The organism is Natribaculum luteum, assembly GCF_023008545.1.
Classification (GTDB): domain Archaea; phylum Halobacteriota; class Halobacteria; order Halobacteriales; family Natrialbaceae; genus Natribaculum; species Natribaculum luteum.
Genome location: NZ_CP095397.1, coordinates 2,520,678 through 2,575,264, shown reverse-complemented (window position 1 = coordinate 2,575,264; position 54,587 = coordinate 2,520,678). Strand labels below are relative to the sequence as shown.

Annotated in this window: 60 protein-coding genes, 2 tRNA genes and 1 pseudogene (2 of these 63 cut by a window edge); 19 read left to right on the top strand and 44 right to left on the bottom strand. The window is 65.9% G+C overall.

Annotation, left to right across the window (positions count from 1 at the left end):
- Positions 1-1,521, bottom strand: partial view of a PAS domain S-box protein gene (locus MU558_RS13295; protein WP_246966845.1) — the 5' end (the start) only. Its footprint begins 1,614 nt before the window's first position; the window shows 1,521 of its 3,135 coding nt (coding positions 1-1,521); it begins with the start codon at positions 1,519-1,521; its stop codon lies off the left edge, out of view.
- A gap of 108 nt (positions 1,522-1,629) precedes the next feature.
- Between MU558_RS13295 and MU558_RS13290 the strand changes: the two genes are divergently transcribed.
- Positions 1,630-2,448 (top strand): aldo/keto reductase, encoded by an 819-nt coding sequence (locus MU558_RS13290; protein ID WP_246966843.1) that lies wholly within the window; start codon positions 1,630-1,632, stop codon positions 2,446-2,448.
- 7 nt (positions 2,449-2,455) lie between these two features.
- Here the strand turns inward: MU558_RS13290 and MU558_RS13285 are convergent, their stop codons facing one another.
- On the bottom strand, positions 2,456-4,117 hold the full coding sequence (locus MU558_RS13285) for a gamma-glutamyltransferase family protein (RefSeq protein WP_246966841.1): 1,662 nt from the start codon (positions 4,115-4,117) through the stop codon (positions 2,456-2,458).
- A 149-nt stretch (positions 4,118-4,266) separates the two neighbouring features.
- Here MU558_RS13285 and MU558_RS13280 point away from each other — a divergent pair, with 149 nt between their 5' ends.
- The 4 genes from MU558_RS13280 (at position 4,267) to MU558_RS13265 (ending at position 8,469) form a co-directional block, all read left to right on the top strand.
- A complete protein-coding gene (locus MU558_RS13280; RefSeq protein WP_246966839.1) occupies positions 4,267-5,115 on the top strand; it encodes a DUF6920 family protein in 849 nt (282 codons plus the stop codon).
- A gap of 133 nt (positions 5,116-5,248) precedes the next feature.
- Positions 5,249-5,662 carry a DUF5518 domain-containing protein gene (locus MU558_RS13275; RefSeq protein ID WP_246966837.1) on the top strand — a complete coding sequence of 138 codons (414 nt, stop codon included), beginning with the start codon at positions 5,249-5,251 and terminating at the stop codon, positions 5,660-5,662.
- A 119-nt stretch (positions 5,663-5,781) separates the two neighbouring features.
- Positions 5,782-7,047: a DNA polymerase IV gene (gene dinB / locus MU558_RS13270; RefSeq protein WP_246966835.1), complete on the top strand. Its 1,266-nt coding sequence runs from the start codon at positions 5,782-5,784 to the stop codon at positions 7,045-7,047.
- Positions 7,048-7,194: 147 nt separating this feature from the next.
- A complete protein-coding gene (locus MU558_RS13265; RefSeq protein WP_246966831.1) occupies positions 7,195-8,469 on the top strand; it encodes a J domain-containing protein in 1,275 nt (424 codons plus the stop codon).
- Here MU558_RS13265 and MU558_RS13260 read toward each other — a convergent pair.
- From MU558_RS13260 to MU558_RS13245, 4 genes are all read right to left on the bottom strand, one after another.
- Entirely contained in the window at positions 8,466-9,089 is a 624-nt protein-coding gene (locus MU558_RS13260; protein ID WP_246966829.1) for a uracil-DNA glycosylase family protein, read from the bottom strand. The two genes, MU558_RS13265 and MU558_RS13260, sit on opposite strands and share 4 nt — an antisense overlap.
- Before the next feature lie 55 nt (positions 9,090-9,144).
- A complete protein-coding gene (locus tag MU558_RS13255) occupies positions 9,145-9,819 on the bottom strand; it encodes a helix-turn-helix domain-containing protein (RefSeq protein ID WP_246966827.1) in 675 nt (224 codons plus the stop codon).
- Between the two features lie 248 nt (positions 9,820-10,067).
- Positions 10,068-10,658, bottom strand: a complete 591-nt coding sequence (locus tag MU558_RS13250) for an AsnC family transcriptional regulator (protein WP_246966823.1) — start codon at positions 10,656-10,658, stop codon at positions 10,068-10,070.
- Positions 10,659-10,801: 143 nt separating this feature from the next.
- Positions 10,802-11,371, bottom strand: a complete 570-nt coding sequence (locus tag MU558_RS13245; RefSeq protein ID WP_246966821.1) for a peroxidase-related enzyme — start codon at positions 11,369-11,371, stop codon at positions 10,802-10,804.
- Positions 11,372-11,585: 214 nt separating this feature from the next.
- Between MU558_RS13245 and MU558_RS13240 the strand changes: the two genes are divergently transcribed.
- Positions 11,586-12,077: a metal-dependent hydrolase gene (locus tag MU558_RS13240; RefSeq protein WP_246966819.1), complete on the top strand. Its 492-nt coding sequence runs from the start codon at positions 11,586-11,588 to the stop codon at positions 12,075-12,077.
- A gap of 37 nt (positions 12,078-12,114) precedes the next feature.
- On the opposite strand, the gene MU558_RS13235 is transcribed toward MU558_RS13240, so the two are convergent.
- Complete coding sequence (locus tag MU558_RS13235) at positions 12,115-12,990, bottom strand: COX15/CtaA family protein (RefSeq protein ID WP_246966817.1); 876 nt, start codon at positions 12,988-12,990, stop codon at positions 12,115-12,117.
- A gap of 117 nt (positions 12,991-13,107) precedes the next feature.
- On the opposite strand from MU558_RS13235, the gene MU558_RS13230 reads away from it, so the two are divergent.
- Positions 13,108-14,208 (top strand): M24 family metallopeptidase, encoded by a 1,101-nt coding sequence (locus MU558_RS13230; protein ID WP_246966815.1) that lies wholly within the window; start codon positions 13,108-13,110, stop codon positions 14,206-14,208.
- Positions 14,209-14,226: 18 nt separating this feature from the next.
- Here MU558_RS13230 and MU558_RS13225 read toward each other — a convergent pair whose 3' ends face one another.
- Positions 14,227-14,787 (bottom strand): helix-turn-helix domain-containing protein, encoded by a 561-nt coding sequence (locus MU558_RS13225; RefSeq protein WP_246966813.1) that lies wholly within the window; start codon positions 14,785-14,787, stop codon positions 14,227-14,229.
- 62 nt (positions 14,788-14,849) lie between these two features.
- Positions 14,850-15,932 carry a glutamate--cysteine ligase gene (locus MU558_RS13220; RefSeq protein ID WP_246966811.1) on the bottom strand — a complete coding sequence of 361 codons (1,083 nt, stop codon included), beginning with the start codon at positions 15,930-15,932 and terminating at the stop codon, positions 14,850-14,852.
- 140 nt (positions 15,933-16,072) lie between these two features.
- Here MU558_RS13220 and MU558_RS13215 point away from each other — a divergent pair, with 140 nt between their 5' ends.
- A complete protein-coding gene (locus MU558_RS13215) occupies positions 16,073-16,537 on the top strand; it encodes a universal stress protein (RefSeq protein ID WP_246966809.1) in 465 nt (154 codons plus the stop codon).
- 76 nt (positions 16,538-16,613) lie between these two features.
- Here the strand turns inward: MU558_RS13215 and MU558_RS13210 are convergent, their stop codons facing one another.
- The 6 genes from MU558_RS13210 to MU558_RS13185 all read right to left on the bottom strand — a co-directional run bounded on the left by MU558_RS13210 (position 16,614) and on the right by MU558_RS13185 (position 20,806).
- On the bottom strand, positions 16,614-17,246 hold the full coding sequence (locus MU558_RS13210) for a fibrillarin-like rRNA/tRNA 2'-O-methyltransferase (protein WP_246966807.1): 633 nt from the start codon (positions 17,244-17,246) through the stop codon (positions 16,614-16,616).
- Positions 17,239-18,099, bottom strand: coding sequence for an NOP5/NOP56 family protein (locus tag MU558_RS13205; protein ID WP_246966806.1), 861 nt, complete (start codon positions 18,097-18,099; stop codon positions 17,239-17,241). Before MU558_RS13205 ends, MU558_RS13210 begins: the two co-directional genes overlap by 8 nt.
- A 100-nt stretch (positions 18,100-18,199) precedes the next feature.
- A complete protein-coding gene (locus MU558_RS13200) occupies positions 18,200-19,321 on the bottom strand; it encodes a DUF63 family protein (protein ID WP_246966804.1) in 1,122 nt (373 codons plus the stop codon).
- A 60-nt stretch (positions 19,322-19,381) separates the two neighbouring features.
- The gene (locus MU558_RS13195; protein WP_246966802.1) at positions 19,382-20,197 is read right to left on the bottom strand and encodes an inositol monophosphatase family protein; all 816 of its coding nucleotides are present in this window, start codon (positions 20,195-20,197) and stop codon (positions 19,382-19,384) included.
- Positions 20,198-20,359: 162 nt separating this feature from the next.
- Positions 20,360-20,442 (bottom strand) — tRNA-Leu (locus MU558_RS13190).
- A 214-nt stretch (positions 20,443-20,656) separates the two neighbouring features.
- Positions 20,657-20,806 carry a hypothetical protein gene (locus MU558_RS13185; RefSeq protein ID WP_246966800.1) on the bottom strand — a complete coding sequence of 50 codons (150 nt, stop codon included), beginning with the start codon at positions 20,804-20,806 and terminating at the stop codon, positions 20,657-20,659.
- Positions 20,807-20,953: 147 nt separating this feature from the next.
- On the opposite strand from MU558_RS13185, the gene MU558_RS13180 reads away from it, so the two are divergent.
- The 3 genes from MU558_RS13180 (at position 20,954) to MU558_RS13170 (ending at position 22,641) form a co-directional block, all read left to right on the top strand.
- Complete coding sequence (locus MU558_RS13180; protein WP_246966790.1) at positions 20,954-21,445, top strand: DUF309 domain-containing protein; 492 nt, start codon at positions 20,954-20,956, stop codon at positions 21,443-21,445.
- Between the two features lie 70 nt (positions 21,446-21,515).
- Entirely contained in the window at positions 21,516-22,307 is a 792-nt protein-coding gene (locus tag MU558_RS13175; protein ID WP_246966788.1) for a M14 family metallopeptidase, read from the top strand.
- Positions 22,300-22,641: a glutathione S-transferase N-terminal domain-containing protein gene (locus tag MU558_RS13170; RefSeq protein ID WP_246966785.1), complete on the top strand. Its 342-nt coding sequence runs from the start codon at positions 22,300-22,302 to the stop codon at positions 22,639-22,641. Before MU558_RS13175 ends, MU558_RS13170 begins: the two co-directional genes overlap by 8 nt.
- Positions 22,642-22,656: 15 nt before the next feature.
- Here the strand turns inward: MU558_RS13170 and MU558_RS13165 are convergent, their stop codons facing one another.
- The gene (locus MU558_RS13165) at positions 22,657-23,835 is read right to left on the bottom strand and encodes an MBL fold metallo-hydrolase (RefSeq protein ID WP_246966783.1); all 1,179 of its coding nucleotides are present in this window, start codon (positions 23,833-23,835) and stop codon (positions 22,657-22,659) included.
- 132 nt (positions 23,836-23,967) lie between these two features.
- Positions 23,968-24,576, bottom strand: a pseudogene (locus MU558_RS13160) (AIM24 family protein); the annotation flags it as partial.
- Between the two features lie 72 nt (positions 24,577-24,648).
- On the opposite strand from MU558_RS13160, the gene MU558_RS13155 reads away from it, so the two are divergent.
- On the top strand, positions 24,649-25,473 hold the full coding sequence (locus MU558_RS13155) for an IS5 family transposase (RefSeq protein WP_246966781.1): 825 nt from the start codon (positions 24,649-24,651) through the stop codon (positions 25,471-25,473).
- Positions 25,474-25,804: 331 nt separating this feature from the next.
- On the opposite strand, the gene MU558_RS13150 is transcribed toward MU558_RS13155, so the two are convergent.
- Both MU558_RS13150 and MU558_RS13145 read right to left on the bottom strand, forming a co-directional pair.
- Positions 25,805-25,979, bottom strand: a tRNA-Trp gene (locus MU558_RS13150).
- Positions 25,980-26,024: 45 nt separating this feature from the next.
- Positions 26,025-26,915: a DUF5794 domain-containing protein gene (locus MU558_RS13145; RefSeq protein ID WP_246966779.1), complete on the bottom strand. Its 891-nt coding sequence runs from the start codon at positions 26,913-26,915 to the stop codon at positions 26,025-26,027.
- 534 nt (positions 26,916-27,449) lie between these two features.
- Here MU558_RS13145 and guaB point away from each other — a divergent pair.
- The 3 genes from guaB (at position 27,450) to MU558_RS13130 (ending at position 30,881) form a co-directional block, all read left to right on the top strand.
- The gene (guaB, locus tag MU558_RS13140) at positions 27,450-28,952 is read left to right on the top strand and encodes an IMP dehydrogenase (RefSeq protein WP_246966777.1); all 1,503 of its coding nucleotides are present in this window, start codon (positions 27,450-27,452) and stop codon (positions 28,950-28,952) included.
- Between the two features lie 142 nt (positions 28,953-29,094).
- A complete protein-coding gene (locus tag MU558_RS13135; RefSeq protein WP_246966775.1) occupies positions 29,095-30,297 on the top strand; it encodes an outer membrane protein assembly factor BamB family protein in 1,203 nt (400 codons plus the stop codon).
- A 179-nt stretch (positions 30,298-30,476) separates the two neighbouring features.
- Complete coding sequence (locus MU558_RS13130; RefSeq protein WP_246966773.1) at positions 30,477-30,881, top strand: hypothetical protein; 405 nt, start codon at positions 30,477-30,479, stop codon at positions 30,879-30,881.
- 17 nt (positions 30,882-30,898) lie between these two features.
- Here MU558_RS13130 and MU558_RS13125 read toward each other — a convergent pair whose 3' ends face one another.
- The 5 genes from MU558_RS13125 to MU558_RS13105 form a co-directional block, all read right to left on the bottom strand.
- Entirely contained in the window at positions 30,899-32,620 is a 1,722-nt protein-coding gene (locus MU558_RS13125; protein ID WP_246966765.1) for a YcaO-like family protein, read from the bottom strand.
- A 214-nt stretch (positions 32,621-32,834) separates the two neighbouring features.
- Positions 32,835-33,272: an RNA-binding protein gene (locus MU558_RS13120; protein ID WP_246966763.1), complete on the bottom strand. Its 438-nt coding sequence runs from the start codon at positions 33,270-33,272 to the stop codon at positions 32,835-32,837.
- A gap of 44 nt (positions 33,273-33,316) precedes the next feature.
- A complete protein-coding gene (locus tag MU558_RS13115) occupies positions 33,317-33,514 on the bottom strand; it encodes a DUF1918 domain-containing protein (protein ID WP_246966761.1) in 198 nt (65 codons plus the stop codon).
- A gap of 89 nt (positions 33,515-33,603) precedes the next feature.
- On the bottom strand, positions 33,604-35,169 hold the full coding sequence (locus tag MU558_RS13110) for a methyl-accepting chemotaxis protein (protein WP_246966760.1): 1,566 nt from the start codon (positions 35,167-35,169) through the stop codon (positions 33,604-33,606).
- Positions 35,170-35,378: 209 nt separating this feature from the next.
- Positions 35,379-36,056: a type 1 glutamine amidotransferase domain-containing protein gene (locus tag MU558_RS13105; protein ID WP_246966758.1), complete on the bottom strand. Its 678-nt coding sequence runs from the start codon at positions 36,054-36,056 to the stop codon at positions 35,379-35,381.
- 187 nt (positions 36,057-36,243) lie between these two features.
- Here MU558_RS13105 and MU558_RS13100 point away from each other — a divergent pair, with 187 nt between their 5' ends.
- Entirely contained in the window at positions 36,244-36,720 is a 477-nt protein-coding gene (locus MU558_RS13100; protein WP_246966756.1) for an Hsp20/alpha crystallin family protein, read from the top strand.
- Between the two features lie 3 nt (positions 36,721-36,723).
- On the opposite strand, the gene MU558_RS13095 is transcribed toward MU558_RS13100, so the two are convergent.
- From MU558_RS13095 to MU558_RS13075, 5 genes are all read right to left on the bottom strand, one after another.
- Positions 36,724-37,737 carry a DHH family phosphoesterase gene (locus MU558_RS13095; protein ID WP_246966753.1) on the bottom strand — a complete coding sequence of 338 codons (1,014 nt, stop codon included), beginning with the start codon at positions 37,735-37,737 and terminating at the stop codon, positions 36,724-36,726.
- 105 nt (positions 37,738-37,842) lie between these two features.
- Positions 37,843-38,184, bottom strand: coding sequence for a hypothetical protein (locus tag MU558_RS13090; RefSeq protein WP_246966751.1), 342 nt, complete (start codon positions 38,182-38,184; stop codon positions 37,843-37,845).
- 84 nt (positions 38,185-38,268) lie between these two features.
- Complete coding sequence (locus MU558_RS13085) at positions 38,269-39,270, bottom strand: ornithine cyclodeaminase family protein (protein WP_246966749.1); 1,002 nt, start codon at positions 39,268-39,270, stop codon at positions 38,269-38,271.
- A 48-nt stretch (positions 39,271-39,318) separates the two neighbouring features.
- A complete protein-coding gene (locus MU558_RS13080) occupies positions 39,319-39,540 on the bottom strand; it encodes a DUF8015 family protein (RefSeq protein ID WP_246966747.1) in 222 nt (73 codons plus the stop codon).
- 455 nt (positions 39,541-39,995) lie between these two features.
- Positions 39,996-40,418 carry a DUF3054 domain-containing protein gene (locus MU558_RS13075; protein WP_246966745.1) on the bottom strand — a complete coding sequence of 141 codons (423 nt, stop codon included), beginning with the start codon at positions 40,416-40,418 and terminating at the stop codon, positions 39,996-39,998.
- A gap of 446 nt (positions 40,419-40,864) precedes the next feature.
- Between MU558_RS13075 and MU558_RS13070 the strand changes: the two genes are divergently transcribed.
- Positions 40,865-41,524, top strand: coding sequence for a J domain-containing protein (locus tag MU558_RS13070; protein ID WP_246966743.1), 660 nt, complete (start codon positions 40,865-40,867; stop codon positions 41,522-41,524).
- Positions 41,525-41,531: 7 nt separating this feature from the next.
- Here the strand turns inward: MU558_RS13070 and MU558_RS13065 are convergent, their stop codons facing one another.
- From MU558_RS13065 to MU558_RS13015, 11 genes are all read right to left on the bottom strand, one after another.
- Positions 41,532-42,155, bottom strand: a complete 624-nt coding sequence (locus tag MU558_RS13065) for a toll/interleukin-1 receptor domain-containing protein (protein WP_246966741.1) — start codon at positions 42,153-42,155, stop codon at positions 41,532-41,534.
- Between the two features lie 61 nt (positions 42,156-42,216).
- A complete protein-coding gene (locus MU558_RS13060; RefSeq protein ID WP_246966739.1) occupies positions 42,217-42,564 on the bottom strand; it encodes a DUF8159 domain-containing protein in 348 nt (115 codons plus the stop codon).
- A 44-nt stretch (positions 42,565-42,608) separates the two neighbouring features.
- Entirely contained in the window at positions 42,609-43,253 is a 645-nt protein-coding gene (gene tpiA, locus MU558_RS13055) for a triose-phosphate isomerase (protein ID WP_246966737.1), read from the bottom strand.
- Between the two features lie 96 nt (positions 43,254-43,349).
- The gene (locus MU558_RS13050; protein ID WP_345781500.1) at positions 43,350-43,892 is read right to left on the bottom strand and encodes a multiprotein bridging factor aMBF1; all 543 of its coding nucleotides are present in this window, start codon (positions 43,890-43,892) and stop codon (positions 43,350-43,352) included.
- A 49-nt stretch (positions 43,893-43,941) separates the two neighbouring features.
- The gene (locus MU558_RS13045; RefSeq protein ID WP_246966735.1) at positions 43,942-44,553 is read right to left on the bottom strand and encodes a CDP-alcohol phosphatidyltransferase family protein; all 612 of its coding nucleotides are present in this window, start codon (positions 44,551-44,553) and stop codon (positions 43,942-43,944) included.
- Positions 44,550-45,059 carry an adenylate kinase family protein gene (locus MU558_RS13040; RefSeq protein ID WP_246966733.1) on the bottom strand — a complete coding sequence of 170 codons (510 nt, stop codon included), beginning with the start codon at positions 45,057-45,059 and terminating at the stop codon, positions 44,550-44,552. Before MU558_RS13040 ends, MU558_RS13045 begins: the two co-directional genes overlap by 4 nt.
- The gene (hisC, locus tag MU558_RS13035; protein ID WP_246966731.1) at positions 45,056-46,189 is read right to left on the bottom strand and encodes a histidinol-phosphate transaminase; all 1,134 of its coding nucleotides are present in this window, start codon (positions 46,187-46,189) and stop codon (positions 45,056-45,058) included. Before hisC ends, MU558_RS13040 begins: the two co-directional genes overlap by 4 nt.
- 25 nt (positions 46,190-46,214) lie before the next feature.
- Entirely contained in the window at positions 46,215-46,610 is a 396-nt protein-coding gene (locus MU558_RS13030) for a DUF7344 domain-containing protein (protein ID WP_246966729.1), read from the bottom strand.
- Between the two features lie 73 nt (positions 46,611-46,683).
- The gene (locus MU558_RS13025) at positions 46,684-47,334 is read right to left on the bottom strand and encodes a helix-turn-helix domain-containing protein (protein ID WP_246966727.1); all 651 of its coding nucleotides are present in this window, start codon (positions 47,332-47,334) and stop codon (positions 46,684-46,686) included.
- 139 nt (positions 47,335-47,473) lie between these two features.
- Positions 47,474-49,132, bottom strand: a complete 1,659-nt coding sequence (gene ligA / locus MU558_RS13020; RefSeq protein WP_246966725.1) for an ATP-dependent DNA ligase LigA — start codon at positions 49,130-49,132, stop codon at positions 47,474-47,476.
- Between the two features lie 35 nt (positions 49,133-49,167).
- On the bottom strand, positions 49,168-50,292 hold the full coding sequence (locus MU558_RS13015; RefSeq protein WP_246966723.1) for an acyl-CoA dehydrogenase family protein: 1,125 nt from the start codon (positions 50,290-50,292) through the stop codon (positions 49,168-49,170).
- Positions 50,293-50,327: 35 nt separating this feature from the next.
- Between MU558_RS13015 and MU558_RS13010 the strand changes: the two genes are divergently transcribed.
- Positions 50,328-50,480 (top strand): hypothetical protein, encoded by a 153-nt coding sequence (locus tag MU558_RS13010; protein WP_246966721.1) that lies wholly within the window; start codon positions 50,328-50,330, stop codon positions 50,478-50,480.
- On the opposite strand, the gene MU558_RS13005 is transcribed toward MU558_RS13010, so the two are convergent.
- The 3 genes from MU558_RS13005 to acnA all read right to left on the bottom strand — a co-directional run bounded on the left by MU558_RS13005 (position 50,466) and on the right by acnA (position 54,072).
- Entirely contained in the window at positions 50,466-51,038 is a 573-nt protein-coding gene (locus MU558_RS13005) for a DUF7524 family protein (RefSeq protein ID WP_246966719.1), read from the bottom strand. The genes MU558_RS13010 and MU558_RS13005 overlap by 15 nt on opposite strands.
- A 5-nt stretch (positions 51,039-51,043) precedes the next feature.
- Positions 51,044-51,238, bottom strand: a complete 195-nt coding sequence (locus MU558_RS13000) for a methytransferase partner Trm112 (RefSeq protein ID WP_246966717.1) — start codon at positions 51,236-51,238, stop codon at positions 51,044-51,046.
- 95 nt (positions 51,239-51,333) lie between these two features.
- Positions 51,334-54,072 (bottom strand): aconitate hydratase AcnA, encoded by a 2,739-nt coding sequence (acnA, locus tag MU558_RS12995; RefSeq protein ID WP_246966715.1) that lies wholly within the window; start codon positions 54,070-54,072, stop codon positions 51,334-51,336.
- A gap of 163 nt (positions 54,073-54,235) precedes the next feature.
- Between acnA and MU558_RS12990 the strand changes: the two genes are divergently transcribed.
- Positions 54,236-54,454 (top strand): hypothetical protein, encoded by a 219-nt coding sequence (locus MU558_RS12990; RefSeq protein ID WP_246966713.1) that lies wholly within the window; start codon positions 54,236-54,238, stop codon positions 54,452-54,454.
- A gap of 78 nt (positions 54,455-54,532) precedes the next feature.
- On the opposite strand, the gene MU558_RS12985 is transcribed toward MU558_RS12990, so the two are convergent.
- A protein-coding gene (locus tag MU558_RS12985) for an adenylosuccinate synthase (protein WP_246966711.1) crosses the window boundary here: on the bottom strand, positions 54,533-54,587 show its 3' end. Its footprint extends 1,307 nt past the window's final position; the window shows 55 of its 1,362 coding nt (coding positions 1,308-1,362); its start codon lies beyond the right edge, outside the window; its stop codon occupies positions 54,533-54,535.

Below are 54,587 nucleotides of genomic sequence, written 5' to 3'. Positions count from 1 at the left end.
CGCATCGGCTGCAGTGTCGACGACGTACTCGTAGGCGGCCTGCTTCGACTCGACGGTCAGCAGGTTCTTCGTCGCCTCCTGTAACGCGCCGAGTGCCTGCTCGTACTGGACGCGTTCGGTCACGTCGACGCCGACACCAATGACGCGCTCGAGGGTCCCGTCGCGGACGATGGGCCGGTACCAGGTCTCGAAGATTCGGCCCTCGATGGTGCGACGGGAGTGGACCGGTTCCCCGTCGAGCGCCCGTCTGGCGTCCTCACAGACCAGCGGGTAGTCCGTGTAGGCGTCGAACACCGACTCGCCGACGACTTCGCCCGGTTCGAGGCCGAGGTGCTCGAGACTGCGCCCCTCCGAGAGCGTAAACTCGCCGGTCGAATCGAGCGCGTACAGGATGACTGGAACGTTCTCGACGAGCATTTCGAGCCGTTCCGTTCGTTCGATGACCTCCTGTTCGCGTTCGATCCGTTCGGAGATGTCCCTGAAGTAGACCGAGAGTCCCGACGGCGAGGGATACATCCGCGCCTCGATCCAGGTTTCGTACGGTTCGTAACAGGCTTCGACAGTCTGGGGCTCCTGGGACTCGATGGCGTCGATAGCCGCCTGCTCGAGTTCTGTTCCTTCGGCGTCGGGGAACATCTCGAGGAAGCCACGACCGAGCAGTTCCGACTCCTCGTACTCGAGGATCGACTCCGCGCGTTCGTTGACGTACGTAAATCGTCTCTCGGCGTCGAGGGCGAAGAAGGCGTCTGTGACCCGTTCGAACGACTCGCTGAGTTCGCGTTCGACGCGTCGATGTTCAGTGACGTTCCGGACCGAGACGACGATTCCGTCGACGACCGGATCCCCGAGCCGGTTCGTGAGGATCGCTTCGTGGACGTGTGGAGTTCCGTCAGCGTACCGGGCCGTATACTCACAGGACGCCGTCGCGCCCGGCCCGTTCTCGAGGACCGTCTCGAACGCCGAGACGTACGCGTCGAGATCGTCGGGCTGGACGACGTCGTCGACGCGACTACCGACCAGTTCGTCCTGGCTGTAGCCGGTGATCCGTTCGACGGCCGGGCTGACGTACTCCCGGCGGCGCTGTTCGTCGAGGACCATCAGGATCGTCGACGACCGTTCGATCAGCGTCCGGTACCACGACTCCCGTTCGTCGAGTTTCCGGCGCGCGTTCGACAGCTGGGCTACCTGCCGTAATCGGTGGCGAACCAGCGCGTCGTCGGCGGCGTCGCGACGTGTCAGGACGTCGTCAACGCCGTCCGAGAGTAACCTGTCGGCGTCGCTCGAGCCGTCGAGGTCGGTGACGAGGACGACCGGCGTCATCGTCTCGACCGCCGCCGCGTCCGGATCGTCGGTGAGAACGCAGTCGTACTCGGTCGTCGCGTCGGCCGAGAGCGCCGTCGTCACGTCGATCGAGACGTCGTCAGTCGCCACTGCGTCGACCGTCGACTCGAGCCACGACGATCCGGTCGCGAGTACCCGAATCGATCGGGAGACAGTCGACGTCTCGAGACCGCGATTCATACCCAGACTGGGCCGTCGACGAATAAAAAGACCCCGCCGGTTCAATGCGCCGTCGTCGGTGCCGGTCAGCCGACAGCATATTTGTCACTCGAGGACAAATACCACGATATGGTTTCGACGGTCGTCTCGCGGGCGGGACTCGAGATCCCGACGGTCGGGCTGGGCACGTGGCGGATGACCGGCCACACATGTCGTCGCGCGGTCGAGACTGCACTCGAACTGGGCTATCGACACGTCGACACGGCACAGAAGTACGGCAACGAACGCGAGGTCGGGATCGCGATCAGCGCGTCTGACGTCTCGCGAGAGGAACTCTTCCTGACGACGAAGGTGTGGGGGCGAAACGCCCGGTACGACGACGTCCTCGAGTCGACGAAAGCGAGTCTCGATCGACTCGGCGTCGACTACGTCGACCTCCTCCTGGTACACTGGCCGAACCCACTCGTCGACGTCGCGGAGACGATGGCGGCGATGAACGACCTCCACGAGGAGGGACTGGTGCGTGCGATCGGCGTGAGCAACTTCTCGGTCGACCAGCTGCAGAAAGCACAGCGGGCCTCCGACCTGCCGCTGCTGACGAACCAGGTCCAGTTTCACCCCTACGAACCGCAGCGCGAACTGCTTGCGTACTGCCAGGACGAGGAAATCGTCCTCACCGCCTACAGCCCGCTGGCCCACGGCGGGGTGGTCCACGACGACACGCTGACCGAGATCGGCTGGCGATACGGCGTCAGTCCCGCACAGGTGGCGATCCGGTGGGCGATCCAGCACGCTGGCGTAATCGCCATCCCGAAGGCCGCGAGTCGCGAGCACCTGGCGGAGAACGTCGACGTCTTCGACTTCGAACTCACGCGTTCGGAGATGGCGGAGATCACGAACGCCTCGAGCCTCAGGAGTGGCCTCGCCTGGCTTCGGGGTCGTCTCTGAGTGGCGATCAGTAGCCGACGGCGTTTCCGTCCTTTCGCGGCTCGGTCGCGGCGGCGAGTGTCTCGCCCTGACGGCGAACGAGCTGTGCGCCGCCGAACAGCGACGGTGGCAGGACGCGGACGTCGTGGCCCTTGCGGACGAGCGCCGTCTGGTTCGAGAGGCGTTCTTCGACGCCGAGCGTTCCCTCCTCGCGGTACCGCCACCGGGGCGTGTCGAGCGCCTGCTGTGGCGTCATCCCGTAGTCGACGAGGTTCGAGATCACCTGGACGTGGCCCTGTGGCTGCATGTACCCGCCCATGACGCCGAACGCCGCCCAGTCGTCCTCGCCGAGGCGTGCGACGGCCGGGACGAGCGTGTGGAACGGCCGTTTGCCGGGCTCGAGGCTGTTCGGGTGCTCGGGGTCGAGCGAGAACGACGCGCCGCGGTTTTGCAGGGCGATGCCGGTGTCGCCCGCGACCAGGCCGCTGCCGAACCCCGCGAAGCGAGAGTTGATGTACGAGACGAGGTTCCCCTCCGCGTCGCCGACGGTGAGCAAGACGGTGTCGGCGTCCTCGGCGTTCGCGTTCGGCACGCCCACGTCGGGGTCGTCGATCGCCGTCTCGCCGATCGCCGTCGCCCGCTTTCGAGCGTAGGCCTTCGACGCCAGCGGCGGGATCTCCTCGTAGTCGGGGTCGGTGATGTAGCGGTGGCCGTCGACGAACGCGAGTTTCGTCGCCTCCGCGAAGGCGTGGACGCGCTCGGCCGACTCGTAGGGGTGCTCGCCCGCGCCGATCTCCTCGGCGAGGTTCAGCGCCTCGAGTGCGATCAGCCCCTGGTTGTTCGGCGGCAGTTCGTAGATCTCCGCACCGTTGTAGGTCGTCGACACGGGATCGAGGAACTCGGGTTCGAACGCGGCGAGGTCGTCGACGGTCATGAACCCGCCTGCCTCCTGAACCTCCGTGGCGATGGCCTCGGCGACCTCGCCCTCGTAGACGACGTCGGCACCCTCCTCGGCGATCGTCTGCATCGTCTCGCCGAGGCGGGGCAGCGCCACGGTCTGGCCGGGTTCGGGTGCCGCGTCGTCGACGAGGTACGCCTCGCGGGCGTGCTCGTCGGTGAACAGTTCCGGCGCGCTCTGCCAGTAGTGGGCGATGACCTCGGAGACGGGGTAGCCCTCGGTCGCGTAGTGGATCGCCGGCTCGAGGACGTCGCCGAGCGACAGCCGACCGAGTTCTTCGACCGTCGCCTCCCAGCCGCGGGCCGTCCCGGGGACCGTCACCGCGTGCGGGCCGAGGAAGGGCATCTCGAGGTCGTCGCCGCCCGCGGTGTCGTCGACGGCGTACCCTCGAGACTCGGGGTAGTACGCCGAGACGTCGTCGGTCTCTTCGAGCGCCTGCCGGACGTTCTCGATCGTCGCATCGGCTGGCGCGCCGCCACAGGAGCGCATCGCGCCGACCTCGCCGTCGGCGGTGCGGTACAGCGCGAAGACGTCGCCGCCCAGCCCCGTCGACGTCGGCTCGACGACGTTGAGCGCGGCGGCGGTGGCGACCGCGGCGTCGAAGGCGTTGCCGCCGTCCCGGAGGATCGACAGCCCCGCCTCGGCGGCGAGTGGCTGGCTCGTCGCGACCATCCCCCGGTTCGCGTAGACGGTCGACCGCCTCGAGTCGAATCGGTCCAGATCGATGTCCATGCCGTCCTCTCTCGACCGGAGCGCCTAAAGCGCGGTCGTCCCGGCAGTCTGTGCGGTTCGTGTCCCAGTGCTTGACTCGTCTTCCTCGCGGACCGACGTCAACTGTCTCCGGCCGACACCTCAAATACGAGGGCGGTGAGAGACCCCGTATGTGGCGCAAGATCGCAGCTGGAACCGTCGGCGTCGTCGCCGCCGGTGTCGGCGTCGTCCTTGTCAACCGGCGTCACCTCGAGCGGGCCACCGCCAACCTCGTCGCCGATCTCCTCGCAAACGCCGACGTCGAGACCGACCGCGTCTTCCGGCGGGACGACCTCGAGGACCTTCCCGCGCCCGTCCGGCGGTACCTCGACGGCGCGCTCGAGGAGGGCCAGCCCTGCGTTCGAACGGTTCGCACCGAACAACGCGGCGCGTTCCGCCCGGGTGACGCGACGACGCCGTGGAAGCCCCTCGAGGCGACCCAGCACTTCACGGTCTCGCCGCCGGGATTCGTCTGGGACGCCGAGATCGCGTTCGCGCCGCTTGTTTCCGCCCGCGTCGTGGACGCCTACGAGGGCGGCGAGGGGTACCTGCGTGCGAAACTCCTCTCGACCGTCACCGTCGCCGACGTAGAGCCGAGCCCGGAGATGAACGCCGGGGAGTTGCTGCGGTATCTCGCCGAGGCCGTCTGGTTCCCGACGGCGTTGCTGCCGGGCGAGGGCGTCGAGTGGGAACCGATCGACGACCGCTCGGCCAGGGCGACGCTGACCAACGAGGGGACGACCGCCTCGCTCGTCTTTCACTTCACCGACGACGACGAGGTCGATCGCGTCGTCGCCGACCGCCGCTATCGCCAGGAAGACGACGCGTACGCGCCGTGGACGGGCTACTTCGCCGACTATCGGGTCAGAAACGGCATGCTCGTGCCGACCGAGGCCGAGGTCGAGTGGAACCTGCCCGACGGCGACTTGCCCTACTGGCGAGCCCGGATCGTCGAGATCGACCACCGGCCGAGACGTTGAGTCGGACCCGGATTCGGCGGCCATCGGAATCGAAGCGTCCACCGCGTCTGACACCACGCGAATCGTATCAGAATCTCGAGTGTCCGTGAAATCGTCGAAATCCGTTATCCCCTCTCTCGACCTGTGTTATTACATGGAAACGAACTGGAAGGCAGTCGTGATCGGATTCGCCGTCGTGATCGTCGTCGGGACGCTCGGCGGCATCGCTATCCCGGTCGTCGGCACCATCGGCGGCGGCGTCGTCGGTGGGCTGGTCGCCGGCTACCTCGCCGGCGGTGGCGTCGGAAACGGGGCCTGGAACGGACTGATCGCCGGTGCCCTCGGCGGTATCGTCGGCGCGGTGGTCCTCGCGCTGTTCGGCGCGCTGGCCGGTGCGGCCGCAGGTCCGCTAGGGAGTCTCGTCGCGGGCATGAGCGTGCTCGTCCTGGGCGTCCTCGTTGCGCTCCTGTACGCGATCCCAAGCGCCGTCGCGGGCGGACTCGGCGGGCTGCTGAAGGGGTCTGCGCGGCGACGGAGCGTCGAACCGAGCGAGCCAGCCGCCCGCTGACGGCCAGCCGTCGTTTTTTCGCTCGGTTCGGTCGCCGCGACTCGAGACGCGGACACTAACTGGGTACTGGTACGACCGGCAGTAACAACGTTCACGTCCGCTCGCGAGAAATCACGACTATGCGCGACGGGCCGCAGCTTCCCGGCGTCACGAGCGAGGACGACGAGGATCGCATCGTCCTCCACGTCGACGCCGACTGCTTCTACGCCTCCTGCGAGCGGCTGCGCGAACCCGCCCTCGAAGGCGAACCCGTCGTCGTCGGGATGGGCTACGAACCGGGCGAGACCGTCGGTGCCGTCGCCACCGCGAGCTACGAAGCCCGCGAGTTCGGTGTCGAGAGCGCACAGGCGATCAGCACGGCACTCGAGCGACTGCCCCGCCGAGCCGACGTGGACGACGATCCAGACCCCACGGCCGCGGAGACGGGCCACTACCGGCCGGTCGACATGGACTACTACGAGTCGATCAGCGAGGACGTCCGGGCGATCCTCCACGAGTGTGCCGACGTCGTCCGCGAGGTGAGCATCGACGAGGCCTACCTCGACGTCACCGACCGGACGGCCTGGGAGGTCGCCGACGGCTTCGCCCGTCACGTCAAAAACCGCATCCGCCGCGAGATCGGCGTCACCGTCAGCGTCGGCGTCGCTCCGACGATGAGCGCGGCGAAGATCGCCAGCGACTTCGACAAGCCCGACGGCCTCACCGTCGTCCAGCCAGGCGAGGTGCGGGAGTTTCTCGCGCCGCTCGAGGTCGACCTGCTTCACGGCGTCGGCCCCGTCACCGCCCGCGAACTCCGGGAGATGGGCCTCGAGACCGCGGGCGACGTCGCCGAGGCCGATCCGGAGCCGCTGGTCGAGCGATTCGGCGAGCGGGGCCGCGAACTGTACGACCGCGCCCGCGGCGAGGACGACCGCCGCGTCGAGCCGAAAGGCGAGCCCAAGAGCTTCTCGCGGGAGTCGGCGTTCGGGTCGCCCGTCGAAGCCCCCGGTCCGAAACGCGAGGGGATCGAGACGCTCGCCGCCGCCGTCGCGGATCGGGCACGTCGCGAGGGTGCGCTGTACCGAACCGTCGGAGTGAAAGCCGTTACGCCGCCGTACGACGTCCACACGCGCGAGCAGTCGCTCCCGGGTCCCGTCGACGACCCCGACCTCGTCGAGGAGATCGCCCTCGAACTATTCGAGGAGTTCCTCGAACGGCGCGTGCGGAAACTCGGTGTCCGGGTCGCGAACCTCGAGTTCGCTGCTGGCGACCAGACCAGCCTCGACGGCTGGTCGTCGGCCGATCACGATCGCGCTCGCGACGAGCAGTCGACCGGCGACCGGCCGACGAGTTCCAGTCCACCGGAGCGATCCTGCGGCCAGACGTCGCTCGGCGACTTCGGGTGACGTCGACTCGACTCGAGGTGCCCGCACTGGCCAAAATAGTCAACTATCTCGAGAATCGATCAGTCGAAGACGAAGAGAGAATGGAACACTGTAATTATAATACTGCTGTTCATACTCGGGAATAGAGGACTTTCCACACGATCTCCTATGACAGAGGACTTCTACGACCTTCTCGACGTACCCCGGGACGCCTCACAGGACGAGATCAAAGAGGCGTTTCGCGAGCAGGTCAGGATCTACCACCCCGATCTGAACGACGACGACCGCGCGCAAGCCCAGTTTACGGCGCTCAAGAAGGCCTACGACATCCTCGGAGATCCGGTCGAGCGGCGGGCGTACGACCGCCTCGGTCACAAAGACTACGTGGCAAAACGGACCAGCGGCATCCCGTCGCCCGACGTCTGGCAGCGCACGTCCGACGGCGACGACACGACGTCGTCGACCGACGACTCGACGGGCAGCGAGACGGGCCAGTCGACGCGAACGGCCACTGCCGGCGGGTCGACGGGCACCTCGAGTCGTACTGGCGGGTCGAGCACGTCTCGAACCTCGCGTACGAGAACCGGATCGACGGCCGGATCGACGACGAGCGGCGCGACGACGGCGAACGCGACCGGAACGGCGAGCTCGACCGGCGCGACGGCCAGTTCCAGCAGTAGCACGACGAACCGCCGCGACGCGAAGACCGGTTCCGCGACGAGTGCCTCGAGCGGCCAGTCCGCCCGCTCGAGCGAGAGCAGCGCCGCTGGCAACGCGTTCGTCCAGTGGTGGCACGACCAGAACTTCGCGTGGCCGCTGATCTGGACGGCAGCGACGATCTACGCGATCGGCCTCGCTCACTTCGGACTCGAGAACGCGGTCGCGATCCGCTCGCTCGGTGCCGAACTCGCCGCCGTCGGCGCAGATCCGGCGGAGCTCTGGGCCGTCCTCACGAGTAGCCGCCACGGAATCGACACGACGGTCGGCTTCGTCGCCGCCGTCGAACCCGTCGCGCCGCCACTCGAACCCATGCAGTGGTACGGCGCGCTCGCCGGCGTCGTCGCGCTCGCGTTCCTGCTGGTCGTCGGCGTGCGCGTCGGCTGGCGACGGGATACGTGGGGCCCGATCTCGATCGACGAGACGATCGTCGTCGCGCTCGCGCTCGGCGTCTCGACGGTCCTGATCGGTGGCCCGTTGCTCGCGGGGGCAGTCCTCATGCCGCTTCTGTTCGGCGTGATCGTCTACCGGACCCACCAGTTACCCGGCTGGTCGCCGTCGTACCTCTACGTTCTCGTCGTCCTCGCACCGGGGGCCGCACTCGCCGCCGGCGTCGCGGGCGTCACGTCGCTCGCGGGCGACGTGTTCGCGTTCGGTCTGCTCGGGCTCGCGGGCGCGTTCGGCCTGCCGCTTCGTGCGACCGTTCGAAAACGGTTCGGTCGCTAACCGACGAGCGTCGCCACGCCCTTCGTCTGCCGATAGTCCGACGCGAGAATCGACTCGAGCGTCGAGACGATCGTCTCTTGGTCGCCTCCGTCCCACTCGATCGGATCGCGAATGGGAACGACCATGAACCCACGGCCGCGGATCTCGCAGGCGTGGAGGTCGGCCATATCGAGGTCGAACCGGCGTCGCTGGGTGGTGTACTCCGTGAGAACGTGGTCGGTCGCGCGCTCGCCGACCGGCAGCAGGATGTGCGCGTTGATCGCCCGGAGTTCGGCGTCGAAAAAGCGCTCGAGGTCGGCGTACGCCTCGTCAGTCGGCTCCGAGCCGACGCACATGTAGAGGTAGCTCTCGAAGAGATTCTCGAGAGCCGGCTGCTCTCGTGGACCACTCGCGAACCCGAGGTCGAACGCGAGTTCCTGGATGGCCTCGCCTGCTGGCGTTTCGGTAAACGGCACGCCGGTCGTCTCGCCGCCGTGGACGCCGGGACGGTCGCCGATCAGGTGGAAGTCGGCGTTCGCGTCGCCGTAGCCGAAGACGGCCGACGAACTCTCGGCGTCACGGCCGTCGCACGGAGGGCGCATTCCGAACGGGTTGCTCGTCCTGTCCGTGACGTTCTTCACGGCCTGGGATAGGCCAGGTGAACGGATAACGGCCACGATTGCGGCGACCAGCGTCCTAATCCGTGGCGTCGGCCTCCGATTGCGGCGAATCGACGAGCAGCGTCGCGTCGATTAGCGACGCCAGCCCCCTGCGGAGTCGCTGTGAGACCGTGGAGTCGGAGATCTCGAGTCGCTCCCCGAGTTCGACGAGCGTCGTCTTCCGTGGAACGTCGAAGTATCCGGCCTCGTAGGCGGCGACGACGATCTCGCGCTGGGGCCTCGTCAGCCCGAACCGGTGGTCGGCGTCCGGTCCGACCGCTTCGTGAAGCTGGACGAGTTCGACCGGGACGTCGTTATCGAGACATGCCGTGTAAAACGTCGAGAGTTCCTCGTAGGACGGAAATCGGAGTCGGAACGTCCACCGCTCCGCCGTCCCGACGGCGGCGGTCACGATCGCGTCCGTCTGCTGGACCGACGTGAGCACGCCGTTCGTGTGACCGTCCCACTCGAGGCGGACGAGCGCGTAGCCGTCGACCTCGTCGACGACCGACACCGTGGTAATGCTCCGCCGATCGCGCAACACCTCGAGCAGGGCCCGCTCGAGGTGGGCTGGCACCCAGAGGTACGGAACGACGTCCTCGCCGGTCGGGACCATCGTCTCGACGGTCAACTCGACGTCTTGCTCCGGGTTCAGTGGCGCGTCTAGCAGAAACTCCTCGGCGGGAATCTCGACGCTCGCGATGACGCTCATGCTGGCCGTATCGCCTCCGTCGAGGTGATACGTCTACGCTCGAGACACTTGTGGTATCCGCTCGCACTTTCGGTCGTCCTCGTCACCCGCATAGTAGTACGAAATCTGACTCCATTCAGTTTCACATCGTTTGATATCCGGAAGAAAGGGTCGCTTAGATATCGAAGTCGTTTATATACCAGTCAGCCAGAACGTATTATCTCGACGACCGTGTGACGGATCGTCGGGCGACAGCCCGTGAACGCACGCTACGCCGACTCCGAGAGCGTCTCGTAGCGCTCCTCGAAGCGCGACTGACAGGTCGGACAGCAGAAGTGATACCGTTGCCCATCGAGTTCGGACGAGACGCCGTCGCCGGTGACGGGGTTGCCACACTCGACGCACTCGAGTGCGAGCGTCGCGTCGCCGATCGAGGGCGACCAGCGTCGCTGTTCGATCAACTGGACGCGGTAGGAGTCGACGCGCTCGAGGTCGATCGCCTCGGCGAGCAGCGTCCGGATCCGGTCGGGGCGGGCGGTCGCGACGGCGAGCAGGCGGCCGTCGGCCGTCGCGATGACGTGTTCGACCCAGTCTGCGGCGGCGAGCCGGGAGTCGAGTCCGGTGTTCTCGTCGGGGCGAACGTCGAGGTCGACGAGGACTTCGATCCCGTCGGAGAACGTCGAGCGGTCGAGGTCGACCGTGAACCGCTGGATGACGCCCAGTTCCTGGAGCCGATCGATGCGGTCGGACACCGTCGGCGCCGAACGGCCGACGTGGTCGGCGATGTCGCTGTACGGACGGCGTGCGTCCTCGACGAGCAGCCGAAGAATCTCGAGGTCCGTCTCGTCTAGGGTCGTCATGTGTGAACGCAGGGCTGTCGCCCGTTTACGGCTTTCGCAGTCGCCGTCGGCACGCCGGCGTCATAATGATTGCTGTGACTGGTTGCCGACGCAACCGCAAGCCGGGTCGCGGTTGCGGCGGTAACGACTCGCAGCGATCGTTATCAGCGGCCGAGCGTGTGGAACTCATCGTTCGGTCGCATGTCCGCGAGGTGTGCCATGCGATTCGAGAGGTTGAAAAACGCCGCGACCGCGCCGACGTCCCAGATCTCCTCGCGGCTGAAGCCGTGGGCCTCGAGGCGCTCGAGGTCGTCTTCCTCGACGGTCGCCTGGGCTTCCGTGAGCGTCACGGCGAGGTCGAGCATCGCCCGGTGTCGGTCGCTGATGTCGGCGTTCCGGTAGTTCGAGACGAGCTGGTCGGCGAGGTGCGGATCGTCGCCGTAGAGTCGCAGCAACGCGCCGTGGGCGACGTTGCAGTAGTAACAGTCGTTCGCGCCGGAGACGGCGACGACGATCATCTCGACTTCCTCTCTCGTGAGGTCGGTGTCTTCGACGAGCGCGTCGTAGTACTGGAAGAACGCCCGGAAGTGTGAGGGCCGATACGCGTAGGCCAGGAACACGTTCGGCGTGAACCCGGCGCGTTCGGTCTCCTCTTCGATGCGTTCTCGCACGTCGTCGGGGAGGTCGTCGACGTCCGGGACGGGGAATCGGGTCATCGGGTCTGTGTTACCCATACGGGGACTATCACGCGACGGGACTATAACGTTCGTTGATGTCGTTCTCTCGACGATTCGTCCCCGCTCGAGCGGTCGTTCTCGAAGACGACCCTGCCTGGTGTGGGTGAGCGAAAGACCGACGTCCCGTGTCCGTAAAACTGGCCACGCGTTCGAAATTCGTTCACGACGACGACGGTGGATTTATGCTCGCCTGGTCCCTCTCGTGGTCCAGATGTATCGAGCCGGTCACGTCGGCGCGGCACTGCTCGCGTACACGCCACTCGGCGTGGTCGCGGCGCTCGCCGGCTACGGAACCGTCGCGATCGTCGGCGCCTTCGTCGCCGTGTCGCTCTCGACGGTTCCCGACTCCGACCACCAGTTGCCGATGATCGACCACCGGGGACCGACGCACACGCTACTGTTCGCCCTGCTCGTCGGGGCCGGTCTCGCCGGCGTAACGGCCGTATTCGTCAGCACCTCGTCACCGGTCGCCGACGTGGGGACCGTGGCGTTCGCGTTCGTCGTCGGCACGCTGGCGATCGTCTCACACCTCCTCGCGGATGCGATCACGCCGATGGGCATCCGGCCGTTCTGGCCGGTGTCCGACCGACACTACACGCTGCAGTTGACCCGGGCGGCGAACCCGATCGCGAACTACCTGTTGCTCGCACTCGGCGTCGTCACGAGTCTGGCCGGCGTGGGAATCGTCACTGTCGTCGGCTGAAAACGAGCCCGTCGCGCAGTCGGCGTCGCCCTCGAGTTTACGACGCTACCACGTCCGGGGATTGTCCCGGCGCTTTTCGAGTGAGGTACGCGCCGACGAGCATCGTCCCGAAGAGCACGACGGCGGTGAGAACGTAGACGAGGTCGAGTTCGGCCTGGAATGCCATGACGGCGCGGCGACCGAACAGGAGCACGAGGAAGGCGATCACCGGCGTAACGGTCAGCAGCCCGGTTACGCGTCGTCCGTCGAACCGTCGGGGGCCGACGATCGCTGCGACGGCGACGGCCGACAGGAGCACGAGCGTAGCGGCGTACTGTGCCGTCTGGATGACCGGCGTGTAGGTCCCGATGAACAGTGGACTCAACACGACGTGTACCGGAACCGTCGCCGCACCGAGTCCGAGGGCGGCCGTGACGTGCGTCGCCGTGAGTCGGGACGACCAGACGGCCACCGCCGAGGCGACGAACAGCACGAAGATGGTCATCGCGGTCCAGAAGTGCAGCGAGAGGATCGTCAACTCGTAGCTGAGGACGGTCTCGCGACCGAGCAGTACCTGTACGGGCGTCAAGAGCAGTCCGAGCGTCAGCGCGTACTTGATCCAGGCGCTCGCAGCACCGCCGCGCCACGCGGCGACCGCCGTTCCGACGATGAAGAAGCCGGCGGTCCCCGCGACGACGCGGTGGATCCACTCGAAGAAACTCGGGAACGTCGCGGGAAACAGGTTGAGCAACCCGCCGTCACACAGTGGCCAGTTCGCGTTACAGGCGAGTCCCGACCCGGTCGCCTTCGCGGCGACGCCGAGCAGGATCGTCGCCGCCACCATGACGACCGTCGTGGCGAGCAAATGTGGAAACCCGAACCGGTCGATCGACGGACGAGCGGACGAATCGGGCGTATGACTGTCGTACGACACGGATCTAGCGGTGAGTTAGGAACGGCCGTACTTAGATTGTCCGTGTTCTCCCACGATCCTGGAATCGACCGTCTGTCCCTTCGTCGCATTCAAGAACGCCCCGTACTACCCCCTCCCATGGACAAACTCGAGCGACTCGAGGCGTACCTCGAGCGCGAGGACCTGGCGTCGGTCTGGTTCGCACGGCCGAACGCGTTCGCGTGGCTGACCGGTGGGTCGAACGTCGTCGACCGCGAGGGCGACGTCGGCGTCGCCGCCGTCGGCTACGACGGCACCAACTGTCGCGTGCTGACGAACACGATCGAGGCCGACCGCATCGGTGCCGAGGAACTGCCCGCCCTCGAGGACGTGACCGTCGAGACGTACCCGTGGTACGAATCGTCGCTTGCGGAGGCGCTCGCCGCCGCCGTCGACGGTCCCGCCGCTGCCGACTTCGACGTGCCGGGGTTCGAACGGGTGGATACGACGACGCTCCGACAGCCGTTGACCGACGCCGACATCGACCGCTACCGGCGACTCGGCCTCGAGACCGCCGCTGCCGTCGAATCGGTCTGTCGCGAGTTACAGCCGGGAGACTCGGAACACGAGGTCGCCGCCGCACTGCGCGTGGCGCTGTCCGCACGAGAGATCGAAGCACCCGTGATCCTCGTCGGCGGCTCCGAACGCGCGACGCAGTACCGCCACTACACGCCGACGAAAGCCGAACTCGGTGACTACGCGCTCGTCTCGGTGACGGCCGAACGCGGCGGCCTCCACGCCAGTTGTACACGGACGGTCGCGTTCGATCCGCCGTCGTGGCTCGAGCAGCGCCACGCGGCCGCGGCACGCGTCGAGACGACGGCACTCGCGGCGACCCGGCGGACAGCGACCGAGGGCGGGACGGCCGGCGACGTCTTCGCCGCGATCCAGGACGCCTACGACGACCTCGGCCACGGCGGCGAGTGGGAGCGACACCACCAGGGCGGGGCCGCAGGCTACGCTGGGCGGGAGTGGATCGCGACGCCCGGCCACGAGGCGACCGTGGAGCTCCCGATGGCCTACGCCTGGAATCCGACCGTCTCGGGCGCGAAAAGTGAGGACACTGTCCTCGTCACCGACGACGGGTTCGAGGTCCTGACGAGCACCGACGAGTGGCCCACCCGGACGGCCTCTGCCGTCGACGCCGACCTCGACCTCGAGCTCGAGCGGCCGGCGGTGCTCGAACTCGGAGCAGAGTGAGCGACCCGACTACGACAGTTACTCCTCGTCGACGCCGGACTCGGGTTCGTCGTCTTCGTCACTCTGGCCGGTCGACTCGGCGTCGTCGACCGTGATCGTCACGGGTTCGACGTCGTCGTCGAACTCCTCGTCGACTGTCTCGCGCTCGAGGACGCGATCGAGAGTGAAGATCGTGTTGAGTTCCCGCTGGACCTGGTCGACGACGCCGCCGACGAGTTCGCTCGGCTGGATCGCCGTGTACTCGTAGGGGTTGTTACCGGCCCCCTCGCTCGCCCGCTTCTCGCGGCGCACTTTCTCCTCGTCGTGCAGTTCCGCGAGCGCTTCGCGGACCGTACTCGGGTACAGTCCCGTTCCTTTCGCGATCTCTTCGGACGTGCTCCCGGGATTTGCGAGGAGGTGGACGTAGATCTTCGCTCGCGTCTCCGTATCGAGGATCCACGAGAGCAGGTCGACGATTCGCTGGTCGACCTCCTCGACTGCGGTGCCCCTCATCCCGTCTGCGGGCTCGACCCCGTCTTCGTCGTCCGAGAGCGGCTCGGGATCGTCTACCCGGCGCTCGTCGATGTCGTCTGAATCCATATGTGTCCTCTCGTGAGGGACGAAGTTTCGCGCGGAGTTAAACCTTTGCGGAGCAGGCGCCGTCACTCGGTCTGGAGAAGCAGCGACTCACAGAGGGCGTCGACGCCCTCGGTCTCGCGGAGCCGGCGCTGTCTGCTCGCGCCGCTCTCGCGCTCGTATACCCGCTTGATGCCGTCGATCCCGAGGCGTTCACACTCCCGGTCGACGAGTTCGCCGAGATCGACCGTCCCCTCGAGGTCGCGGGCGATGAACGAGGCGTCGTGGCCGTGCCGGATGGCGCGCCACTTGTTCTCGTCGAGCAGTTCGCGGCGATGCTGGTGACCGGGCGCGCCGTCCTCGTACTCCTCGGCGAGCGCCTCGACGAGCGCGTGGGAGTACTCGACGAACGCCAGCACGACGTCCGGGTCGGCCTGTCCGTCCGGGGTTCGGATCTCGACGGTGCCGTGACCCGTGTGCGGGCGGACGTCGTACCAGAGTTCGCCGCGATCGTTGATCGACTCCGTCTCGAGCATCCGTCGCTCGAACGTGTCGAACGCCTCGAAGTCCTCGAAGCACGTGGGCATGCCCGTGTTCGGCAGTGCCTCGAAGATCTTTGCCCGCGCGGACTCGAGGCCGGTGTCGAAGCCGTTCCAGTACGGCGAGTTCGCTGATAACGCGAGCATGACCGGAACGTACCAGCGCAGTTCGTTGGCGATCCAGACCGCCTTGTCCGCGTCGTCGACGCCGACGTGTACGTGGACCCCCGCCGTGGTGTTGCGGTGCTGGGGGTACTGGATGCGCTCGAGTTGCGACCGGTAGCGGGGTTTTTCCGCGTGCTCGAGTTCCCGCCACTTCGCCAGGGGGTGGAGGCCGGCGGCGGCGATCTCGAAGCCGTGTTCGCGGGCGTGTTCGACCAGCGCCTCCCGCACGTCGAGCAGGGCTTCTCGCGCGCCGCCTGGGTCCTCGATCAGTGGCGTCTGGGTCTCGATCACGAACTTGAACAGTTCGTGGTCGAGTCGCTCCTCGAGGAGCTCGGGCGGGTCGTGTTCGTAGACGAGTTCGTCGGTGCCACTCGTGGGCCGCCCGCGCTCGTCGACGACGAAACACTCCTCTTCGATGCCCAGCGTGCCCATTCGGGTGAACGATTCCGGCGACCCCCGTTCCATCGTCTCCCCGTTTCGTCTCCGGCGATAAATACGGTTTGGAGTCGCCCGGACCGATCGGATCGACGCCAGCGACACCTCGTCAGAACTGAAATTTGGCGGCGACGAGAACGCTTAAGCGAGTGGACTCGGCACGTGAGGGTATGGCAATCGAGACGATCCTGCTCGCCGTCGGGCCGATGGACACGGTGCGTGCGGACGAACTCGCGGAGACGGCTCTCGAACTCGCCGAGCCGCTCGACGCGACGGTCGTGATCGGACACGCGTTCACCACAGCGGAGTACGAGGAGTTCCGCGAGCGCCTCGGGTTCGACGAGCGCGTCGAGGACGTCGACCCCGACGAGGTCGCCGAAAAGCGCCCGCCGGTCGGGGAGTTGCAGTCGACCTTCGAAGACGCTGGCGTCGACACCGAGATTCGGGGCATCCGCTCCGAGGTCGACGAGGGGGTCGTCGACCTCGCGAAAGACGTCGACGCGGATCGGATGATCATCGCCGGCCAGCGCGGGTCGCCGGCACAGCGGGCCGTCCTCAGTTCGGTCTCCAAGGAGATCATCCTCTCTGCGCCCTGTTCTGTCACCTACTTCCGCGACCTGGACGTCATGGAGTAACCGCTCGGTCGTCGATCGATCTGCTTCGTCGCGCTCGAACTCGAGCGGTCACTGCTCGCCGGTCACCGGTCACCGCTCACCGCGGCCGCGCGACGATCCCGAGGTGGTCGACGTGGTACTCGTCGAGTCGTCGCGTCTCGAGGATCTCGTAGCCGTCCTCGAGTTCCGCACGGACGTCGTCGAAGACGTCCCCGGGATCGCGGGTGACGTCCTCGCTCCGGGCTTTCACCGCGAGGAGGAGCCGCCCGTCGTCGGCGAGGAACTGCCGGTTCTCGAGTGCGACGCGTGCCTGCCCGCGAGTCGCGACGTCCTGGACGATCGCGTCGACGTCGGACTCGACGACGTGGGCGTACGTCGCGGGCTTGCGGGCGTCTTTCAACAGCGGGAACAGCCGCGACCGCGGTTCGGCGACCGAGAGCAGGTCTCGCGCGGGACGGGCGGCGAACTCGACGGCGTAGGTCGGCCCCGCGAAGTCCGCAACGTGGCTCACCGTCGTCCCGCTGGCCGCGCCGAGGTAGAGAACCGTCTCGCCGCCCTCGAGGCCGACGTCCATCTCGAGGTCGAACATCGCGCCGAGTTTCGAGCGGGTCGGGTCCCACGCCCGCCATTCCCCGTCGGTCGGTTCGCCGTAGACCGGTTCTCCCTGGGTCGCGAGTCGTTCCTGGCCGTCGATCTCGCGACGCTCGACGCCCGCCGGGAGATCACGCACCGTCCTCACCTCTGTCGTCGCTCGCCCGCGCCTGGATCGTCTCGATCCGGTCGGCGAGTTCGGCCTCGAGTTCGGGCCGGTAGTCGCCCGAGTAGTGGTCGATCCGGGCGGCGATCGCGAGTTTGCCGGCGAGCGCACGCGCGGCAGAACCCCTGTCTTCGGGGCGAGTCCCGCACACCGCGTCGTGCGTGTAGATGATCCCGTGTTTGGGCGATGGTGCCTGGCCCCTGAGGTGGGCGAACAGCGCGTCCTCGGCCCCGAGCACCTGGATCGTACCACTCGGCTGTTTCGCCAGTTTCTCGAGACTGCCGGAGAGGGAGATCAACCGCGCCGCGAGCGTCGGTCCCGCGAGCGCGGCGAGGTTGGGGGCGATCGACGGCGTCTCTCGCTCGACGAACGCCTCGAGGTCCTCTGCCTCGTCGGCCAGCGCGGCGACGCTGGCGGCCAGCGAGACGACCCGTTCCTCGCCCGGGTCTGGCGTCCGCCCGGCGAGGTCGCGGGCGTACTCGACGCCGGTTTCCGCGTCCTCGTCGATCGTCCCCGCCCACTCGGCGAGGCGTTCGGCCAGTTCGTTGGCGGTGCGCCGACAGTCGTCCATCGCCCGCACCGCGTGGACCAGCTGGCGGTCGTCGGCTCGCTCGCGTTCGGTCACGACCGCGCTCGTCGCCGCCGTCGTCACCTCGTGGAGAGCGTCGTAGTACTCCGCCTCGTCGTCGACGAAGCCTGCCTCGATCGCGAGACGGGGCCAGTCTCGGGGCTCGCTCGCGTCGCCGTCGCGGACGGCGGCGACGAGTTCGGCCTCGTCGTCGCGGTCGGCGGCCGCGAACCATCCCTCGGCCTCGGTGTCGGTCATACCCGCCCGTTCCCGCCCGGCGCGATTAAAGCCCGCGTTCTACGGGGGTGACTCGAGCGTGCGAGCGAAGCGACTCGAGACGGCGGTCCGACGTCGATCTTCAGACGCCGAACGTCGCCCGGAGCATGTCGCGCGTCCCGGGACCGAGACCGACGGCGACGACGGTGATGAGCAAGAGGACGGCGTACCGTGGGCTCTCCTCGAAGACGGTCTCGTCGAAGATCCAGATGACGAACACCGCCGCGGCGACTTTCACGAGCAGGAAGGGCCACGCAGCGCCCGTCACGTCGACGATCGACTGGGGGAGCACCGAGCCAGTGACGTCGACGATCGCCGCGTTGATCGGGTGTTTCGGCGTGAGGTTGTACGGGAGGCCGAGACTCGTCGCCCAGTCGAGTCCGACGACGTTCGCGACGCCGTCGACGCTGTGGGCCCAGATGACGACGAGTCCCATATATCGCGTCCCGCGGTTCAGTTCGGGTGCGAACTCCTCTATCGCGACCCACGTGATCGCCGTCACCAGCGTCGCACCGACGAGGACGATGACCGCGACCATCGGGTAGAACGTCGCGTACGGTTCGGTCGCGGTGACGTAGCCCAGGTAGCCGACCGTGAGCAGGAGAACGGTGGTCCCGATCCCGACCAGCGGGTACTCGTAGCCGCTGACGTAGTCGTTTCTGTCGAGCCACACCGAGAGGAAGACTGCGGCCAGGGCGACGAAGAAGACGGTGAAGTAGATCAGAGGGCTGATGATAAAGCCCGACCACGGGAGGTCGATCGCCATCTGGCCAGTCTCGCGAAACGCCGCCGCGTTCGCGTCCTCGACGACGCGCAGTGCGCCGCCGAACAGCATGAACGGGAACAGCGCGTAAAAGCCCGCCCGGTAGCGTTCGATGCCGAGCCGGCGGACGAGGAAGATGACGCCGACTAGCAACAAAACGAGCGTCGGGATGTAGCCGGCGTACGAGACGAAGGTGTACCCCGGTGAGGCCGTCGGACCGGTCGTCCCCGGCGCACACTCGACCGGCGACCCGCCGTTCCACGCGACACAGCCCCAGCTGTGGGCGTCGGCAACGACTGGCCCCCAGAAGTACTGCCAGATGATCTCGACGTACACCCGTTGCGGAAACAGAAGCGCCCCCAGAACGACGACTGCCGCGAGCGCTCCGACGACCGCGGCCCAGAGCCGTTCGGCACCGACCCGGTCGATGTACTCTTCCATAACCGATATCCTGCAAGGCGGCCGCTTACCGTTTCCGGTTTCTCGAGAACGGCGACGCTATCAGTTGCGTGTGTTGCCGTCTATCTCGCGGGCCGCCTCGAGGACCTCGTCGTGGACCTCGCCGTTCGAGGCGACCAGCCCGCGGCTGTCGTGGCGCCAGCGCTCGCCCTCGAGGTCGGTGACGGTGCCGCCAGCCTCGCGGATCATGTGGGCGCCGGCGACGGTGTCCCAGGGGTGGGGCTCGACGTTCGTGACGACGCCATCGAGCGACCCGGCGGCGACCATCGCCAGCGAGGCCTGCGCACAGCCCAGCCGGCGCATGTCGCCGAACCGCTCGAAGATGGCACGGTTCGCCGCGGCGAACTGCTCGCGGTGGTCGAAGTCCCACCAGATGGTCGGACAGACGACGCAGGTCTCGGGGTCGGTGCGATCGCTGACCGAGAGCGGCGCGTCGTTCAGGAAGACGCCGTCCGGGCCGGATCGGTAGGTGTCGCCGAGCGCCGGCAAGACGATGGCCGCCCCGACGGGTTCGCCGTCGACGACGGCGGCGACGGCGGTCCCGAAGAGGTGGATCCCGCGAACGTAGTTGTTCGTGCCGTCGATCGGATCGACGATCCAGGCCGGCCCCTCCCGCGGGACCGTCTTGCGCTCGTCGTCTTCCTCGCCGACGATCGGCTCGTCGGGAAACTCCTCGCAGATGGCGTCGATCACGGCCCGCTGGGCATTTCGGTCCGCCTGCGTGACGACGTCCGTCTTCTCGCCCTTGCGCTCGACCGCGAGGTCCGTTCGAAACGCCTCGAGTGCGACCGACGCGCCGGCGTCGGCAGCACGAACCGCGAGGTCGGCCCGGCGGTCGTACCGATCAGCAGAACTCATTGCTAGCCGTGGCTCTCCGGGCGAGCAAAGGCGCTGTGGTTCCGGACCGCCGCGAGACGGCCGTGGGGCTATCCGGGCAGCACCTCGAGAAGCTTTGCGAGGGAAGATCGCTCCGTCGGATCTTCCGCATCTGGCGCGCCGCGGCAGTGTGGCGCACTGCGATGCGAGGGGAGGGAATCGAACCCACGAACTCCTACGAGAGCGGATCTTGAGTCCGCCGCCGTTGGCCGCTTGGCTACCCTCGCACGCGAGCGACTGTAGTCGGCAATGACGGTTAAATGGCCCGATTTTCCTCGTGCGTTCGAGACGTGACCGGAGCTACCCCCTCGTGCGTCGACACGGCTGCGATGCCACTCGAGATCTCGGGCCCGGCCGTCTCATACGGTCTGCCGTAACGATTTACCCACACAACCGCAGGCGGGCTGCAGTTGTGCCGGAACTGACGTATGGCGGCCCGTATCAAGCCGTCGGCAGGAGGACGGCCTTGCCGTCGTTTTCGTCTTCGTCGTCGAGACGACGCTTCCCGCAGTTCAGACACAGGCTGCCGCCGTCGACGTGCCCGTAGAGGCGCTCGCCACAGCGCTCACACCGGCCGATTGGATGTCGCATTCGTCTCTCACTGTCGCTAGTGACGAGCACCAACGGGTAAACGCTTCGCCCGGAGAATTCACGGCTCCTCGTCCGTCGCGCGCCTCGCGTGTCGCCGCCTCTCGACGCGACCGACGGAATTACCCGCTCGACGCCCGTATTCGGGATATGGACGAACACACCCACGATCCGACCGTCGACCCACCCGACGGCGATCCGACGGGGTGGCTCGAGTCGGACGACCGCTGGGAACACGGCACGCTCCGCCGGGCGACGGTCCACGGCGTTCGTCTCTACAACTCGGGTGCGTTCCACGAATCGCACGACTGCTTCGAAGACGAGTGGTACAACTACGGCCGCGGAACGACCGAGAGCGCGTTCCTCCACGGAATGGTCCAGGTCGCCGCCGGCGCGTACAAACGCGTCGACTTCGAGAACGACGACGGGATGCGCTCGCTGTTTCGCACCGCGTTGCAGTACTTCCACGGCGTTCCCCGCGACTACTACGGCGTCGACCTCCTCGAGGTACGGACCACGCTCACGAACGCACTCGAGGATCCCGCTACCCTCGACGGCTGGCAGATCCCTCTCGACGGCAGGCGGCCGACCGCTCGAGCGGTCGACTACGAGTACGCCGAGTTGCTCGAGCACGGTCCGTAGGTCGCACGAACCCGCACGCGAGCGACGGGAGATCGAATCGCCTTTGTTCACGCCGCCGATAGAACGGACGATGAGAGTGGCACAGCTGGGAACGGGGACGCCCGAGGTCGCGATCCTCGCCGGCGTCCACGGCGACGAACCCTGTGGCGTCCGGGCCGTGCAGCGACTGCTCGACGAACGGCCCTCGGTCACTCGTCCCGTTAAACTCGTCGTCGCGAACGAACGCGCCCTGCGTCGCCAGGAGCGGTACGTCCACGAAGACCTGAACCGTGCGTTTCCAGGCGATCCGGACGCCGAGACGCACGAGCGACGGCTCGCATACGAACTCGCGGCCGAACTCGAGGACTGTCTCACCTTCTCGATGCACTCCACACAGAGTCACGCCGACCCGTTCGCCGTCGTCGAGACCGTCACGGACCTCGCTCGCGACCTCTGTTCGCAGTTGCCGGTCACGTCGCTCGTCGAGACCGACGACTTCGTCGAGGGACGACTGTTCACCCGGATCGAGACGATCGAAGTCGAGTGCGGTCTCCAGGGAACGGAGACCGCCGCCGAGAACGCGGATCGGCTGGCTCGAGCGTTCCTGACCGCCGTCGACGCCTTGCCCGGCGACACCGTCAGCAGAGAACTCCCGGTCTACCGGCTCGTCGATCGCATCGCGAAAGACCACGCCGATTCCTACGAGGTGTTCGTCGAGAACTTCCAGCGCGTCGATCCCGGCGATCCGTACGCGGCCGCCGACGGGAACACACGGATCGCAGAGGAGCCGTTCTACCCCGTCCTCATGTCACCGAACGGCTACCAGGACGTCTTCGGGTACGCCGCAGAGAAAGTCGACGTCATCTCGACGACCCATGGGTGAGCAGACGCCCAGCGCCGACGATCACCAGCCGCTCGAGCTATACGTGCTCCGCGGCTGTCCGTACTGCCGGCGGGTCGAGCGACGCCTCGAGTTGCTCGACCTCGAGTACGTCACCCACGACGTGCCGCGTCGTCACGCGAACCGAACGACGGTCGCCGAACTCAGCGGTCAGACGGAGGTCCCGGTCCTCGTCGACCCGAACACCGGCCTCGACGGCCTGGCCGAGAGTTCGGACATCGTGGCGTACCTCGAGGAGACCTACGACTACCCCGACGGCGTCGATCCGAATCGGGGACTGCTGGCGCGTCTCCGGTCGTTCTTCGACTTCGGATAGTGCGGGCGTTGGCATTCAATCGTCGGCGACGACGCTGTCTTCGGTCGCCGCACACCGGTTCGGACCGAGTTCGAGTTCTTCGGCCTCCTCGTCGCTCTCGAGTTCGCGTTTGCCCTCGTTGGTCGCGATGACCTCCTCGTAGTTCGGCGGCTTCTCGGGGATGTTCTCGAACGCCGCCTCGACGTACTCGTCTCTGTCCATCTGGAGCATCTCGTTGTGTCGTCGGATGCGCCCGATCGTCGCCGTCATCGGCGTGCCGGGCGTGACGCCGACGTATCGGCCGTCGTCGGTGACGTTGAAGTGCCCCGGCAGCACGTTCACCGTCTCCGGCAGCGTCATGAGCGTCTGGAGGGTGTCGTAGAGGACTGCCGACGCGTCTTCTGCGTCTTCGCCCTCGAACTGGAGTTCGGTCCGCCCGACGGATTCGACGAACAGGGTGTCGCCGGTCATGACCGCCTCGTCCTCGATCAGCCAGCTCGTCGACCCCGTGGTGTGGCCGGGCGTGTGGATTCCCTTGATCGTGATCTCGCCGACTTCGACGGTGCCGTTGGGTTCGACGGGGTCGTACTCGAACTGCGGGTCGCGCGTCTCGATCTCGCTGCCCAGGTAGTAGGGCACCTCGAGTTCGTCGCGCAGTTTGCGCCCGCCCATCATGAGATGATCGGCGTGGATGTGAGTCTCCAGGATCGCCGTGATCGAAAAGCCGTGATCGCGAGCGGCGTCGACGAACTCCTGACGGTGCCGGGTGACGTCGATCGCTGCGGCCTCGCCGGTCCGCTTACAGCCGACGATGTATCCAAGACAGCCCTTGCTACGGCGCTGGACCTGCAGGATCTCGACGTCGTCGTCTCGCGTGGCGATCGGGACGACGTCGTAGACCTGCCCCCAGCCTTCCATGCCGTCCGCGACCGACGTGACGTTCTCGTAACCTCGCTCCTCGAGCCACTCGGCGAACGCCTTCGAGGCCTTGCCGCGGGCACAGACCGAGACGATCGCGTCGTCCTCGTCTACGTCCTCGCGATACTGATCGAAGTCGCCGATCAGTTCGTCGTCGCTGGCGGAGTACTCGACATTCTTCGCGCCGCCGATGTGCCAGTTCTCGTAGTCCTCGGCGTTGCGGTTGTCGAAGAGGACGAAGTCATCGTCCGTGTCGATCTTGTCTCGAAGCTCCTCGGCTGTGATTGACTGTACCATGGTCGATGATAACTTACGTTGCACTTCGTATTACGCCTTCCCCAGCACTTTGTTGTTGCCGATTTTGCACCCAGCAGCGAAAAATGAACAAATAGTGTGAATACTTGGTAACGCCCGACACGATACTAGCAATCACTGAGCCTGGGTTACGGATCCCTCTTCGTTGGGCTGGACGACGACGAATCCGTCCGAGCCGGTGAACTCCATCTGAATCGACTCGCCGGAGGTCTGTCCGATCTCGAACATCTTGTTCACCTCGAACGACGGCGAGAGGTTGGCGCTCCATGCGACCGTCGCGTCGGGATCCGTGTAGACTGGCGGCGTGATCACGAGCGGATCGCCGTGCGTCGAGATCGCGATTTCGCCGGGACCAGAGAGGAAGACGTTCGTCAGGCCCCCAGCAGCCATCCCCGAAATGCTGCTGACGGTGTTGATCTCGTACTCGACGCTCGACTCGAACGCAAGGACATCGTTTCCGTTGACAGATATCGCCTCACCCTCGTCGAGATCGAGCACCTGGACTTTCTTGCTTTGCTCGGCGATGTACAGATGGCCGCTTCCTTCGGCTTCCATCACGGGTGTTCCCTCGCCACTCACCGCCTCCTTGACGAATCCGGTGAGACCACCTTCGGCCGACGATTTTCCCGTGAATGTAATATCGCCGGTGTACGCGACCATCGACCCAGCTTTGACCATCACCGCACCATCGAGCGAGATATCCAGAAGACGATTGTTCTGCTCTGTTGAATAGCGATCTAATCAGCCGATATCACTAGTTTAGAAGGATGAAGCCGAGGAATTCGGTTCTGTCCTATGGAACTCGATATCCTCGACTTCGTTGAGCAGTGTCGTGACCTAGCTAAACAAGCGTTGGGGAAGCATGCGGGCGAGCCCGCCAGCGGCGGGTTCGCCCGCTGGGTCCACGTCGTTCTGCACTGCTTTCGGCTCGAAGAAGGCCACAGCTACCGTGAAACGCCGAATCGGCTGAAGTATATGACTGAGATTCGTGAAGCGCTCGGCTTAGATCGGGACGATCTGCCGGACTACAGCACGATCTACAAATCATTCGACCGGCTGAAAATGTGGGTGTGGCGGGCGCTGCTGCGCGTTTCAGCGCAGCAGCACCCGCAATCTGGACACGCCGCTCTCGACAGCACGTTTTTCGACCGCCGCCGTGCGTCGTCGTACTTCCGCCAGCGGTCGGGAAGTACCGTACAGACGCTGAAAGTGACGACATTAACTGATGTGGAATCGCTTGCGGTTCTTGACGTTCACATCACAGCACGGTGGAAGCATGATACGAAGACCGGACCGCAGGTCGTCCGCCGAAACGCGGACGACCTGCAGTCCGTCGCCGCCGACAATGGCTTCCAAGACTGGCACACCGAGTACGAGATCGCCGCATATGACGTTGAGTACCTCGTTCACTATCGTGGATCATCACCGAAAGCAGCTCTGAACAACGCGCTCAACCGGGCAAAAGGCTACTCTCAGCGGTGGATGGCCGAAACGTCGTACTCGACAACCAAGCGCTCGCTCGGCGACGCCGTGCGAGCGCTCGGCTGGTATCGGCAGTTCCGTGAAATTGTCTTGATGTTCGCTATCATTAACATAGAATCGCTGTGTGAACCGCTGTAACCGTGACTCAGCATCTATTCAACAGAGCAGATTGTTCTCTTTCTGAAATCCATCGCCACCGTCGTCAGGCGCATTGGAACGCGTGAACTCTTGTAAGTCCATGACTCCAGCCAAGGTTCATGTTGCCTACACAGATAGTTCTAATGATACTTTAACAGTCACATTGTGGGAATGACGCACAGACAGCGGCTTATTCTCGGAACTGGTAAAAAACAATCATTCTCAGAATGGGACCGAAGAATTTGAACCGCGGTCGCAGCGAACTGCTTCCTGGTCAAATCCCCCGTTCGTCACTTACGCACCGCTCACGGAGTTGTTCGCGGTGAGGAAATGGGGTCGGAGGGATTTGAACCCCCGATCGACTGATATCTCCGGTGCGCCTCGGAACTCCAGAGGGTCATCACACGGACACTGATCAGGTGCCCGATCAGTATATCAGTCTGGAGTGTCGTCCCGGGCGCGTTGCCTCTGGAGTCAGTCGCCATGCCTGGCTTGGCCACGACCCCTCACCACTTCGTTGGGGGATCCGCCCTAAAGTGGTTTCGATTCGATCAGAGCCACGGGGCCCTGCCCGAGGTGTCCGTGGTGTCGTCGGCTGGGTAGGGCTCGTCGGCTGCCTCGTCTTCGTGGACCTCGAGTGCCGGTTCGACGATTCGGTCACTCGAGTCCGCAGCCTCCGACCCGCCGTCAACGTGCAACCGGTCTGCGAGCGGGCCCTCGATGTCGGGGTCGAACGCGAACAGGGTGGTGACGGCGAGGACGGCCAGCGGCGCGTTGCCGAAGGGCATCCCGAGCAGCGACAGCGGGAGTAGACCCAGCGCGACGGCGCTTCCGAAGCGGAAGCGGTCGATGTCCATGTACTCGCGCAGGTAGGGTCCGGCGAGTGCGATCGAGAGGGCGAACCCGACGCCGACGACCGCGGCCAGCGTGGCGCGTGCCACGAGGGCGGGGTCGTCGAGGACGACCAGGGTCGCACTCGAGGGGTCCAGGCTGGCCACGAGGCCGAGCGTGATGATGACGGCGGGGCTGGGCAGGTACTCGCCGATCGTCGCACTGGCGGTCTTGGCGGCGACGGTGGCGATCACGATGGCGGCGAATCGCTCGAAGACGACGATGTCGAGGACGCTCGCGATGGCGGGAGCGAGCGCGGCCTGAACGGCGGCGACAGCGATCAGCGGGATGCCGACGGCGAGGACGACGCCCGCCTGCTCGCGGGGCGTCCCGTTCATGTCGGCGAGGATCACCGCGACGGTGGCGCTCCCGCCGAAGATGAGCAGGCCGACCTGTAACGCGCCGAGTGGGTCGTCGAGTGCGCCCGCGAGGATCAACGCGGGGAAGATGCCGTCGACCAGGGGCAGCCCCATCACGAGCGCGAGCAGTCTGGCGTCACCGCCGACTAACCGCTCGAGACGGAGAGCGACCGGGTGCTGTGACGTACTCATCGGTTACGGACGATGGCCGTAACCCGGGGCCGGTGGGCGATAGGAGAGACGGTCCGGTACGGATTGACGGGGTGCGACCCAATCCATCGACCGTTTATTGCCCTGCACTGTGAATGTGAGGTTCCCGAAATTAAACGTGGCGACGGAGTCGGAACTCGTCTGACCAACGGTGCGGGTCTCACTGGCACTCACAGTGCTCATACCGTTTCCGAGTATGCGTTTGACAATAAATATTGCGTGGGAACTGGACGCACGACGCCCAAAAACGCGGCTCAACTCTGGACAGTAGTGAACAAATTCCGGAATCTGTGAAACGATATTGTGGAACCGACGTGGCAGGTGATCGTTCGTCAACTGTACTGTTCGCACTCGAACCTGAGTCGACGACGACTCGCTCGAGTAAAACGAGAGACGACCGTTTGGACGGACGCGGACCGGAGGGCGAGGGTGGGTGGCCACGGAAGCGCGAGGGAGTCTCTGCCACGAGTCGGCACGTCTCGCAACGTTTTTCCCACGCGGTGCCGGACAGTTTACATGGCGAACGACGTTCCCGAGCACGAGCCCTATTCTTCGAAACTCCAGGTACCGGAGGCACTGACGTTCGACGACGTCCTGTTGCGGCCGAAAGAGAGCCGTGTCGAACCCGACGACGCCGACCTCTCCTCGCGAGTCTCGAAAAACGTCGACGTGTCGCTTCCCATCATCTCGGCAGCGATGGACACCGTCACCGAGAGCGGGATGGCGATCGCGATGGCCCGCCACGGCGGCCTCGGCGTTCTCCATCGCAATATGAACGTCGACCAGATGGTCGAGGAGGTCGACCGCGTCAAAAGTGCCGACGAACTTATCATTCCGTTCGACTCGGTTGTCACGGCCGATCCCGAGATGACCGTCAAGGAAGTCGACGAGATGATGATGCGCGAGGGCGTCGGTGGCGCGCCCGTCGTCAACACCCGCGGTGAGGTGCTCGGCATCATCTCGAGTACGGACATCCGCCCGCACCTCGAGGTCAACGAGGACGACCCGGTCACCGAGGCGATGACCGACGAGGTCATCACCGCGCCCGAAGACGTCGACGCCCGTGAGGCGTTCGACCTGATGTACGAGCACAAGATCGAGCGCGTCCCGGTGGTCGACGACGAGAACCTCCTCGTCGGGCTGGTGACGATGCAGGGAATCCTCCAGCGACGGGAGTACAAGCAAGCGGTTCGCGACGACGACGGACGGCTCCGCTGTGGCGTTGCCGTCAGCCCCTTCGAACCCGAGCGCGCGATCGCTGCGGACGAAGCCGGGGCTGACGTCCTCTTTATCGACACCGCACACGCGCACAACCTGAACGTCATCGACGGCGCTCGCGAGATCAAAGAAGCCGTCGACGCGGACGTCGTCGTCGGCAACGTCGGGACCCGCGAGGCGGCCGAAGATCTGGTCGACTTCGCCGACGGGATCAAGGTCGGAATCGGTCCGGGCTCGATCTGTACGACGCGCGTCGTCTCCGGCGCTGGAATGCCCCAGATCACGGCTGTCGCACAGGTTGCTGACGTCGCGAGCGAGCACGAGGTGCCCGTGATCGCCGACGGCGGCATCCGATACTCCGGAGACGCGATCAAGGCCATCGCGGCGGGAGCAGACGCCGTCATGCTCGGCTCGTACTTTGCGGGGACCGACGAGGCACCCGGCCGCGTCGTCACGATGAACGGCAAGAAGTACAAGCAGTACCGCGGCATGGGGTCTGTCGGCGCGATGAAGTCAGGCGACAGCGACCGCTACCTCAAGGACGAACCCGAAGACGACGAAGAGTACGTCCCCGAGGGCGTCGAGGCGGCGACGCCGTACAAGGGAACTCTCCAGTCGGAACTACACCAGCTCGCTGGCGGAATGCAGTCGGGCATGGGCTACGTCGGCGCAGCGACGATCCCCGAGTTCAAAGAACGTGCCGAGTTCGTTCGCGTCTCCTCGGCGGGGCAGGCCGAAGGCCACGCCCACGACGTCGTCATCACCGACGAAGCACCGAACTACTCGCCCAACGGCGAGTGATCGACGTCGGACGACCGGGGGAAATCGTCGTCGCGAACTCGCCGGTCGGTTCCGACCGTGTCACCCGTCCGTCGGGCGATTCGACGCCGCCCGGTCGTCGTTCAGAATTGTTAAGTATCCACATTTTATTCGTAGAAACGAAATGCGATCGAGTCGACGGATCGTCCTTCGTTCGCTGGGAGTCGGGGCCGTCGCGACCGTCGCCGGCTGTTCCTCGCTGAGACGCGGGCAATCGCCCGATGAGAACGGTCAAGACGGCGACGGGAACGGCGACGGGAACGACGACGGGAACGACGGGACGGTCGCTTCGCTCGAGGGCGTCTGGCCGTCCTACCAGTTCGACCGGCGAAACAGCGGCTACGATCCCGACGGAACCGGCCCCGGCGAGGAGTCTTCGCTGATCTGGTCCGTCGAACTCGGTCCAACACTCGGGAACGGCAGTGCGTCGCCGGTCGTCGCCGACGGTACGGTGTACGTCGGCGTCGGCGACGGAACGTTCTACGCGCTCGACGCGGCCGACGGCGAGACGCGCTGGACGGCATCGACGAACAGGTGGATCAACTCGACGGCTGCCGTCTCCGAGTCGACGGTCTTCGTCGGCAGCGGCGACGCCACCTGTTACGCGTTCGATTGCGAGACCGGCGACGAACGCTGGTCGACCGCGGCGGAGTTCGAGGTGTCCGCGTCGCCCGTGGTCGACGACGGGACCGTCTACGTCACCGCAACCGACGGTTCGATCTACGCGCTCGAGGTGTCGACGGGGGACCAGCGGTGGAGCGCCGACGTCGAACTCGAGGGAACGTACTTCTTTTCGTCACCTGCAGTGGGCGACGAGACGATCTACGTCGGCAGCAGCGACAGGCTGTACGCACTCGAGCGGGAAAACGGGGCGATCCGCTGGCGGACCGATCCGTTCGAGGCGGGCGGTGTGCCGATCGTTGGCGACGACGCCGTCTACGCGACGTCCTCGAGCCCGGGGAAACTCTCCGCGGTAGAGCGGGCGACGGGGGACGAACGCTGGCACGTAGACCTCGACGTGCAGTACGCGAACAGCCCGGCGGTCGCGGACGGGACGGCGTACGTCGGCACGGGAGCGGGGCTTGCGGCGATCGATCGCTCGGGGTCGACCGAGTGGACCGCCGACCTCGAGGTGGCCGCGACCACGCCAGCGGTCGTCGGCGACGTCGTCTACTGTACGGCTGACGGAACGCTGTACGCGCTCGACCGGGCGGACGGCACCGAACGCTGGCACCTCGAGTTCGGCAGCCGGGCGACGTCACTCGCGGTCACGCCGGCCGCCGTCTACCTCAAGGACGGCCCGATCGTTCGCCGTATCGGCGAGTGATACCGATGGCTGTGAGTCGTTACCGCCGCAACCGCGAACCGTCTTGCGGTTGCGTCGGCAATCAGTCACAACCATCATTATGAGTCCGCTGACCGTCCCTCCTCGAGTTCGTCGAGTCGTGACGACGCAGACCACGGCAAAGGATAACACCTACGGTCGTTCGGTGACGAGATTGGGGTGTGAACCGTCGTACGGTACTTCGTTCCGCTGGCACGCTCACAGCCGTCGGTCTCGCCGGCTGTCTCGGGAACCTGCAAAACCCCTTCGAGGGGAGCGTTCGCAGCCCCATTCCGATCGAGATCACCAGCGAGGCTGACCGATACTACAACGTCCACATCGAGGCGTACGAACGCGGGAGCGATCGCAAGACCTACGAGAAGAGCGTCGCGATGACGCCGGGACAGACGGCCAGTCTCCAGCGTCTCGACGGCATCGACCAGCTCCTTCGCGTCGTCCAACTCGACGACGACTACGAGGAGGTGGCCGTCGAAGAGGTCGCCGTTACCGCGAACACACAGTACGTCACGGTGGTGCTGTCCGACGACGGCGTCGAGATCCAGCGAGGCAGCGCGGACGCGTCGTAGCTGCAGACTCCACGTTATCAGGGATACGGGTGGAACGCACGCTCGAGTTGCGGCTCGAAGCCGAGGTCGTCGGGGACCGTCCGTGCCCGCTCGCCGAAGAAGGCGTCGCCGGTGAAAAGCGGCTGTGCGCCGGGGACGACGACGCGGACGGCTTCGAACCCGAGCGCCTCGACGTCTCGCGTCGTGAGTCGAGCGGCGTACGGCGTGAGACCGGCGTTGGCCGTCCGGGTGGCGACTGCCTCGAGTGCGTCAGCACCCGACGGAACGTCGTCGGGGCCGACGGCGGCCGCGTCGATCGTCCCGTCGACGTCGACGTACGATTTGACTGCGTCCGGGAACGACGCGTACGTGCCGATCTCGCCGCCAGCGTCCGCGGCGTCGTCGGGGCCCAGCGACCGCAGTTCCATCCAGTTCTGTATCGCCTCGGCGAGCGCCGACCGCGCCGCGGCCGTGGCGTCGAGGTCGGCCGCAGAGCCGATCGCGAACCGTGGCCACTCGCCGCCTTCCCGGTGGATGGCGACCGCCACGACCGGTACGTCGACGTCCTGCGTGACCAGAAGCGGCGTCACCGACAGCCCCTCGCTTCCGGCACGGCGCTCGAGCGTCGCGAACGCCTCGTCGTCGACGGCCAGTCCGAGCGGTTCGTACGTCGAGTACCAGCCGAGCATCGTCGCGTCGCGCTCGAGGACCTCGAGCAGCCCCGACAGCAGCGCGTCGACGGTCGACGAGCCGAGGCCGAGTCCGGTGGTGATCGCGGGCACGAGCCGCTCGCCTGGCTGGGGGAACTGCACCGCGGCCGCGGGCAGATGTGTCGACTCGCCAGTCTCTACGTTCTCGCCTTCGACCCACCGGTATTCGGCCGTCGGGTCGAACTCCGGTGCGTTTTCGGGACGGACGAGATCCGTCGGTGAGACGGCGTTCTCGAGGTCGTCGTAACTGGTGTGGACGAAATCGTCCTCGCGGTAGACGCCCGCGCAGTAGCGCTCGAGGGCTTCGCCGACGGCTTTCATCAGCGCAGCGTTCCAGTCGGCGTCGACGCCGGCCGACTGCTTCGGGGCGCTCGCGTCGCTGTAGCCCGCCGTCTCGACCGTCGTCGCGAGGTAGTACGGTGCCGGGAACGACTCGACTTCGGCGATATCGGCGACGAGGCCGACGCGGTCGTCGATGGCGAGTTCGACGTGGTCGACCGCAGCCTCGAGGTCGAGCGAGTCGTCGTCGCGCTCGAGAGATCGGTCCCGGCCGTCGTCACACGAACAGCCGGGGACAGGGAGGAATCGCCTTCGAGCGTGGGGAATCTCCCGGACGCTCCCGAGGATCGACGGCTCCTCGCCAGCGAAGACGCGCACACACTCTCGGCCGGCGATCGCTCCCGCGAGACGGGCGGCGCTCCGATCGGCTCGTGGCGTCTCTGTGGGTTCGTCGACGGTCGAGGCGACGCGCGTTCGAAGACATTCGAAACAGCCAGTCTCCGCGGTGAACCCAGAGACTGCGGCGTCGACGTCCGGGAGGGAGTGGCCGCCGATGCCGCCGATCTCGACGGCGACCCACGGCGTCGATCCCGCTCGTGTGGCCTCGTTTGCTACACGGAACGTCTCGTCGCCGACGACGCCGCTCACGACGGCAAAACGGGCCTCGGCGAGGTCGGTCGGCTCGGCGTCACGTACTTCGAGGTCGACGTCTGCGAGGGCGGCGACGACGGCCTCGCGAACCGGATCGTCGGCGACGACGTGGACTTCCATACCCGGGACTCGAGAGCGAGGGGCAAAAAACGACGCGCTCGAGCGTCAGCGGATACCGTCGGTTGCATGTCGGAACCGGCGCACCCGCGGCCCGTCCGACGGCTGCGACGGAACGGTACCAACCGACGTGATCATAACGATAGCTGTGAGTCGTTACCGTCGCAACCGCGAACCGTCTTGCGGTTGCGTCGGCACCCAGTCACAGCCATCATTATCAGTCCTCGTCTCGCAGTCGCTCGAGAACCTCGCGGGCGTTCTCGACGGCTGTCTCCTTCTTTGCGGGATAGGCCTCGACTTTCGCACGGAAGGTGATGCCGTCGCCGAGACGGACCTCGTCGCCGAAGGCGGCCTGTTTGTCGAGTCGCAAGAACAGCTCCGTATTCTCGGTGACTCGCTCGTCGAGTTCGTCGAGCAATCGATCCAGGTCCTCGAGGTCGGCGAGCCGCGAGAGGACGTGACGGACGTCGTCGGCGTTCTCGACGCGAGCCGAGAGGACGAGGATGCGATCGCCGTAGTGGCCCTCGGTCTCGACGCGGTCGATCTCGAACTCCTCCGGCAGGAAGGTTCGAAGCGCCTCCTCGACGCGTTTCTCGTCCTCGGTCGCGTAACAGAACGTCCGCAGGTCGACGTAGTGAAGCGGAATTTTGGGCATCGATGCGTTGGATGTGAGAGAGCGGCGTCAGGGCCGCTCGGTCGTTACTCTTCGTCCTCGTCTTCGTCAGCCGCCTCGAGTGCGTCCTCGGGAATGCCGGTCTCCTGACCGTCCTCGAAGCTGACCGTGTAGGTGACGTCGCCGAACATCGACTCCATCGTCTGGGTGACGGTGCCGACTTCGCCGTCGAATTCGCTGTGCTTGTCGTTCAGGACGACGCGGTCGTCTTCCTCGAAGCTCATACCCGCAGTTCCCCGGCGTGGGGTAAAAAGGGACTGATTCAGGTTCCCAGCCGCCGGTTCGCACGGGCCGCCCTCGTGGTCGCCGCGGATCAGCCATCCTCTTCGGTGTCGGTCGTCGTCGCCGCGTTGTCGGCCGAACTCGTCTCGTCGTAGGCGTACTCGACCCCGTCGCTTTCGGTCCGGTCGTCGAGCGTTTCGAAACGGGCGAGCACCTCGGTGAGTTCGCTGGCCCGATGCGAGAGCTGGTCTAGACTGTGCGTAACGTCCGAAACCGCGCCCGTCTGTTCTTCGGCGGCAGCGGCGACGCGTTCGGCCTCCGTCGCCGTCGCGTCGGCGATCGTCTCCGCCCGCTCGACGAGGACGACGACCGTCTCGGTCGCGTCGGCCTGCTCTGCCGTCGCGTCGGCGATTTCCTGGACGCCGTCGTTCGTTTCGGCCGCGTACGTGGCGATTTCGTCGAGAGCGTCGATCGCGTCTTCGACCGCGTTGGTGTGGTCAGCGATTCTGTCGCCCGTCTGCTGGACCTCGCCGGCCGTCGTCTCCGTTCGCTCCTTGATGCGCTCGAGTCGCGTCTCGACGTCTTCGGCGGCGTCTCTGGTCTCGGCGGCGAGGTCTTTGATCTCGTCTGCGACCACGGCGAAGCCGTCGTCGGTCTCCGCCGAGTGTGCCGCCTCGATGTTGGCGTTGAGTGCCAACACGTTGGTTCGCTCCGCGACCTCTGAGATGAACTCCACGAGTTCGTCGATCTGTGTCACCTCGTCTTCGAGTTCGGTGATCACGTCGACGGCGCGTTCGGACTCGCGTTCGATCTCCTGGACGTTCTCGATGGCCTCGCGAGCAGCGGCCCGTCCCCGACTGCCGGCCGCGGCGGTTCGCTCGGCCAGCGTGGCAACCTCGTCGGAGGAGGCCGCGATCTCTTCGTTCGTCGTCGACAGCTCGGCCGCCTGATGGGACACTCGCTGAAACTGCTCGTTTTGCCGTTCCGTCCCGTCAGAAATCGCCTGAATGGCGTCGCTTACTTCCTGGCTCGTCCGCTCGATCTCCTCTGCGCTCGCGGTCACCTCCTCGCTTGCGGCCGCGACGTCGGTCGCGAACGTCCGCACCTGTACCACGGTCTCGTCGAGTTCCGCCATCATCTCGTTGAAACTCTTGGCGATGTCGGCCATCGCCTGGCTCTCGCTGCCCGGCTCCATCCGGACGGACAGGTCGCCTCGAGCACCGGCTTCCATGACCTCCCGATACTCGTCGGCCGTCTGCTCGAGGTGGCGGTTAAACTGCTCGGTCTCCGCTCTGAGCGTCTCGGCTTCGTCGCGTGCTGTCGCTGCCGCCTCCATCTGTTGCTCGAGTTCGGCGCGTTTCTCCTGGAGGTCCTCGACGGTCAGCAGGCCAGTGTTGACCACGAGGAAGACGGCACCGAACAGGAAGACGAGCCCGGTCAGAAACTGGAACGCGACCTCGTAGCCGCCGACGGTGATCGCCAGCGCACCGAGATAGCCGACGAGGAACACGACCATCAGCGCGAACAGCGCGCGCCACCGTTCTTCGTAGGCGTTTTCGGTGACTCGATCGAGTAGCCGTTTCGTGTAGTAGATCGACACGACCATCACGATCGCACCGACGAGGACGAGCCCCTGTACCAGCGGTGAGACGTCCATCGTCACACCCCCCAGCGAACCGCCGTCTCTCCGATCTCACTGCTCGATCCCCCGAATGTTCCCCCAACGTGTCGGAATCCCATCGCCGTTCTGCTGGCACATTCAGACTCTGACAGTATATCATTTTCCCAGCATAATACGCAAACCTACACGTGTCTCGAGTCGATCGAGAGTGACCGTCCAGGGAGTCCGTCGACTCGGCGGCAGTCCTAGAGGCCGAGTTCCTCGAGCAAGGTCTCTGCGGCCGCCCTCGAGGAGCCGGGACCGCGGCCGGTGATCAGGTCGCCGTCGACGGTGACACTCGTGTCGGCGTCGAGTTCTGCGTCCCACTCGCCGCCTGCCGTCTTTACCTCGTCTTCGACCCAGTACGGTAGCTTGCGGCCGTCGGGCATCGTGTCGTCGTCGTCGACGATGTTTGCTTCCCACTCGTTGGGGAAGCCGGTGACTTCGCGTCCGTTGACGAGGAACGCGCCGTGGCGGTCTCGCGTGAACGCGAGCAGGCCGACGGCGTGACAGACGACCAGCGCCTTCCCGTCGCCCTCGACGGTCTCGCGTAGCAGTTCGCGGGCGTGTCGGTCCTGATTTACGTCCCACTCCGTGCCGTGACCACCCGGGAAGACGACCGCGTCGTACTCGTCCGCGTGGGCCTCGACGATCGGAATCGGATCGGTCAGTCGTTCGTCCGTCTCGTGAACGTTTTGGACGTGCTCGGCCGTCTCCTCGCCGACGTTCTCGGGGTCGATCGATCGCTCGTCGATCACCGGCGGTGATCCGGTCGGCGTCGCGACCGTGATCTCGACGCCCGCGTTCGAGAGCGTCTCAAGCGGTTCGACGCACTCTTCGCCCCAGTACCCTTCCTCGCTCACGACGAACAGCGCCTTCGTCATGCACCGACATACCGCAGCAGAACGGTTAAACGCTCTGGCGGGAACTGCAGGTCGACTGCCGTCGATGCCGCTGGTTTCGTCGTCGCCGGCATCCGGCAGACCTGTCTTCTGGTCGAACCGTCAGGGTGGTCGGGAGTGGTCTTTAACAGTCACGCTGATGTCTGAAGAAACCGTCACGGTGGTAACCATGTCAGGCCGACGCAATCCGTTCGACGGACTCGAGGAACTGTTCGAGCGAATGAGCCGCCAGTTCGAGAGCGCCGCTCGCACGTGGGACACCTCCAGCGAGGAGTTGCCGACGTCTCCCGACGAGGGCGGGTTCGGGATGATGACGAGTGAGTCCGGTGCCGGACTCGACCTCGCCGACCACGACGACGAGTTCGTCGTCACGGTCGACGTTCCCGGCTACGAGAAAGACGACATCGAGGTCCGGCTCACGGGCGATACGCTCCACATCGAGGGCGAGCGCGAACGAGAGACAGACGAGGAAGCGGAGAACTACCTCCGTCGCGAACGCCAGCGTCGCTCCTTCAGTCGGCGGGTCCGGCTGCCGGAACCGGTCGACACCGACGAGGCGTCGGCCCGCGTCCAGAACGGCGTGTTGACGATCACGCTCGGCAAAGAAGAACCCGGGCGCGACTCGCGTTCGATCGAAATCGAGTAACCGTCACTGATTTTCGTCGAGTTCGCTCTCGAGGTGGAGCGCGTCGAAGAACCGCCGTTCGATCCGCGAGCCGGCGAACTCGAGCAGTTCAGCCTCGTCGTCGCCTTCGTCTGCGAACAGGCCGAGGTCGATCTGGCCACCGGCCATGTCGTGGTGACCGCCGACGGAGCCGAACCGCGCGAAGGCGTCTTTCAGCGTCTCGCCCATGTGGACTCGCGGATCGACCGACCGGCCGCTCATGCGAATCTGTCCGTCGACGATGCCGTACGCGAGCACCGTGTCGACGCCCTCGAGATTGAGCAGGTAATCTGCGGCCTGTGGCAACGCGTCGGTCTCGACGGTCCGACCGACGCTCGCGACGAGCGACGAGCCTCGCCGTTCTCTCGACGCGATTGCGTGGCCGATCGCGTCGATCGTCGCCGGCGAGAACGCCGTCCCGTACAGCTGCTCGAGAAGTTCGAGGTCGGCGTCGGGAACGACGGTGAGGGCGGCCTCGTACTCCCGGTCGGTCGGTTCGCGAATGAAGTCGAGGCGCTCGCGATGGAGCGCGAACAGAAGCGCCGAGGCGAGACGGGTCGTCAGCGCCACCTCGAGGTCACGGAGGTACTCGACGAAGATGGTCGACGTCGAGCCGTACTCGGGTCTGACGTCGGCGAACGTGGCGTCGATCTCCTCGCCGGGGTGGTGGTCGACGACGATCTCCGGTTCGATCTCGGCGGGAACTTCCGTGTTTGCACCCGGTTGCGAGTGATCGACGAAGGCGATACACTCGTAGTCGTCGAGATCGACCTCGTCGATTTCGTGTGCGTCGATGTCGAGCAGATTGACGAAGGCGCGATTTTGCTGGTGGGAGATTTCGCCACCGTAGACGATGGTCGCGTCGACGTCGCGTGCGTCGGCGATCTCCTCGAGTGCGACGGCGCTGGCGAGACAGTCGGGATCCGGGTTGTCGTGACAGACGATCGCCAGAGAGTCGACGTCCTCGAGAACGGCTGCCAGCTCGTCCCCGCGTGACATAGGAGAACCTACGGGAACCAGCGGCTTGAACCCCGTGGCGACTCTCGTGGTGGCCCGCGTCCGGGAGACTGTCTCGTCGACGGCGAGTCGTCGCGAATGGGGGAGCTACGTCGTCGGAGCGACGTCGTCGGTCTGTGCGTCGGCGATGATGATGCCGGCACCACCCAGGAGAAACGACGCCGGAACGATAGCGAGCCAGAAGTTCGCCTGCCAGTAGCCAAGCGCGAAGAGGGCGAATCCGGCGACGATCGCGGGCACGCTGCGGCCGAGCAGCGCGTTACCGACGCCGACGAGCGTGACGACCGCGACGATCGCGAAAAAGCCCACTCGAAACGCCGACGGGCTGACGTTCGAGAACACCAGATAGATCCCGGTGGCGACGTAGATCGCGGAGAGAATCGACATGAGCTTCGCGACGACGACGTTTCGACCGCTTCTCTCGGACATAGGCGAGGGTTCGTCGTCGGCCTCCTTATCGGTTCGGACACGCGGTGGACTCCGAACCGCCCGGTCCGAGTCGTAGAGCGGGGGTCACTCCCGCCCCGTCAGCGCCTCGCTGGCGGGGGAAAACGAGATCGTCGAGCCGACGTCTTCCTCGAGTGCTCGCTCGTACAGCAGGTACGCGGCGGCGACTGTCTCGATGCCGGTGCCACCGCTGTCGAAGACGGTGATCTCGTCGTCGCTCGTCCGCCCCGGTTCGACGTCGGCGACGACCTCGCCGAGTTCGGCGTGGACGTGGTCTTCGGTCACCACGCCGTCCTCGAGTGCGGCGAGGAACGAGCCCGCGTCGTAGGTCACACGCTCTCGCAGGTCGGGGACGTACGTCGCCCGTTCGATCGTCGTCGTATCGAGTTCCCGTTTCCCCGGGTGGTACTGACCCATCGCGGTGACGTGGGTCCCCGGATCGAGCGCGTCGCCGTCGAAGACCGGCTCACTCGCCGTCGTTGCGGTGATCACGACGTCCGCGCCCGAGACTGCGGCCTCGCTCGAGTCGACGGCAGCGACGGTGGCCTCGAGGCGGTCGTCGAACTCGGTTGCGAAGGATTCGCGGTTCTCGCGAGTCTGCGAGTAGACGCGAACGTCGGTGAATTCGCGGACGGTCGCGGTCGCGAGTACCTGGCCGCGTGCCTGTGCGCCGCTGCCGACGACGGCGAGCGTCTCGGCGTCCTCGCGGGCGAGTGCGTCGACGCCGACGGCACCGGCCGCACCGGTCTTGAAGGGATTCATGCTCGCCCCGTCGAGCAGGGCGAGTGGTTCACCGCTCTCGGCGTCGAAAAGCGGCGTCATGAACCAGGCGTCACCGGCACCGAAGCCGGCGGAGTACATGTATCCGCCCATCGCGCCGGTGTCGGGGAGGAGGGCGGCGTAACTGGTCATCATACCCCCGGGATCGGAGCGGAGGAACTTCTGACGTGGGTGAGCGGGTGCGCCCTCGCCGCGCTGGCGATACCCCTCGCGAACGGCCGCTACGTACTCGGCAGGCGTCGCGAGACCGGTGACGTCGTCGCTGGTGAGAAACAGCGTGTCGGTCATGATCGTCCCAACGAACGGTGGGGTAAAAAAGACAGGAGAAGCGGCGCTTCAGTCCGCGTTGGCTGGAGTATGCGACGTCTGGTTCTGGCTCTCTTCGCGCGCGTCGACCGGCGAGTTGACGAACATCGCGTGGCCGATGAGGCCGACCGCGACGAGCGCACCGAACGGCACGGCGCTCATCACGGAGATGCCGACGACAGTGAGTGCTGCGGTGACGCCGAGCAGTGCGACCGGAATGAGCCCAAGAACAATGTCGTAATATCCAGCCATAATCTATCTCATACTATGGGATATTGCTATATAAGTGTTTCCCATAATTGGCTTATAGCAGATTTGTCTTCAATACGGATCCAGCATAGTGGATATTGATAAGTTATGAGTAAATAATACCGGGCTCGAAACGCTGTAATTTGATCGAGGTCGACCTGGAAATCGACCGCGCGCGAACGGCGATGAGTCGAGGAGACTGCGTAATCGCAGGATAGCGGTAGCGAAACTCGGGAACGCATCCGCACGGGTCGAGAGCCGTCCGGGAGAACTCGTCTGTTTCGCTCACGTGGCCCCGACTCGACTCGAGAGCACACATGCGAGAAATGACACGTTTGGAAACGGTACCGAAATCGAACAGGGAATGATAGTTTTGGAACGTGTCCGTGCGCGTTCTTGATCGATGCAACCGCCGGACGGCTTGCGGGTGTGCGAAGAATCAGGTACAGCAGGCGGTATCAGTCGCCGACTGTCGCCGCGTATCCGATCCGCCAGGTCAGGAGCACGACTAGCCCGGTCCCGGTCATCACGAGGTTAAACGGCCAGGTTACCCCGCCCTCGAACGCCGGGGACGACCGGAGCAACAGCCCGACGTTGACCGCGGCGAGCCAGGCGAGCGCTGTCACGCGCGCTGCAGTCGTCGACGAGGACAGCGCCCGTGGCGCGTAGATGTCGGCGAGCGGCACGACGACGAGCCAGCCGATCACGAACGGAGTCATCGTCTCGAGTGCGTCGAGCGGCGCGTCGACCGGATTGCCGCCGTGGTTCAGGAACCCGACGAGTACGAGCCCCGCGACCAGCGCGACGTCGACGAGTCCCAGAAACAGCGTCCGGCGATCCACGACACCGCCCGTCTCGAGCGTTCGTACGTCTTCGACCATACGGCGAAATCGGTCCCCTGGACCTATGGCTTTCCCGGTTTCTCGGTCGGCGATGACAGGAGAGGAGGAACCGCGGCGACTGGCGTCGCCGTGGTCGTCCAACGGACAGAGCGTCGGCGTGCGAGGCGCCCAGCCCCGCACTCGCGAAACGAGGCCCTTCTCGTACTTTGTTATCGGCATCTTTCGAGCGCGACGACCGTCCCACGACGAGCGCCGCGACTGGTAACGAGAGCCTAGCCCGGTCGACGTCGACCGGCGTTCGGAGACGATTCCTGGAGTTCGTGACGCTCTCGAGACCCGTCGTCGAAGATTCACGACGAAGCCGACGATGGCACGCTCCGGGCCGAGACGGCCGCTCTCAGCGCCCGGCGCGTCGACAGTGGCGACACGCGTTCTATCAGCCGTAAGGCAGAACTAATATAGCAAGAATACATACTGTCGTCTCGATGGCAGTGGCCGACGAACGACGAGAGAGATGTGACGGGTGTGGGCGAACCGTCTCGCTCGAGGACCTCACGACGGTGACGATGCCCGACGGAGAGGCCATCGCCTGCTGTCCCGAGTGTGAACCCCATGCTCGAGAAGCAGCGGAGAAACTCTCGTCGCTCGACACGCAGCGGGCCAGCTGTGACGGCTGCAACGGCGAGTTCCCCAGCGCGGACCTCGAAGACGTCGTCCTGACCGACGGGACGGTCATCTCCTGTTGTCCGGACTGTCTCGCGGAGGTCCCGGGCAGAAGCGACGGCGCCGAGTCGTCGGCCGACGGCACCGAGGCGGAGACCACCGAGATCGCCACGACGAAGAACCTCTGCAGTCAGTGCCACGAGTGGACCGGCGAGGAACTCTTTCGGGTCACGACGGTCGACGGTCGAACCGAGGAGATGTGCCGAGACTGCAAGGAACTGCTCGAGGACGACGGCGTCGTCACGGACGTCCAGATGCGAAAGGCCGAGGCGCGCGAGATCCTCGGCGTCGAGGCGGGGGCGACGGAGTCAGAGATCCGAAACGCCTTCCTGACGCAGATCAAAAGCGCACACCCCGACAGAAAGAGCGGGAGTCGGTCGGCGTTCAAACTCGTCAAGCGGGCCTACGATCGGCTTATCTGATCTCGTCTCACCTTCCCGGTGGCGCTCGACCGTCCTCTCGCCGAACGAATCCGATCGTCGCCGGATCGAAGTAGTACGTCGTCCCGCAGACGTCACACGTCGTCTCGAGGCGCTGACCGTGTTTGTGGCGCTTCCACAGTTTCGTCTGTTCGTCGTCGATCTCGAGGGTGACCCGGTGGCCACAGCCCGACAGCGTACACGGGAACCGAACGAACCAGTTCGGGACCGCGAGTCCGCCAAGCGGGGTGAGTTCGTCGCGGAGTCGACCGAGGAGCGCGAAGATCGTCGCCGTCAGGTTCTCGCGATCGATTTCTATCCCGTCAACGGCCGTGACGTAGCCGCCGCGGAGCTGCTCGTGGTCGTACAGCGGGAGGACGGGAACGTCCTTCGCGACCGCGTAGCCGATCTCCTGGTTTACCCACTGGTCGTCAGCTGCATCGTCGGTCAACACGGCGACGAGGAGGTCACTATCGTCGATTCGACCCTTGAGGAGGTCCCGGGAACGGTCGGCGTCGGCCTCCTCGAGAGCGATGTGAACGCCGAAGGGGAAGTTCTTGACCGTCGAGAACAGGTCCTGGACCAGCTCGAGGTCGCCTGGCGCGTGTGCCACGTACACCTGCTCTCCAGTCATCGATAGATGGCTCTTAATTTAGAGTCGAACATCTTCAATGTAACTGTAATTCGCTGAAAGATCACTCGACAGTCTCGAGGACGCGCTGGGAGAACTCGACCTCCGAGAGATCGTCGTACAGCCTGTCGAACCAGTCTGCATCGACGTACCAGGTCCCGCGGACGTCCCCGTCGGTCGTCTTCGACGTCGCCTCGAGCGTGACGGACGTCCACTCCTCGCGTTCGTCGGCGATCTCGAGGACGGTTCGGACCACGACGCCGACCTCGTGGCTGGTTACCGACGGAACGTTGGCGACGGTCTCGTACTCGAGGTCGACGACAGACCCCTCGCGGTCCCAGTCGGTGAGGTAGATCCCTTGCCCCATGAGCCGATTCTCGAGCGTCTCCGCCAGTGGCCGTTCCCCGGTCATGTACCGACCGTTGGACCGGCAGCGGCAAATGCCTGCGGGTCGCCCTACAGCGGTGCGACGAGGTCTTCGAGCGCCGCTTTGGGATCGTCGGCCTTGGCGACGCCGCTCGCAAGCAGGACGCCCTCCGCACCGAGGTCGCCGGCAGCGACGACGTCCTCGCCGGTGCTGATACCGGCGCCACAGAGGACCGAGACGTCGTCGTCGACGGTGCGAGCGGCGTCGACGGCGCCCTCGACGACATCTGGATCGGCCTGACTGACGGGCGTTCCAGTGCCGATCAGTTCGGGCGGTTCGACGGCGACGGCGTCCGGGCCGAGCGCCGCCGCGGCACCGATCTGGCCGGGGTTGTTCGCACAGACGATCGTCTCGAGGTCGGCGCGCCGGGCAGCTCGCAGGGCACCGTCGACGTCGGCCAGTTTCAGCCGGCGCTCGGAGTGGTTGAGCAAGGTGCCGACGGCGCCGGCGTCGGCGACCGACTCCGCGAGCACGTGGCCTGTGTTGCTGCCGTAGTCGATCGGGTCGACGTGCTGGGCCCACGTCTCGACGCCGGTCTCCGCGACGCGTGCCAGGTCCGTCGACTGCGGCGCGACGGCGACGCGCGCGTCGGTCGTCTCGTTTACGTCGCGGGCGGCTTCCGCGACCGCGATCGGATCGCACGGATACGTCTTCAGGTTGACGAGGACGAACATATCCGAACAGGATTGCGCTCGCGGGAAATAGTTTCCGAGTTCGTCGATCGGCCGGCACACTACGCAGCGAGGAGACGAGATCCGCGTCGGCGACGTTCAGTCCTTTCGCTTGACGACGTCGCCGAGGGTGTAGCTGCCGCTCGCGGAGCCACCCTCCCACTCGGTGTCCTCGTCGGTGCCGGCAGAGCCGGTGAGACTCACGTCGAGGAAGCGCTCGAGTTTCGACTGCACGTTGTCGCTCGGGAGCGTGTCACCGCGCTCGAGTTTGCGGATGAGACTCGCCTTCTCGTTGAGTTCGTTGGCGAGGTCGGACTGGCTGAGTCCCTTCTTCTCCCGGGCGCGCCGGATGCGGTCGTCGTAGTCCGGCGCGAGTTCGTCCATGTCGTCGAACATGTCCGAGCGGCGGCGAGAGCCGCTCGACCCGGTCGATCGACCCGCGCTCGAAGAACTCGAGCCGCCGCTCGACCCGGAGCCGCTCGACCCGGTCGAGTACTTCGTCGAGGTGCTCGAGGTCGAACTCTGGGTCTTCACTTCGGTACCGAAGTCAGTACAGTTAGAACAAACGTCCAGCTTCGCGCCTTCGACCTTGATGGTCTTCGGGGACGACGTCTCGGCACCACACATCTCACACTGAACCATACACGAAACTATATCGCCGCGAGTCATAAAGGATGCGGCGCTTCCGTCGTCACTCGAGGGCTTTCCAGGCGTAGAAAAAGCGCTGGAGCGCCGTGAAGTGGCCGATCACGGCGAGAAAGACGAGCAGCCAGCCGACGAGCGAGAAGCCGGCGTAGGTTTCGGAGAGCGGGTACGCGAGGAGGCCGACGGCACCGATGATCGCGAGTCGGTCCGCGCGGCCGACGAGACCGCCGTAGACGCGCTCGAGGCCGACGGCCTGGGCCTGCGTACCGAGGTACGACGTCATCACGACGCCGGTGACCGCCGCGAAGCCGAGGACGAAGTCGCCGATCCCCGCGGCGAGACCGGCGATGACGACGATGTCGGCGTACCGATCGAGGACGTGATCCAGCAGGTCGCCGCCACGGGAGGCGACGCCCTGCTCGCGGGCGAGTGCGCCGTCGAGGATGTCGAGCCAGCCGTTGCAAAAAACCAGTGTGGCGGCGGCGACGTACCAGAACCGATCGGCGACGCCGCCGAGGTAGAACGCGACGGCGGCGGCGACGGCCATCCCGAACGCCAGCACGCTCACGCCGTTTGGTGTCAGCCCGAGTCGGTCGAATCCCCGGACGAACGGGTCGAGCACCTCCGAGACGTACGGCCTGAGTTTGTCGAGCGTCATTCGAGGTACTCCACGAAGTCGACGGTTCCTGCACTCGGTTCACGGTCACCCCGGATCACGGCCTCGAGTTCGGCTGCCACCGCCGCCGGCTCCAGGTCGGTCGTGTCGATCTCGTAGACGGACTCGAGGCCGTGTTCCTCGGCGGCCCCGGCGAGGATCACGTCGAGCGCTTCGCTTTCGGCGTTTTCGACGGCTTTCGCCTCGTTCTCGCCGCGCTCGAGCAGCCGACGCTCGAGTTCGTCGGGGTGACACCGCAACACTGTGACGCGGTCGGCGTCGAAGCGGTGGGCGAGGTGGGACTCGATCACGACGTCGTCGCGGCCCTCGAGCCACTCCGACGCCGCCTCGAGGTCGACGATGACGCTGCCGCGATCCTCGTCGATCTCGGTGTACAGCTCCTCGTCTTCGATCACCTCGTTGAGGTGGATTACCTCGAGGTCCGTCTCGAGCAGCCGGCTCGCGGTCGTCTTCCCCGTTCCGGGCGTGCCGGTGACGGCGACTCTCACGCGTCCGTCACCTCCGTTCGTCCACCGGAGTCGCCGATCCCGTCGCCCAGGACCGCGTTGAGCGTCTCGACGGCGCGCTCGGTCTCCTCGTCGGTGCCGCAGGTGATCCGGACGCACCCGGGAAGGCCGAAGCTCGTGCAGTCACGAACGATGACGCCCCGGTCTTGCATCTCCTCGGCGACCGCCGTCGCGTCGCCGACGTCGACGAGGACGAAGTTCCCCTCGCTGGGCCAGACGTGGGCGTCGATCTCGTCGCGCATGGTCGCCCGGGACTCGAGGGTCGTCTCGACGGTTCGCTCGACGTGTTCGTCGTCCTCGAGGGCGGCGAGGCCGGCGCGACAGGCCAGTTCGCTCGCTGCGAACGGGGTATTCACGCGGGCGTAGGCGTCGGCCCACCCGTCGGGGACGACGGCATAGCCGAGTCGGACCCCGGCGAGGCCGTAGGCCTTCGAGAACGTCCGCAGGACGGCGACGTCGTCGCGGGCGTCGAACCCTGCACGGCCCTCTATCAGCGCGACGGCGCTCTCACGGTCTGCGAACTCGCCGTAGGCCTCGTCGACGACGACGAGCGTCTCCTCGTCGGTCCCCTCGGCGAGTCGGTCGAGTTCAGCGAGAGGCATCGTCGACCCCGACGGGTTGTGTGGGCTCGTGATCCAGACGACGCGCTCGCCGTCGTAGGACTCGAGGACGGTCTCGGCGGGCTGTTCGAAGTCGTCGGCCTTCGAGAGCGCGTACTCGCGGACGCCGCCGTGGTGGAACCGGGCGCTCATCCCGTAGTACGCGAAGCCGGGCGAGGGAACGAGCACGTCGTCACCTGGTTCGAGGGTCGCCCGGTGGAGGTAGTCGATCGCGCCGTCGCCGCCGTTTGCGAGCCAGACTTGCTCACTCGCGACATCCCACCGGTCGGCGAGGGCGGCGGTGAGGTCGGCGTGGGCGGCTTTCGGGTACGAACTCGCGTTCGATGCGGTGTCACGGATCGCTACGACGGCCGCCGGGGACGGACCGTGCGGGTTCTCGTTCGAGGCGAGTTTGACGAACTCCGAGGGATCGCGCCCGAGCTCGCGGGCGACTTCCTCGATCCCCCGGCCCGCCTCGTACGCGACGTGGTCCGACAGATCGCGCGGTTGCATACGCCAACGGTTCGTCTCACGGGTCTTAAGGATGCTCACCTGTACTCGCGTCGGTCGGGATTTCGCCGGCGGCGGCTCCCGTCGAGGCAATGCGCTCGATCGCCTCGAGATCGCACACGCGAGCAGCGGCCGTCAGCGCGACCGTCCCGGTCTCGCAATCCCAGTCGACGAGGCCACGGTCGTCGAGCCACGGCAGGTGAACGTGGACGAGCGAGACGGCGGCCCGTCGCCGGAGCGCCGACGCATCCTCGTCGAGGCCGCGTTCGGCGAGGAGGCACGTCACTAGCTCCGAGACCGACGACGCGTCCCCTGCCTCGAGAACGGCGAGAATCGTTCGTCGACGAGGTGACGACAGCGTCTCGAACAGTTCGGTGGATCTGTCTGTCGATCGAACCGAGTTCTCCGCCCGAGAGAACTTCATGATCAATGTGAACACACTACAATAACGTGTGCGCTCGGCAGTAGAGATCAGGGTCTACTTACTTGCGCCCGGGTCAACCATAATTGGCGTCGTCGGCGACCTCGGATCGGAGCACCGTGTTCGTCCCCCGACGCAGGCGCTCCGACGCCGCCTGCGTCGAGATGCCGAGTTCGTCGGCGAGTTCCGACAGGGTGACCCCCCGCGGGATTTCGAAGTACCCCCGTTCGGTCGCGAGTTCGAGCGTCCGTCGCTGTTCCGGCGTCAGTTCGAACCGCTCCGCCGTCCGCGACTCGATCGAACGAATTCGGACCAGCGAGAGGCCAATGCCGCGTTCGTCGCAGTACTCGTGGAAACCCGACAGGTCCTCGTGGGCAGGAAATCGGAGCCGAAAGTGCCAGCGATCGCCGCCTCGTGCCTCGAGGATCGTCGCACGGTGGGCCTCGAGTCCGGTCACGAAACACTCGAGGTCGTCGTTCCAGTCGATTCGATACAGGATTCGCCCGTCGAGCCGATCGACCTCGACGATCGAGTCGACGACCTCACAGGTGGCGATGCGATCACCGAAGGCGTCGACCTCCCGTCCACCGACCCAGACGTACGGCATGATGCGATCCGACGACGGAACGACGCGTTCGACGTCGACCTCGACGTCGACTTCCGCGGTGAGTACCCGTCCGAGGACGAACTCGTCGGCGGCGATTTCGAACTCCGAGACGACGGCCATTACCGCGAGTATGTAACTTCAGTGTTAAAAATACCCACCCCACCGAATCGACCGCGCCACACACGGACTACTGTACGTCAGTTCCGGTGCAACCGCGACCGCCTGCGGTTGCACCGGTAAATCGGTACAGCAGCCCGTTTCACCCCTCGTACAGTGATCTGACGCGCTCGAGCGTGTCGGCGTCGGCCGGCTCCTTGTCGTGGCGAACCCCGAGGAAACGGGGAAATCGCAGCGCGTAGCCCGCGGAGTAGGTCGGCGAGGCCTGGATCTCCTCGTAGCCGACCTCGAAGACGACCGCGGGCTCGAGGTCGACTTCCTGGCCGTCCTGGGTCAGGACGTGGGGCTCGAGCAGCTCCGTGAGATCGGCGAGCGTCTCGTCGGTGATGCCTGTCGCGACCTTCCCGACCGTCTCGAACGTCTCGCCGTCGCGGACCGACAGCTCGAACGTGCCGAGATACGTCGCTCGCCGCCCCTCGCCCCACTCCGCACCCGTCACGACGCAGTCGAGCGTCTCGACGTCCGGCTTGCGCTTGAGCCAGTTTTTCCCTCGACGACCCGGCGAGTACGTCGCGTCGGGATTTTTGAGCATGATCCCCTCGTGGCCGCCCTCGAGTGCGTCTGCATCGATCGCCTCGATCTCGTCGGGGTCGTCGGTGAGCCACAGCGTCGAGAGCCCCTCGCCATCCGCGAGCAGGGACTCGAGGCGGGCGTGGCGCTCGGTCAGCGGAGCCTCGAGCAAGTCCTCGCCGGCGACGTGCAGGCAGTCGAAGAAAACGGGTCTGACAGTGACGTCTTCGCGCGCTTTCGCCACGTCGTGTTTCCGGCGGAACCGCCGTAACACCTCCTGGAAGGGGAGCGGGTCGCCTGTGTCGTCGATCGCGACGACCTCGCCGTCGAGGATCACCGGATCGACGAGACGGTCGGCGGCGAACTCGACGACCTCCGGGAGGGCGTCGGTGACGTCCTCCATGTTCCGCGAGAAGACCCGCGTCTCGCCGTCGGGGTCGTGGTGCAACTGGATCCTGGCCCCGTCGTACTTCCACTCCACTGCCGTCTCGTCCCACTCCTCGAGCGCGTCCGCCACCGTCCCCGCCTGGGCGAGCATCGCCCTGACGGGACGGCCGAGTTCGAGGTCCATCGCGTCCAGGCCCTCGAGGCCCTCCTCGCGGGCGACAACCGCGACCCGTCCGTAATCGTTCGAGACCTGCAGGGCGCGCTCGACGCGGTCCTCGGGGACGTCGAACGCGGCGGCGACGGCGTCTCGCACCGCGCCTTCGCCGACGCCGATGCGCATCTCCGAGAGGACGAGCCTGGCGAGATAGCGCGCTTCCTCGCTCGAGCAGCGGTTGAACAGGCCAAAGAGGAGATCGACCTTGCGGTCCTGACTGCCCGACCCGTCCGCCTCGGCGAGGTCGACGAGCGTCTCGTACACCTCGCGGACAGAGAGGGCGTCGCCGCCACCGCCCTCGGTGAACGCGCCGAGTCCCTGCTGGCCGCCGAAGTCGTAGCTCGCCGCCACCTCGCCGATCTCGCCGACCGCTGCCAGGCGCTCCTCGACGTCGTCCGCGCTCACGTTCGTTCCTGCCGCGCGGGCGATCGCCTCGTAGCACGTCCGCGGGCCGACGTCGAGGGTCGTCGAGTCCCACGCCGGGAAGACCCGCCCCTGGACGAACCGCGCGACGAGCTCGAGGTCGTCGTTCGCGTCCGCGAGCAGTGACGTGACGTGGTCGACGATCTCGAGGTCGGACGCTTCGGCTTCGATCTCTCCGGCCCGGTCGGCGAACGCGGCGAACTTCATCGACGTGGAGTAGGCGACGGGCGGCGCTTAAGCGTTCACTCTTTCAGGTGCCGGGCGATGATCTTCTTCTGGATCTCGGAGGTTCCCTCGTAGATGGTCGTGATCTTGGCGTCGCGGTAGTAGCGTTCGACGTCGAAGTCCTTGGTGTAGCCGTAGCCGCCGTGGACCTGGACGGCGTCGCTGGCGACGTCGACGGCCGTCTCGCTGGCGAAGTACTTCGCCATACTCGCGGCCATCGGATCGAGTCCGTCGTCGTTCTTTCGCGCGGCGTCGCGGGTGAGCAGGCGCGCTGCCTGGACGTTCGTCTGCATGTCAGCCAGCATGTGTCCGATCGCCTGGTGTTCGACGATCGGCTTCCCGAACTGCTCGCGCTCGTTGGCGTAGGCGACGGCGTCGTCTAACGCCGCCTGTGCGACGCCGACGGCCTGGCTGGCGATGGCGATCCGTCCTCCGGTGAGAATCGAGAACGCCGATTTCAGCCCCTCGCCAACCTCTGTCAGGCGGTTTTCGGCCGGAATGCGCACACCGTCGAAGAGAAGCGAGGTCGTGTCGCTCGCGCGCAGTCCCAGTTTGTCCTCTTTCTTGCCGACCTCGAGTCCCTCGGCGTCTTTGGGGACGAGAAACTGCGTGACCGAGTTGGGATCGTCGCGGTCGGTCTTGGCGAACAGAACGACGACGCCCGCGCGCTGTCCGTTGGTGATCCACTGTTTCTTGCCGTCGATCACGTACTCGTCACCCTCCCGGCGGGCTTCGGTCGTCATCTCCGCCGGGTTCGAGCCGGCGTCGGGTTCCGACAGCGCGAACGCGCCGACGGGTCGCCCCGTCGCCATCTCCGGCAGCCACGCCTCCTTTTGCGCTTCGCTCGCGAACTCGTCGATACACGACGTCGCGAGGGCGTGGACCGACAGCGCGGTCGCAAGCGAGAGGTGGCCGTAGGCGAGTTCCTCGTTGACGACGCTTTTCGTCACCTCGTCTGCACCGAAGCCGCCGTACTCCTCGGGCACCGTCAGCCCGGTCAGGTCCAGGTCCGCCAGCGCGTCCCAGACGTCCTCGGGGAACTCCTGGTTCTCGTCGGCCTCGTCGACGACGGGCCGTACCTCCGCCTCGACGAAGTCCTGGATCGTCTCCTGGATGAGTTGCTGCTCGTTCGAGAGGTCCATTACCACCCTCTTTCGCCAACAGCGTAGTAAATGATGTGCTCCCCGCGAGGTGCGTCGTCAGCGCCTCGAGCGGCGGATGGGCAGGTAGCAGTGATGGGACGCTCACCACCAGCGACCTCGAGGCAGACGTCCTCGCACAGTTCGCGTTCACGCGGTGGGGAGACCGACTGCGGTCACCGCAGAAGTAACAGCGTCGCGACGCCGATTCCGACGACGACGACCAGGACGCCGACGAGCGCGACTGGACCGCCGACGACGGCCGCCGTCGCGGTCGCGACGCCGAGTGCGAGCAGTCCCAGCACGAACAGCCCGATCGTCCCGGCGTCGAGGCCGCTCGTCGTCGACAGGCGCTCGAAAACGGTCGGTTCCTGCTCGGGCGATTGCGGCTGGGCGAGCGTCTCGTCGACCTCGACCGGCGGCGGGCCGGGCGTGACCGTCACGTCGATCGAAACCGACGCCGCACCGTAGCCGGTCGACACCTCGAGCGTGCCCGCGACGTCGGCGTCGACGTCGTCGACGAGAATCGGCACGTACGTCTCCTCGTCCGGTTCGACGTAGTAGTGAGACTGCTCGAGTGTGGCGACGTGTGCGAGGTCACCGCCGAGTCGGCAGTGGACGTGTGCCGGCGTGTCGTGGCTCTCCAGGACGATCCCGAACGATTCGGTCGTCTCGAGCGTCCGCGTGTCGGCGGCGATCGTGTCCGTGCCGTTCCGTCCGACGTGGACGGTGACCTCGTCTCGAGACACGGCTCTCAGGCTGGCGTTTCTTCGCGCATATCCGGCGGCAGCAGGTTCGGAATGCCGTCCTCGATGGCGTAGCGTTCGCCACACTCGCTGCAGACGAGCGTTCCCGAAATGACCTCGTCGCCGTCGTACTCGGCGTCCTCGAGTTCGAGATCGTGTTTGTCCAGCGGGCAACAGAGGATTTCAAGCAACGACTCTTTCATGATAGGAACGGTGACCGCCGTCAGCAAAAGGTTTCGGGAACGCGGTCGGTAACTCGAGCGCAAAAACGGAGTGTCGTCGAGGGTTGATCGGGCCTTCAGGCCGCGGTCTCTTCGGTCAGCAGTCGGCGAAGCACGAGGTGCAGGACGCCGCCGTTCTCGATGTAGCGGACGGCAGCGGGCGTGCCGACCTGTGCGGTGACGGTGAACTCGGTGGTCTCGCCGTCTTCGTCCTCGGCGACGACGGTGAGTTCGTCGTTGGGCTCGAGTCCGTCGTCGAGACCCTCGATCTCGAAGTACTCGGAGCCGTCGAGGCCGAGTTCCTCCCAGCCCTCACCCGCTTCGAACTGCAGGGGCAGGACGCCCATGCCGATGAGGTTGTCGCGGTAGATGCGCTCGTAGCTCTTCGCGATGGTCGCACGGATGCCAAGCAGGTCGGTCCCCTTTGCCGCCCAGTCGCGGCTCGAGCCGGTCCCGAACTCCTCGCCGGAGAGGACCACGAGCGGCGTGTCCTCCTCCCGGTAGCGCTCGGATGCCTCGAAGACGGTGGCCTCCTCGTCAGTCGGGTGGTGGATCGTGTAGCCGCCCTCCTTGCCGTCTAGCATCTGGTTCTCGATGCGGACGTTCGCGAAGGTACCGCGCATCATGACCTCGTGGTTGCCACGGCGTGAGCCGTACGTGTTGAACTCGTAGGGTTCGACGCCGCGTTCGCTGAGCCACTGGCCGGCGGGCAGGTCCTCGCTGAACGGCCCGGCGGGGCTGATGTGGTCGGTCGTCACGGTGTCACCGAGGGTCAGCAGACAGCGGGCGTCTGCGATGTCGGAGACGCCGGGTTCCTCGAGCGGGAAGTCCTGGAAGAACGGCGGCTCGCGGATGTACGTGGACTCGTCGTCCCACTCGTAGACGTCGCCCGTGGGTGCCTCGAGGCTTTCCCAGCGTTCGTCGCCCTCGAAGACGGAGGCGTATTTCTCCTCGAACAGGTCGGGCGAGACGCTGTCGTGGATCGTCTCGCGGACCTCTTCCGTGTCCGGCCAGACGTCCTCGAGGTAGACCTCCTCGCCCTCGTCGTTGACGCCGATCGGCTCCTCTTCGAGGTCGATGTCCATCCGGCCTGCGAGCCCGTAGGCGACGACCAGCGGCGGGGACGCGAGGTAGTTCGCCCGGATCTTCGGGTGGATGCGCGCCTCGAAGTTACGGTTGCCCGAGAGGACGCTCGTCGTCCAGAGGTCGTACTCGTCGATCGCCTCCTCGATCGGGTCGGGCAGCGGCCCGGCGTTGCCGATACAGGTCGTACAGCCGTAGCCGACGACGTGGTAGCCAAGCTCCTCCAGGTCGTCGAGCAGGCCCGCGGCCTCGAGGTACTCGGTGACGACCTTGCTCCCGGGTGCGAGGCTCGTCTTGACGTACTCGGGCACCTCGAGTCCGGCCTCGGCGGCGTTGCGCGCGAGCAGCCCCGCGGCGACCATCACCGACGGGTTCGAGGTGTTCGTACAGGAGGTGATCGCGCTCACGAGAACGTCGCCGTGGCCGATCTCGACCTCGGTGCCGTCCTCGAGCGTGACGGGGACTTTCTCGTCGAGGTCGGGCGTGTTCTCGGTGACGAGTCCGCCGTCGCTGGTTGCGGCTCCGCCGTCGAGGACGCCCTGCTCCTCGAGCAGCGTCGGGAAGTGCTCGTCCAGATCGCCCATCGGGATGCGGGCGTGGGGCTTCTTGTGGCCCGCGAGGCTCGGTTCGACGTCGCCCAGGTCGAACTCGACGACCTCGGTGAACTCGGGGTCGTGTTCGCCGAACAGACCCTGTGCCTCGAGGTACTCGCGGACGAGGTCGATGTGCTCGGCGTCGCGACCCGTGAGCTCGAGGTAGTCGAGGGTCTTCTCGTCGACGGGGAACATGCTGATCGTCGACCCCTGCTCGGGTGCCATGTTCGAGATGGTCGCGCGATCGGCCACCGAAAGCTGGGAGACGCCGGGGCCGAAGAACTCGACGAACTTGTCGACGACGCCGACCTGGCGGAGTTTCTCCGTGATGTGGAGCACGAGGTCGGTCGCGGTCGCACCGTCTGGGAGTTCACCGGTGAGTTTGACGCCGACGACCTCCGGAAGCGTCATCGTGATCGGCTGGCCGAGCAGCGCGGCCTCGGCCTCGATGCCACCGACGCCCCAGCCGACGACGCCGATGCCGCCGATCATCGGGGTGTGGCTGTCCGTGCCGACGAGCGTGTCGGGCAGCAGCCACTGCTCGCCGTCCTGCTCGCGGGCGTGGACGACCTGACCCAGGTGCTCCAAGTTGACCTGGTGGACGATCCCGGTTCCCGGCGGAACGACGTTGAAGTCCTCGAAGGCCTGTTCGGCCCACTTGATCGCACGATATCGCTCCTCGTTTCGCTCGTACTCGAGTTCGACGTTCTTCTCGTAGGCGTCCTCGCTACCGAAGTAGTCGACCTGGACGCTGTGGTCGATCACGAGGTCACAGGGGACTTCGGGTTCGACGACCGTCGGGTCGACGCCCTTGCGGTCCGCAGCGGAGCGCAGCGCCGCCAGGTCGACGACCGCGGGGACGCCGGTGAGGTCCTGGAGGACGACGCGCGACGGCTGGAACGGCACCTCGACGTCCGGCACGTCCGGCTCCCACGAGGCGGCGTTCCGGATGTCCTCTTCGGTGATGTGTTCGCCGTCGGCGTTCCGGAGAACCGACTCGAGAAGGACCCGGATGCTCACCGGTAGCTTCTCGAGGTCGCACAGTCCCTGCTCTTCGAGAACGGTAAGGTCGGCCATCGAGTACGAGGTCCCGTCGACCTCGATCTCCCGGATGGCGTCGAATGGGTCTGATTCTACCATATGGCACGTCTGGAAGAAGACACCTTGAACTTCCCGATATCTCTGGAACGGTGTGATACCGACGGAGCGCCTCGATTTTCGACCAGAGACGAATTCGTCGTACGTTGTTCGACGATCGACACTGTCGGCATATATTTATCCGACTACATTTATTGATTGACTTATGTCTTCAGCACCAGTCACTGAACGGATACCCGTTCGATACGGTATCGTGCTTCTCGCCGCCCTGCTCGTGAGTTTCGTGTACGCACTCCTCGTCGCCGACCTCCTCCGCTGGGCGTGGGCAGTCGGCGCAGCAGTCTCGCTGAGTCTCGCGCTGTTTCTCTGCTACTTGCTCTACAGAGCCGTCCTGGCGATCGAACGAATTTCGTACAAACTGTAAAAACGAGCGTCGACGTCCGAACGGGCCGTCGGCGAACACGACGGCCGGTTACGTCCGCTCGAGGCGCGAACCGACTCGTTATTCGTAGGGATCTTCGACGACGACGGTCTCCTCGCGACCGGGACCGACGCCG

Coding starts and splice junctions, on each gene's coding strand:
- MU558_RS13290 (WP_246966843.1), top strand. CDS start 1,630: ATGGTTTCGACGGTCGTCTCGCGGGCGGGACTCGAGATCCCGACGGTC.
- MU558_RS13285 (WP_246966841.1), bottom strand. CDS start 4,117: ATGGACATCGATCTGGACCGATTCGACTCGAGGCGGTCGACCGTCTAC.
- MU558_RS13280 (WP_246966839.1), top strand. CDS start 4,267: ATGTGGCGCAAGATCGCAGCTGGAACCGTCGGCGTCGTCGCCGCCGGT.
- MU558_RS13275 (WP_246966837.1), top strand. CDS start 5,249: ATGGAAACGAACTGGAAGGCAGTCGTGATCGGATTCGCCGTCGTGATC.
- dinB (WP_246966835.1), top strand. CDS start 5,782: ATGCGCGACGGGCCGCAGCTTCCCGGCGTCACGAGCGAGGACGACGAG.
- MU558_RS13265 (WP_246966831.1), top strand. CDS start 7,195: ATGACAGAGGACTTCTACGACCTTCTCGACGTACCCCGGGACGCCTCA.
- MU558_RS13255 (WP_246966827.1), bottom strand. CDS start 9,819: ATGAGCGTCATCGCGAGCGTCGAGATTCCCGCCGAGGAGTTTCTGCTA.
- MU558_RS13250 (WP_246966823.1), bottom strand. CDS start 10,658: ATGACGACCCTAGACGAGACGGACCTCGAGATTCTTCGGCTGCTCGTC.
- MU558_RS13245 (WP_246966821.1), bottom strand. CDS start 11,371: ATGGGTAACACAGACCCGATGACCCGATTCCCCGTCCCGGACGTCGAC.
- MU558_RS13240 (WP_246966819.1), top strand. CDS start 11,586: ATGTATCGAGCCGGTCACGTCGGCGCGGCACTGCTCGCGTACACGCCA.
- MU558_RS13230 (WP_246966815.1), top strand. CDS start 13,108: ATGGACAAACTCGAGCGACTCGAGGCGTACCTCGAGCGCGAGGACCTG.
- MU558_RS13225 (WP_246966813.1), bottom strand. CDS start 14,787: ATGGATTCAGACGACATCGACGAGCGCCGGGTAGACGATCCCGAGCCG.
- MU558_RS13220 (WP_246966811.1), bottom strand. CDS start 15,932: ATGGAACGGGGGTCGCCGGAATCGTTCACCCGAATGGGCACGCTGGGC.
- MU558_RS13215 (WP_246966809.1), top strand. CDS start 16,073: ATGGCAATCGAGACGATCCTGCTCGCCGTCGGGCCGATGGACACGGTG.
- MU558_RS13205 (WP_246966806.1), bottom strand. CDS start 18,099: ATGACCGACACCGAGGCCGAGGGATGGTTCGCGGCCGCCGACCGCGAC.
- MU558_RS13200 (WP_246966804.1), bottom strand. CDS start 19,321: ATGGAAGAGTACATCGACCGGGTCGGTGCCGAACGGCTCTGGGCCGCG.
- MU558_RS13195 (WP_246966802.1), bottom strand. CDS start 20,197: ATGAGTTCTGCTGATCGGTACGACCGCCGGGCCGACCTCGCGGTTCGT.
- MU558_RS13185 (WP_246966800.1), bottom strand. CDS start 20,806: ATGCGACATCCAATCGGCCGGTGTGAGCGCTGTGGCGAGCGCCTCTAC.
- MU558_RS13180 (WP_246966790.1), top strand. CDS start 20,954: ATGGACGAACACACCCACGATCCGACCGTCGACCCACCCGACGGCGAT.
- MU558_RS13175 (WP_246966788.1), top strand. CDS start 21,516: ATGAGAGTGGCACAGCTGGGAACGGGGACGCCCGAGGTCGCGATCCTC.
- MU558_RS13170 (WP_246966785.1), top strand. CDS start 22,300: ATGGGTGAGCAGACGCCCAGCGCCGACGATCACCAGCCGCTCGAGCTA.
- MU558_RS13165 (WP_246966783.1), bottom strand. CDS start 23,835: ATGGTACAGTCAATCACAGCCGAGGAGCTTCGAGACAAGATCGACACG.
- MU558_RS13155 (WP_246966781.1), top strand. CDS start 24,649: ATGGAACTCGATATCCTCGACTTCGTTGAGCAGTGTCGTGACCTAGCT.
- MU558_RS13145 (WP_246966779.1), bottom strand. CDS start 26,915: ATGAGTACGTCACAGCACCCGGTCGCTCTCCGTCTCGAGCGGTTAGTC.
- guaB (WP_246966777.1), top strand. CDS start 27,450: ATGGCGAACGACGTTCCCGAGCACGAGCCCTATTCTTCGAAACTCCAG.
- MU558_RS13135 (WP_246966775.1), top strand. CDS start 29,095: ATGCGATCGAGTCGACGGATCGTCCTTCGTTCGCTGGGAGTCGGGGCC.
- MU558_RS13125 (WP_246966765.1), bottom strand. CDS start 32,620: ATGGAAGTCCACGTCGTCGCCGACGATCCGGTTCGCGAGGCCGTCGTC.
- MU558_RS13120 (WP_246966763.1), bottom strand. CDS start 33,272: ATGCCCAAAATTCCGCTTCACTACGTCGACCTGCGGACGTTCTGTTAC.
- MU558_RS13115 (WP_246966761.1), bottom strand. CDS start 33,514: ATGAGCTTCGAGGAAGACGACCGCGTCGTCCTGAACGACAAGCACAGC.
- MU558_RS13110 (WP_246966760.1), bottom strand. CDS start 35,169: ATGGACGTCTCACCGCTGGTACAGGGGCTCGTCCTCGTCGGTGCGATC.
- MU558_RS13105 (WP_246966758.1), bottom strand. CDS start 36,056: ATGACGAAGGCGCTGTTCGTCGTGAGCGAGGAAGGGTACTGGGGCGAA.
- MU558_RS13100 (WP_246966756.1), top strand. CDS start 36,244: ATGTCAGGCCGACGCAATCCGTTCGACGGACTCGAGGAACTGTTCGAG.
- MU558_RS13095 (WP_246966753.1), bottom strand. CDS start 37,737: ATGTCACGCGGGGACGAGCTGGCAGCCGTTCTCGAGGACGTCGACTCT.
- MU558_RS13090 (WP_246966751.1), bottom strand. CDS start 38,184: ATGTCCGAGAGAAGCGGTCGAAACGTCGTCGTCGCGAAGCTCATGTCG.
- MU558_RS13085 (WP_246966749.1), bottom strand. CDS start 39,270: ATGACCGACACGCTGTTTCTCACCAGCGACGACGTCACCGGTCTCGCG.
- MU558_RS13080 (WP_246966747.1), bottom strand. CDS start 39,540: ATGGCTGGATATTACGACATTGTTCTTGGGCTCATTCCGGTCGCACTG.
- MU558_RS13075 (WP_246966745.1), bottom strand. CDS start 40,418: ATGGTCGAAGACGTACGAACGCTCGAGACGGGCGGTGTCGTGGATCGC.
- MU558_RS13070 (WP_246966743.1), top strand. CDS start 40,865: ATGGCAGTGGCCGACGAACGACGAGAGAGATGTGACGGGTGTGGGCGA.
- MU558_RS13065 (WP_246966741.1), bottom strand. CDS start 42,155: ATGACTGGAGAGCAGGTGTACGTGGCACACGCGCCAGGCGACCTCGAG.
- MU558_RS13060 (WP_246966739.1), bottom strand. CDS start 42,564: ATGACCGGGGAACGGCCACTGGCGGAGACGCTCGAGAATCGGCTCATG.
- tpiA (WP_246966737.1), bottom strand. CDS start 43,253: ATGTTCGTCCTCGTCAACCTGAAGACGTATCCGTGCGATCCGATCGCG.
- MU558_RS13050 (WP_345781500.1), bottom strand. CDS start 43,892: ATGGTTCAGTGTGAGATGTGTGGTGCCGAGACGTCGTCCCCGAAGACC.
- MU558_RS13045 (WP_246966735.1), bottom strand. CDS start 44,553: ATGACGCTCGACAAACTCAGGCCGTACGTCTCGGAGGTGCTCGACCCG.
- hisC (WP_246966731.1), bottom strand. CDS start 46,189: ATGCAACCGCGCGATCTGTCGGACCACGTCGCGTACGAGGCGGGCCGG.
- MU558_RS13030 (WP_246966729.1), bottom strand. CDS start 46,610: ATGAAGTTCTCTCGGGCGGAGAACTCGGTTCGATCGACAGACAGATCC.
- MU558_RS13025 (WP_246966727.1), bottom strand. CDS start 47,334: ATGGCCGTCGTCTCGGAGTTCGAAATCGCCGCCGACGAGTTCGTCCTC.
- ligA (WP_246966725.1), bottom strand. CDS start 49,132: ATGAAGTTCGCCGCGTTCGCCGACCGGGCCGGAGAGATCGAAGCCGAA.
- MU558_RS13015 (WP_246966723.1), bottom strand. CDS start 50,292: ATGGACCTCTCGAACGAGCAGCAACTCATCCAGGAGACGATCCAGGAC.
- MU558_RS13000 (WP_246966717.1), bottom strand. CDS start 51,238: ATGAAAGAGTCGTTGCTTGAAATCCTCTGTTGCCCGCTGGACAAACAC.
- acnA (WP_246966715.1), bottom strand. CDS start 54,072: ATGGTAGAATCAGACCCATTCGACGCCATCCGGGAGATCGAGGTCGAC.
- MU558_RS12990 (WP_246966713.1), top strand. CDS start 54,236: ATGTCTTCAGCACCAGTCACTGAACGGATACCCGTTCGATACGGTATC.